Source organism: Desulfurobacterium crinifex, from assembly GCF_054656775.1.
In genome coordinates this window covers 1-53381 of record NZ_BAAHXO010000002.1, presented here as the reverse complement: position 1 = coordinate 53381, position 53381 = coordinate 1, and the positions used below count along the sequence as shown (strand labels likewise).

Below are 53381 nucleotides of genomic sequence, written 5' to 3'. Positions count from 1 at the left end.
TTTTCTTCCTGTCGGAGGTAATACCGAAAGTAGTTGCCCAGGATACCAACCAGTAACTCTGGCAGCTCGAACATTTATAATTAGTCCATGTCCATCCCCAATCATTATGAGTTTCCTCTTCACATTCAGAACATCCAAAATAACCGTAATAATAGTAACTGTTTTGCGGAACAATTCCATATTGACAGTTGTTGCATGTATAAGTAGTTTCACCAGTTAACCAGTTGTAAGACGAAGAACAACTGTTACACCACCAGAGCGTTTTGGGGTCAAAAGTAGAACAACTACCAGGAGTGGGTGCTTCTGTTGTTTGAGAAGAACAAAGAACTGTTCCTGTATCCGCAGTGTAAGCAGTTCTACATGCAGCGTCTGAAGCCTGCGACTTTAACTTAACAGACTTGATTTCATCAATACCATCTACCGAGCACTCATTATAATTGTAACCCCAGGAAGAACAAGAAACAGAGGCGGTAACGCTATCAGATTGAGAATCCGGAGCTGCTTCGCACTTCCCTGTTGATGAATTATAGCTTGTTCCTGAAGGACAATTATAGTTTACAGTAGCAGACGATTCACACCTGTTAGTTACTGAGTTATAAGTAAAACCACTTGGACAGGTAGGATTTGCCTCACATCTTCCAGTTGAGCTGTTGTACGTGTAGCCTGAAGGACATTGAGTCTGAGCAAAGGCTATACATCTGTTCAGAGAATTCGAATAAGTCATACCACTTGGACATTCAGGATCTTTCTCACATTTTCCAGTTGAACTGTTATAGGTATAACCTGTTGGACAGGTATGTTTTGGAGTGGCTTCGCATCTATTAGTTGTTTTGTTGTAATATCCACCAGAACAATAAACGCTTTTAATACATTTGTTGTAGGTAGAACTATACTTGTAAAGAAATGGACAGTAAGTATTTTCTACCGCTATCAGACATACATCGTTTGTTTTATCTAAGGTGGAACCTTCCGGGCAAATAGGTTCTGCTTCACATTTATTGGTATTTGTGTTTAACGTATATCCAGCAGGACAAAATGTAGTTGCCTGAACTTCACATTTATCGGTTTCTGTATCAAGAGTTCCTCCTTCAGGACACTCTGGAGCTTTTACGCATTTATCAAGAACTGCATTGTAAGAATAGCCTTCAGGACAGCTTTCCAAGCTTTTTTCACATCTATTTCTTTGAGAGTTGTAAGTTGTTCCTTCTGGACAAATTGGAACTCTTTCACACAAACCTGTATCGGAATTTAGACTCCAACCATCTGGACATTCATAACTTGGCACAGATTCACATCTATCCGTATTCTTGTTGTAAACGCTTCCAGCAGGGCAATAAGGAGACTTTATACAAGCTGAATAAGTAGAACTGTAACTGTAACCTGTGGGACAGACAATTCCAATTATTGAAACCAAACATAAGTTGTAAGTTGGATTATACGTTCCTCCTTCCGAACAAACAGGAGCTTTTTCACATTTCCCCGTTGATTCATTCAAAGTCCAGCCATCTGGACAAACAGGAGTAGCCGCTAATTCGCATTTATCAGTATTTGGGTTAAGAGTCCCACCGTCTGGACATTCAACACTTCTGACGCATTTATCAAGAACTGCATTATAGGTATAACCTTCAGGACATTCTCCTAAGCTCTTTTCACATCTATTTCTTTCAGAGTTATAGGTTGTTCCTGATGGACAGGATGGAGACATTTCGCATTTATCAATGGAGTAGTTATAGGTATAACCAGCAGGGCAGAGATAAATCGGGTCTTTCTCACATCTGTCAGTTGAAGGATTGTAAGTCGTTCCTGATGGACAGGTTACGTCCTTGTAACAGACATCTCTATTCTGGTCATAGTTGTATCCATCGGGACATTCGTTTATAACCTGCTTTTCACATCTATCTGTTGCAGGATTGAACACTCCTCCCTCTGGACAGGTAGGAGTTATCACGCACTTATCGAGAGAAGAATCCCACGTATAACCAGCAGGACAGTTTATTTCCAGAGGGTCAGCCTGACACATATCTCTTTCAGTATTAAGGGTTCCTTCTGGACATAAAGGTTCTTCATAAGTAGCCTCACAGGAAACTTTGTCTATTGGACACACATAACCGTTTCCATTATCGGCTTCTATACATTGCTGAATTTCTGACGGATCATCAAAAAAACCAGTTTCATTTATATCTTTTGCACAGTAATAGGTATCGTTATCAGGAGTAAAATCGAGATAGGGAGTAGCATTATCAGTCCCATTTTCAGTTGCGTTTTCTGAGAAAATTGGACAGGAAACAAAAGCTCTGAAAGAAGTTGTATCTAAAAAACTTCCATTACACTCAACATATTTTTGTCCTGATATATCCACTATTGAACATATACTATTTCTATAGTTATCAATCACTCCTTTATCGCAAAAGAAATAATCAGCAGAATAGTTGAGTTCACCTTTGAGGGTTAAAGCATCATCACAAGATAAAAGCTCACATCCTTCGGGAAGGGAACCATTCAAACTATCAATTTCAGAAACGGGATAGAATTCATCTGTCAATCCATATTCTCTGTCATCCTGGAAGAAACTTCCTGTTAGTGCATAAGCAGTAGCAGTAAAAGAGAAAACGGTCAAAACAGTTAACAGTTTTTTCATTTCCCTCCCTCTTACGGTGGAGAACTTGAACAGATAATGTCTTTGGAAGCCTCATGAATAGCCTGTAAAGTAGTGGCTGCTAAACCAAAACCATCCACGCAACCGCAATCTTGCTCTATCTCTTCCCCAGAGGAAATTGGACAGTAGTAGTTGCCGTTTTCATCTTTCTCACAAAGTCTTACTTCTCTCTGATAAGTGGTGGAGTTCCGTGTTGTCTCATCCGAGAATACTGTTCCATCGGTTACTGGAATCTTTACCATGCAGGCAATGGGACATTCCTCATGATCTACTCTCAGATTATCAAGAGGTACATGCCCTTCTCCAAGAGTATCCTGATAGTCTCCTGTCTCAGGATCTGCAGATTCCAGAACTGTTTGGGTTCTTTCAAGATTGAAGTCGTATTGGGAATCTTCTTCGCATTCATAGGTTTCCTTTATCCAGAACCAGCTATCTTCTCCTTCTTTCAGAGTATATGACTCTCTGTCTGGACCAATTGCCGATATTGAGTTTCCATCGGCACAAACTCTCCATTGCTGACCAAGCTCGGACGATGTGGTGTCAAAACAAAAAGGTAAAACACTTGTAGAAATCCGAGAAAAGTTCTTCACCACATAAACACAGTTTTGACCGTTCTGATCACATATCTGTTTGTCCTTCAATCTGCATCCATCATGTGAGCTACAGGTATCCGAAGAGATTATCTGGAGATCGGGAATTTCTTTCACCACAACGTAAAAAGTGGCAGTTGGAACACCATTACATCCACCATTATTCCAATAGACGGCTGAAACCTGCTGAAGAATATCAGACACACCCTCATAAGTTCCTGATGAAGGCGTATCACCATCAGAGTGGGAGTTAACATATTGAACGGTCTCATTTCCTATTTTTATTTCTATTCCTGGATCGTCTGGAATATGCCACGATGTTCCGAAACTTCCATAAAACTGATAAGAGAAACCAACACCGCAACTATGGCCTACGTTTGCAGGTAAATAACACCTGAATAATCCACTGCCTATTTCCTCTCTTCCGGTACAGGTTTCCGGTAATTCGTAGCCCTGATCTGTTACTATCTTTGTAGTAATAGGAGAAGGAGGAATATTCTTTTTCTCACACGTATAAACCGAAACATGCCTAACGGCAGGCGAGTTAACAAGAGAATAATAAGGACTGTTAGGGTCACTTTCCTCACTCATTCTACGTTCATCAGCAGGGATCATTCCAGTTGAATAATACTGCTCAACGCTTTCAACCTCACCGCCTACTACTGAACAGTTCCTTGAATCCTGACCATAATAAGAAACTGTAAGGTTCTGAACGTCTAAATCGCTTCTGCTGATAACAACTCTGGTATTGCTTTCGTTTAGTGCTCCAACAGCTCCCCCTCCGAGAGAAGAGAGAATGTTGTCCATTGCACTCCATACAACATTCCCACATGAGTTGTTAATGCAATAGCACCCTCCCAGTCCTGCTTTTACGTCAGGTAACTGTTCAAATGCCAGCTTTCCGTTATTGGTAGTGGTCCACTTCCAGAATGTACAGGAATCCCAGGTTCCAGGTCTGCAAACAATTACTCCATTAGCACATACACCACTTATCAACCCTGCTGAGGAGCTGTCTGCAGTTGTAAAACCATAGCTGTTGCTGTCTATGGAATAATCAAATTCACCATCAAAATTGGTATCCTGTCTTACCAGAATCCTTATATCTCCAGTAGAGGAAGGTAAAACCGAAATTGTCAGGAATTCTTTTGTAGAAGGACACTGAAGCTGTGCATTGAAAGATTGGGAGTTGTCAACTGTTTTCATTTCTCCCTGACCAAACATAGGAGACTGAAGATTCTGCTGAAGGTTGCTTTTACTTCCATATTTGCCCTTTATCAGGTTTCCGAGATTACTTCCCACCTGTTTAGACTGACTTAATTCATCCGCTACTGCTGTTATTGAAAGCATAAAAACGAGCAAAATAGTCTTTCTCACAATGCAACTCCTAAAAGGCACAACAGTCTCTCTTTCTATAAAGCATCCAGACAAAGTTGTCTCCAGATAATGGGTAGTTCTTTGCCCAATCCCAGATCAAACCAGATCTTCCGATTGGCTCTCTAATGATGTCAGGAATCGGATAAAGGAGAAGAAGAGAATACTGGCTCTTTCTCCAGATAGGCATTGGATATTTACCGCACAATCCCAGCCTGCCTATGCTACCCCAAAGGATTCCCTGCCTGTGAAGTTTGTAAATCATCTTGGCAGCAATGGCAGCGTTGGCTTCTATGTAATCGGTGCTTTCAGAAAAACCTGCAAGAGGATATGAACTTCCCCAGCTTCCCATGCACCAGAAAAGAGGATCAAGAGGAAATCCAATAGTTGAAGCAACAGAATCCACCATACAGGCAAACTGAGTTATTGGATTGGCAAACACCACTGCTTCAGGTTCTATAACCGCCGTAAGAATTTCATCCTGCCAGAGTGGATCAAGCTCTGATAAATAGGCTATGTCAAAGCCAGTATGTTCAAGGCAGACAAAGTCAAGAAACAACTCAAGAACTGTCCACACGGGAAAAATCATGTAGTGAACCTGAGCACCGGAGATGTGCTGATTTCCTTCTGTCTGAGTAGCCCCTCCTCCAAGATTTTGAAAGTTGATTCCTATTGGCAAATACATACCTGTGAAAGGAGAACAGTAAGGAATTTTCGCAGTCTCCAGAATTCTGACCGGTTCCCATAGAGAAACAGGAATCCCTATTCTTGGAATCGGAGGATTTCCCATCCAGCAGACACATACCGGAGAACTTATTGGATCAACATCTTCAAGTCCTTTAAAATCCAGAACCTTAATACCAGCTATCCGAATGGGAAAAACGTTATAGATAGTCTTCATAGCTGTAGCTATGATTCTGGCAGTAGTAGCAGGACTTGCTTTACATCCTGGAACAGAAGCTTGAGCAGTTAAAAACAGCAAAATAGAAACAACCAATGAGAAGAGGACTTTCCTCATTGTCTGTTTTTCCTCGCAAGTATGTTTTCACAGTTAACTGCTATCACTTTCACTTTCATATAGTCCCCTTTTCTTCTCACAACAGATATTGTTTCTTTCAGGTTCAGACGCTCTTTTATTCGCGGAGTGAGGAAGTAAACCTGTTCTTTGAATTTCTTTGTCAGCTTCTGCCAGTTACCGTCAGTGATTATCAGCTTGTGATAGGCTGGAAAACTTTTGATGTGCTTTTCCACCCAATTGATTTCTTCTTTACTGTTGCCGTTGAAAACTATCAGAACAGGAGGATCAACGGGAATATACTTGAGTGGATTAAACTTGAAACCTTTTGGATAGAGAATTCCCACTATCCTGCCGCTTTTATCAACTTTTGGAACATCAAAGGGAAGTTCATAGGTCATATCAACAAGGTAGCTGTAACTTTTCTTTGCAGGTGGAAGCTGCACTATTTCTTTCGGCTTGTAATGTTTATAAAGCTCCTCAAATCTTTTTTTGATAGCTGAATAGTTCACGTATTTCGCTCTTTCCTGAATCTCCGTCAGCAAATCAGGTTCAACTATTGGATAAGTGCTTGCGTAAACATTGGTAAAAAGAAGAAGTGCAGCAGGAAGAAGATACCTATTCAGATACATCGGTAATCTCCCTGTATATTTCAACAGCTTTCTCATCAGTCCTTATATCAGGAAAGTAATCGTCATAACGTTCTTCTCTCTCCTCGCAAATACATTCATCTTGATCCTTCTTTTTCTTTCTCTTTTTGCTGGATTTCCTGATTATCATAGTGTCCCCTCAAAATAGTGGAATTGCTGTTCCAACAATGTCTTTCTGTTCTACGAATCCCCAGTATCTGCTGTCGTAACTAAGAGGATGTACTCCCATCACGAAGTAGTTACCCTGCGGGATTCTTCCATTCCAGAGGAAATTTTCGACTGGTTTACCTTTTGAATCCGTATCTCTGGCAGTTCCTATGTAAACCCCATTGCAGTAATACCTTTTCTGACTGTCAACTTCCAGCATATCCCCTGGAAGGCATTTGACCTGTTTAACCATTCTGTAATCCCGTGGATAATACTCAGAACCTTTAAAGTAAAAAACAACAAATTCTCCTCTTTCCGGAGTTTTATCAAGCTCGTTAAGCCAGAAGAGTTTCTGAGGCAGAGAAGCACTGGTGTTGTAGATAAACTTCCCGATATTCTCACCAATAAAGTGAACAATTGCACCCAAGAGGAAAATGAAAAGAATAGTGTTAAGAGCCGTTTCCTTTGAGACTGAGCCTGTAAATAACTTCTTGCGTAATGTCTCTAACCTCTTCATTTTCTACCACGCTCCCTTTTATAAGGATTATTCCGTCGTAACTGTCAGTAATCGTCTGAAGCTTTTCTGCATTGAGCTTTAAAAACCTTTCCAGAAGCTGAGGATCGTTAATCTTTCCCACGCCTTTGAGCTGTTCCTGAAGAACTTTCTTCATGTCAAGAACGTAGAAGTGTTCTTCATGAGGTCTGTTCCAGAAAAAGGCATATCCTGCAACCACCGAAAGTGAAACAATTAATGAGATAAAGAAGTTGACAACGTAATTCAAAGAACACCTCCAGTAAGCAGTGCTATGTAGCCATCCTTAACCTTTTTGCACAGGTAAGGCTTTGCAGAGAGAAGGTCTGTTTTTATAAATCTCAATCCGTCTATCTCTACAGAATCATTTCCTTTCAGTAACTTTTCAGCCTCAGCAAACAACCGTGACACAGGAAAAACTCGCAGAACATATTTATCCTTCCTGCCAACAAAACATTCAATTCCTTTTCTTTTAAGGAGAGAACATAAAGAGATAGCTCTTTCCCTGTTATTGCTTTTGAGAACAACTGAAAACATGCCGTTATGAAGGAGTAACACATCTGGAGAAAGGTTTAGCTCCAGTAAGTTTTGAGTTCTCATAAGAGCATGGGAAAAACTTCTAAAAGTTCCAGCAAATACCAGCTTTCCTTTGTAATCTTCTTTTCTAAAGAAGGAAGGCAAATTTTTCGTAGAGTTCTGCCTGTTTTTTTCTTCCCTAATCTGCTGTTCCAGTAAAGTAACTTTTTTTCTGAGTGCCTTTATTTCCTTTCTGAGGAGTCTCATCTCTTTTTGAATAGTAGAAACGTCATCCATTAGATAGCCAACAGCTTCCTTTACCTCTGGAAGAGTAACGCCATCTCCAAATGCCGATAGAGGCAATAAAAGAGCTAAACTACTTAATACCAATCCTTTTCTCATTGAGGTACTTCCTTATCCTTTCGTCTATAAGAGGTTTCTTGATTTTTTCTGTTTTAGCAGGAGTAAGGAGATAGTTCCCTATTATCCATTTACCTGTTTCAACAGTTAAAAAAGTGTATTTAGCAGCATTGAGAACTCCATTAGAATCAACGTAAGGAAAGATCAACACTCTTATTACCGTATCAGGTGCTTTTATTGGTGTCGGAGCTGTTTTGAGAATAGCAAGTTCCTTTTCCATTTTCTCTTTATGGTATGTAGCTTCTTCTTGTTTTAGTTTTTGTCGGGCTATCCTTTTAGCTCTCTCTTCAATTAAAAGAGCAAGTTTCTTTTCAAGGTCTTCTGTTCCAGCTCCAAGTTCTTTCCTTGCCTGAATCTCTGATAAAAGTTTTCTGATTTCCTCGTCAATGTCCCCGGAAAGTTTTGCTTCTTTCTTCTTTTCTGGACAGTCATTCCCAAGACATTTAATCTTCACTTCTTTTCCTGAAGTTCCACAACCAAAAGCAAGAAGAATTAACGGAAAAAACAGCAGTTTTTTCATCCTTTACCTCTTTGCAGTATGTTCAATGCATTTCTGGATTGCTTCTTCTATGGAAGAGCTTTCAGCCATAAACTTTTGTCTGAGTGCAACATCATGAGCATCGGTTGTATAGAGCCAGTAAAAGAAGGGAGAAAGAATAAGCCTCCCGATTCCTCTTCCTCTTGGAGTAACCATGTAGATTTCTGACCAGTAACCTTTGAGGGTTTTAAGAGTGTTTTTCAGGACATCTTTTTCAAACTCAGATATATCAAGCTCTTTATCTCTATGTATCTTCTCCCACTCTTCAGGTTTTTGTTCCAAGATAAACATGAAGTCAGCAGTGGATTTCAAGACTTTCGTTACATCATTTTTCTGGAAGTCTGAAATGTTTTGAGTTATGGTGATAATTGAACCATTGAACTTTCTATATTCTCTCGCTCCCTGTTCAATGAACTTGAGCATTTCTTCATCCTGGAAGAACCGCCAGGCTTCATCCCAGATAACAAGCTTCTTTATACTTCTGTCACCAAGATAAATCTCTTTGTTTATGTGGAAGAAAAGTGTCATTAAAAGAAGGGACATAAGTTCTCTGTTGTCTTTTACAGCTCCAAGTTCCAGAACCACAAGTCTATCTTTAAAGTTAACTTCATTCTTTCCTATGAAAAACTTTGCATACTGACCGTCACACCATGGGGCAAGATTAAACTCAGCAAGCTTCAAAAACTCTTCTTTTCCTTCTTGCCTTCCGATGGAAAATATCTCATCTCTGACGTGTCTTATGTCTGTCTTGTCTCCATGTTTGGATAAAGCCTCTTTTATGGCTATCTGAATCATTCCCCTTTCTGTATCAGAACACCTTTCATTCGGCTTTATCATCTTGTCAACTATGTCCACAAGAAACTTCATCTGTTTATCAAGATCCTCTATTTCCGAGAAAGGATTAACCACTATTGGATTATCAGGAGTAACGTCAACAAATTCACCGTTAAAGAGACGGGCTATTCCTTCGTAGGACCTTCCAACATCTATAATTCTTATTACCGTCTTTGGTAAAGAACGGTAAGAAGCTACAATGTGATTCACCAGAACGGATTTCCCTTTTCCCATTGGAGCAGTAACAATACCGTTCATACCGCCGTTAGTATCCCAGAGGTCAATAAACATCAGTTGACCTCTTCTTGAAAGAAGAGGAATTGTGGGAGTTCCTGTTCCCTTCCAGTCCCACTGAATAGGAAGAAGATGGGAAACATTATCTGCTAAGAAAGTTTTAAACCTTTGAAATTTTTGTTCTGTGAATTCCCTTACAAGGTTAAAGGGCGTAGCTGAAAGAAGGAAAGGAAGGTTGAGGAGCTCTTCCTGAAGTTCATAGCTTTTCTGCGACATAAAGTTCTTAACCACCTGTACGGAGCTCCTGAGTTTTTCGTAATCTTGAGACATCAGGTTCCATACCACACATCCTTTCCAGAGTATTTCTCCTTCTTCAAGATTTCTCGTAAGGTGGACAAAATCCTCCTGCCTTTGCTGAAGTCTGGTGGAAAGAGCCGAAAAGTTTTGTTGTTTCATCACAACTTCAGCTTTTTTCAAAAGTTGTCCTTTTTCTTTCCTGGTGGCTTTTCTCAACAAAAGAGAAAGAGTGAAGGGAACGTTTATCTGGTTTCTATCACGAGACATAACAGAACCGGTGAACTCCAGGGTTTGAGCAATAGATACCGTGGAAGGATACTTCTTAATTGTTAAAGCTTTAGTGTAGAAGCCATCTACCTTACAAAAAGAATCATACTGTTCAATTAAGGTATCATGACAGATAGCCTGTTCTCTTATTTCGGTTTCTTCGTCATAGATGATTTTTGAATCTACAGCATGAGAAGGATTCAGAATGTAATAGTAAAACTTCAAGACACTATAAGGAGTCATGTTTTTGGGATATAGTCCAGCCTGAGAAAGAGTCGCATGTATGCTGTCCCTGAGATCAGCTATATCTTTGCTCTTTGCTTCATATTCATCTGTTTTGCAGGGAACCTTGAATGTCGCAAAGAGCAATCCGTCCCTTACTGGAACATTCCAACTGTTGTAAAAACCTTCATATCGGTGTTGTCTCAGAAACTCAGCATACTTTTCTGCAACAAAAGATGTTTTCTTTTCCCTGCTTTTAGTGTATCTGTCGAGGTAGGAATCAAAGTAAGGAGAAGCAAAAAATGTCCATTGAACAATGGTATCTTCGGGAATTGATGGATCGTTAAATATGTTCTTCATTATGGTCACAGTATCTATTCCAGTTCCAATCTTCGGATAAAGTTCAAAACCAAAACCTGCCGTATCATCATCGCAAAGAAAAAGTTCAAGTTCTTCATCAAAAGCAGTTGGCATAACATACTTTGAAAGTCTCTCCCGAAAAAGGAGATTTTCTATCTCTTCCCGTTCCACCCCTGAAACGTCCTCGTAAATACCCAGAAACTCTGCAATTTTTTTCAAAACTGCCATAGTTCCTCCTTCTCTGTCAGAATGGTAGAGAAGGTAGAAAGAATTTTGAAGGGACTCATGAGGTGTTAAATATTCTTAACATCTGGTGAGTCCCTTGATTGAAATAAAAAGGATGGCTAAACTCCTTTAAAAAGCAGAAGGAGTGAAAAATGATTGTGAGAACGTTACTTTTAGGGATTCTTGCAGGTTCAACCGCATTTGCAGGAGTATGTGAGGAGATAACTGACCGAGTTCTTCAGAAACATGCCCCTATTCCACCATACCAGGTAATGTCAAAGAGAGAAATTAACGGACTGTGTGAAATGATTTTGAACATCAATGGTCAGTTCGTTCCTATCTATGCGACAAAGGATTTTGTCCTTGCAGGAGAAATGTTTTCAAACAGAAGGCAGATTACTCAGGAGCAGATAGCAAAAATAAGAAAAGAACAGGTTAAAAGACTAAAAGGAAAACTTGATGAACTAACAGCCACTATCTATAAACCTGCAAATGCTACAGGAAAGATTCTTTACTTCATTACCGATCCAAACTGTCCTTACTGCAACAGATTTAAGAAAACCGTCAAGGAATTTGCAGATAAAAACGGCATAACCGTAAAACTTGTTTTCTTTCCTCTTCCATTCCACAAAGGAGCTGACAGAAAAGCAGAATCTTTTATCTGTGAAGGAAAAACTTTTGAAGACTATTTAAAAGACAGTTATGGAAGCAAAACATGTGAAGATGGACAGGAGAAAATCCAGGAAATGTTAACTCTTGCAAAAGAAGCAGGTATCAGAGGAACTCCAACTTTCATAACAGAAAACGGAAAAGTAATAATCGGCTTCAGAGAAAGAGAAATTGAGAGAGCTCTCGGAATAGAACATAAGGTTGACGTTTCGAAAATAGACCTGTCAAAAGCCATTCAGGTTGGAAGTGGTAAAGGAAGGAAAATTATTGTTGTTACTGATCCTACCTGTCCTTTCTGCAAAAGGGCATGCAATGCACTAAGACACTATGCTGAAGAAGGAAAAGCCACCTTTTATGTTTACTTCCTTCCTGTTCACGGAGATGCAAGTAAAAGAGCAATTGAGTTTATTTTCAGTCAACCGAAAGAGACAAGAGCAGAAGTTCTTGCAAAAATCTTTAAAGGAAAGTTAAGGATTCCTGCAAACTTTAAACCCACATCCGAAGCAGAAAAGCTCTTCAAAGAAAATCTCATAGAAGCAAACAAGACGGGAGCAACTGCAACACCTACTTTCATTTTATCTGACGGAAAAGTCATTGAAGGAGCAAGAATTCCTGAAATTGAAAAGGCAATTAGTGGAGGGTAAAATGCAGTTCTTTTCTTCTCCAGTAAAGGAAACCTTTTATCAGAGTAAACTTCTTATTAAAGAGCTTACTTTGATTTTCGGCCACGGCATGATCCTCTACTTTCTAACTCTGCTGTCTCCTTTTTCCTTAATAATTCCAATAATAGTAACAGCAGGAATTGTTTTCCTATCGGTAAAGAAAAATAACTTTGGAACTCTTGAAGAGCTGAGAAACTTAGCAAGGTTTTCTTTTCTTGGAAGTCCAGTAACGATAACTTTTACAGTTCTATTACCACTTAAAAATCCTCTACCAATATTAATAGCTCTTGCTTTTTTCCTTGAATTCCTCGTCATTTACTCCATTCTAACTTACATCGAGTTGAGGAGGATCTTGTAATGGATTTCTTCTTCGGATTCTCAGGACTTCCAGCAGATCAAGGACCATACAAAATGGTTAAAGTGAAAGAATGGATAATTGGCGAACCTCCAGCGATAACAAAACTTATCCCTAAAGTTCAAGCTCCTCTGTCCATAAAAGTAGGAAACATGAAGATTACACTTCCCCAGAAGATTGAAAAGAATAAGAGGTGAAAATTGAAGTCCATCGTTGCCCTCCCTTTCATGCTTCCCCTCTTACTGTCCTCTGCTTTTGCAGGGGATTCTCCTTCTCTAAACAGTGTTCTTGAAAAAAGATTCAAAGAAGCTGAGGAGCTGAAACTTCCAGAAGTGAAAAACAGAAATGAAGAAGAAATGAAAAAGGAAGCTGAGAACCTTTACAGGATTTACCAGGGAAAAGTGAAACCGAAAGTGGAAGAGTGGAAGGAGAAAATTCATTATGACGGCAAAAGTGTAAGGATTGCTGAAGGAAACGGTAAAAGCAAAACCGAAAAAAAACAGAGTTCTGAAATCTTCAAGGAAGATGAAAGACTTTACATCTTTATGAGTTCTTCCATCCCTTTAAGTGTCTGGAGAGATTATGCAGCAGTTCTGGACAGGTTACAAACGGATCGTATTGTTATGGTCCTTAGAGGTTGCATAGGTGGATGCCGTTACATCAAACCCACTCTGGAATTCCTGCAGAAAGTTATCAAACCCGATGAGCATAGCGAATACTCTGCACTTATAGAAATAGACCCTCTTCTTTTCAGGAAGTACAAAATAAAAGAAGTTCCCTGTTTTGTTTACGCTAAAGGTTTACAGGTAGATAGATCAGACCTTTCTGAAGGCTGGGAAAAGAATATCAAGGAAGAACCTAAGTTTTGGATTTCCTGTGGAGATTGGGCTTTTGGTTATCACATTGAAAGGCTGGAGGAAAAATCTCATTCGAAAAGTTTAGAAATACTTCTAAAGAAGCTGAAAGAAACATGGTTCACGAGCGATAAGCATCCTGATTCCTTTTTCTTCAAAAACCCGGAATAGAATGGAGGATAAAAATGGAAAAATGGAAAATCCTTGCACTTTTTGATGTAGGAGAAGCCGAAGCCGCAAGGGGATTTAGCGAAGGCGAGATGCGATTAATTTTTGGAAACACCATAGAAACAGACGAAAGCTTTTTCCTTCAGTATAAAACTCCTTTCGGATTGGTAGATGAACCATTAGTGATTAAGACCGACAAAGTTCCACTTCTCTTTGGTTTGTTAAGAAACCCAGATAAAGAATATGTTCTCATAGAGCTTGATAATAACTACACTGCGAAAAAAGTCATTTGGAAAGGAAGTTCTGAAGAGTGCGAACACCTCCACCAGTTATATTCTCTTCCCCGATACCTGCTTGAAGAAGAAGAGATGTATATAGAGCTGGGAGCTTCAGATGTTAAAGTAGAAGATTATCCCAAGATAGAGGAAAAGATAGTGAAAGCTCTCTGGGAAGCTATGGAAAATATGGAAGATAAGGAAAGGTAAGTTTCTCTTTTTTTCAAAAATTCAAATAAAGGCACAGCAGCCAAGCGGTAGCGAGGCTGCGTGTCTTTGTTAAGGAGGAAAGATGAGAACCTGCAGCTCTTTTCACAGCGAAGATAAGAAAACCGCTCTATTAGTCCATGCCATCCCATTGGCTTCAACAAAGTGTAACGTAAAGAGGGAAAGAATCACACTTCCAGAGAGAAAAGTAAAAGCAACGTACTCACGGCCTTCAAAATCATCCCTAACAGAAAGGTTTCTCTTTTCTAACATAATCACAGTTATTGTAATCCTTTGTGTGGCTACTTTTTTCGCTAAAGTAGGAGGAATCTCAACTGAAAATATCTTAACCCTTATGACAGAAAATCTATTTTCCCATCCAATTGTAATACCTGAAATAGTTATAGCAAGTATTCTGCTAAGTCTTTTTTCTTCCGAAAGCTTAATACTACTTCCTCCACTTATCTTTGACATTACTTACCTTCTAATATTTGGACACCACATACTATTAGCACCAACAAATTACGACTTATAGAACCTTTTCAATAGGAGAAAAGCATGAGAAAAGGATTTATAGGCGAAACTCTCCTTTTCATCCTTGCACTCATTGGAGCTTGGGCACTCTATCACTGGTATAAAACAGAAACCCTGAAAGAAAATCTTTCGTTGATGGCAAATGACTATAAAAGAGCTGTAATGACTGTTGTAACAGATCCACAGGACAGAGAAAAGATTAATCAGGCTATGGAACAGATTGAAGAAGTTTTGAAGAAATACAGAAAATAAGGAGATAAAAAATTCCTATGGAAAACAGAAGTCATCTAAGCAAGTCCCTGAAGGTGCTTTTTCCCGATAAGAGTTCTTATAGAGTGAAACAGAACGATATTCCGTTGATTCTCTACTCTTATGAATGCTACAGGAGAAAAATAACGGAAGTGGAGCTCTCAACAGAATATTTCCTCTCAGACAAATATCTGAAGAGTGGAAAAAAACGAATTATTAAAAAAGGAGGAAGACTTACTTTCATTTATAAGAAACCACCATCCTTGGTATATATGGCTGGCTACCTGAAAAAAAAATTTAACGTGCGAAGTTACACAGACATGCTGTTAATAGCTTTAGCTTGCGGAATGGAAAACCCTTCCCGTCTCCTTGTAGCCTCCCAGCGATTTCAGCACAATAGAAGGTTAAGCAAGCTTTCAGCAGAAAAGATAAGGAAAGAATGGATCAAAATTTATCAAGAAGCTGAAGTTATGCTGGGAGCTTTTACAGAGGAAAAAATTAGAGCAGTTAAGAAGAAAAAAGGTAGCGAATGGCAAAAGGTATTTTCGGAAATAGAAACTAACCTGAGAAAAGTTGATGATTTAGAAATCGCTGCTGGTCTCACTCTATATTTCAGGAAAAAAGAAAGAAACACCAGAATAGAGAGAATCCATACCATAGATGCTGAAAAGATTTTTCAGTTTGATACCCTTTTCTGGCTTCTAAAATCTGGGAACATTCTAAGTCCCATAGATTTGAAACGAATATCCATTGAAGAGAATTTTTCTCCTGAAGCAGTTACCACAGTAAACTACCTTGTGAAAAAAGCAAATGAGGAAGGCATTGAACCATCAGCTCTTCTTTTCTACTATGCATTATCCGGAATGCCACCAGAAGTAAAAAGGTTCTTCGAAAGAATAAAAAAGTTCCAGGACAAAAGAGAGTTGATATGGCAGCTAATATACATCAGGAATAATAGAAGAAAATTCAATAAGCAGATAAACCTACCTGAGCAGGTAAAGGAATATCTAAATCAGAGAGTTTTGGTAACAAAGTCTCACATCCTCAAAGGGAAGAAACTAAAGATATTTAGAAAATAGTTAAGTAAACTAATCTTTACCTTAGTAATCCAAAGTTTACATAAGTAAAGTTTCCAATAGTAAAGTATCGTTTATATATAGCAACCTTTGGTAACTAACCTTTATTTCAGGCTGGGATACATTTTGGGGAGCTTAATAACTACATAGTAGTTATTTACCAGCTAAAAAATTTGTATCCACTAAAAACTTTGTATCCACAATAGCTGGAGAACTTCAAAGGATATTCCTGTCTCCACTATCAATAACTTCACTATACGATAGTATAGTTTAGTATAGTAAAGTTATGTCAACTCAACAATAAACTAAATCTAAAGCCAGTGAAAATTTTTGTTCTGTTTCAAGGCTTTAAACTATTTAAGGTCTATTTAACCAAACATTACGATAGTAAACTATACAATAGTTTAGTTGACTAAACTATACTTTAGGTATAGAATAGTAAAAACATCCAAAAGAAGGAGGAAAAGATGAATCTGCTCATAGCTGATTTCGGTTACGGAGATGTGAAGTACATAGTTACAGATGAAGAATTTAAATCCTTTAAAAAAGGGAAATTTCCCAATGCGATTGCAAGAGTTTCCACATTTCTGAATGTCTCTGAATATACAGAAGACAACATTATCAAGTTCAATGGTAAAAAGTTTTTAGTTGGTAAGGAAGCAATAATGCATAACCCGTTCACAACCAGAACATTCTCTTACATCAAAAAATACTCTCCTCTCCTACTGGCAAAAATAGTCATTACAGAAAACATTAAGGAGCTGAGTGGAGTTGTAACAGGCCTTGCTCTTACAGACTTTAACAGAAAGAAAGAGTATATAGAATCTCTATCAACTTTTTCTTTTGATAAAAGAGTAGTTTCCGTCCCGCAGGAAAATATTCTTGTAATGCCACAGGGCTATGGGATATATCTGGACTTTTCACATGAAAAAGGAGAAAAGATTCCACAGGTTTTAATAGTTGACATCGGATATAACACACTCGACATAGGATACGTAAACGAAAAAGGTAAGTTCAGCCTTGCAATGTCAAGAGCTTACCAAAACGAAGGTGTTGTCAAGATAACAAAAGCATTGGAAGAATTCATCAGAACAGAACTTACAAGTGTTCAACTTCCAGAGCAGGACATAAAAGAAGCTCTTAACAGAAAAAAGATTAAGTTATCTGGAGTGGAACATGACTTAACCGAAATAGTCAATGAACTCTCGGAAGAATATGCCGAGTATGTAATGAACAAACTTCAAGCAGATTACGAACAAATACTTGAAAAAGCAGAATATGTTGTGTTTGCAGGAGGTGGAGCAAGATACATAAAAGACTACTTAAAAGATATGGGAAATGTATTTATCCCTGAAGAACCTGAATTTTCCAATGTTCGTGGCTATTACTATGGAGCAAAGGGGGAGTAAGATGGCAAAGAAAGAAAGAATGTATTTTTCTATAGACAAAGACATTGCGGATATGCTTAAAACTCTGGACAGAAGCAGATCCAAGGCAGTTAACATTATACTTAGATATGCCAAAGAAAAGGGCATACTTCAGAAGGTTATTCAGCACTTACAGGGAGAGGAAAGTCTATTGAAAGAACTATTAGAGGAAAAACAGGCAGGTAAAGGAGCTCAAGCTCACAAAGAAGAAAAAAAAGGTTTCAAGAAGAGCTTTAACAATTTAGTCGATGGAATTGATGGAAATTAAGGAGGAATACCAATGGTTATTAAGGTCAGCAAGCTGGAAAGGATACTGAAAGAAAGGAAGAGTTACCCTGCCGTTAACATACTGGAACTTGAAGTTCCCCCTGTTCATCCAGGAGAAATTTTAAGGGAAGAATTCTTAAAACCGCTTGATTTAACTCAAGCTCAATTGGCAGAAGAACTTGGAATTAACCTTAAAGTAATTGATGAACTTGTAAATGAGAAGAGATCCATTTCTCCAGAGATAGCTATAAAACTTGCAGAAAGGTTCGAAACTTCCCCAGAATTCTGGTTGAGATTTCAAGAAGATTATGACTTGTGGAAGAGGTCAAAGAGGTAATAAAAGCGTAATAGAACTGAAGTAGCAAGATGGAGAAAGAAATAATCATCACTTTAATATTCATTCTTACAGTTGGACCACTTTTTTCGTATATGCTATACAAAATTATCAAAGATGCCAGAGAGATAAAGTGAAAGTTCACTCTAAACAAATGGATTAGCAATCTCAACCTTTTTGCCTTTCCACTCTATAACTGGATATGTTACATCCTCGGTCAGAATCAGTGGAATTCCATTTTCTAAAGCAGAAGCTATAATACAGGCATCCCAGAATTGAAGTCTAAAACTGTCTTTAAGCTCTACTGCCAATTTTACTGTGGAAGGAGATTCATTAAACACTACACAACTTTCAGAAAGAACTTCTATAAATCTAAAGACTTCTTCTTTTTCAACTTTCAATTTTACCTGCAAAACGTGAGCTAATTCCTTAAGTACCTGCATTGAAATTACTATCTTTCCCGAAAGCTCCTTTAAAAGTTCTTCAAGCATATCTCTTTTCCATACTTCCTGATCACTAAATAGATAAATCCAAAGATTAGTGTCCCATAAAACAAAATTATTCAACACAACCTCCAATAGACATTTAAATAAACAAATATAAATCTATTGTGTATAAATAGCTTGTCAACATCATAACCAACAAACAACTTGACTTTCTAAAAATAGGACTTATCTTCAGAGATAAGAGTTTAATGGAGGGCACTATGGAATTCCATACAGTAAAAATGAAGAGATATGAGAAAAAGCGGAAAAACGAAGAGTATTACTCAGCAGTGCTTGGAAGTGTGGTTCATCCGAAAGAAAATCCTGACGATTATACAGTGAAAATTCTGGCTACAGGAAAAGTCAAAGTAATTATCGGAAATGAGGGAGTTTACATTCTGGATGATATTCTAACAGAGAAAGTCGTAGAAGCACGCTGGAGAAATTATCTTGAAAGCTACCGCAACTCACCCAGAAGGGGAAAAAAGTCCCAAAGAGACAAAGTCATCCATCCGATAGAAGTAAGAGAAGACTTTTTGAGGGAATTCTTGCTTAAAGAAGGAGTATGCAGATGTAAAAATGGTTTCTTTGACTTCTCTGAAGAAAGAACATCTGAGGTTGAAAATATCTTTAAAGCAATAGAGAGAATCCGTAAGAAAGTTCGTTCCAACAACTACAAGTTTAATCGGGAAGAGCTTTATGAAAAAGCATAATTCAGTTGAGGAAACGGATTGCAAACATGCCGTGCGAAGAAAATGAAAGATTCTTTAGCAAGCAGAGAAAGTTTCAACTTCTCAAAGCTCTTAATGAAGCTTTTGGGGCATGGGAAAACTCAGACATAGAACCGGAATCTTTTTTAGAAGAGCTGAGAAATGGAAATAGGCTGAAAGAAATGGAAGAAGCATACAGGAATTCCAGAAAAGATGGTGAGGAAGTTCCCAAAGAACGAGAATCAAGTGTTAGCGATGGACTTTGAGGAGTTGCTTTATGCAGGATATTAGAACTAAAGAAAAGCTAACTATCTACATTGTAGAAAGTGAACATACAGTCAAAGAGTTGAGAAAAAAGGCAGTGGACTCTTTCTATTCCATTTTAGAAAAACTAAAGAAACAAAATGAAGTCAACATCGAAGAGCTGATAAGTAAATCTCCTATTCCCAAGGAAAATGAAGTATTCATTTCTATCCAAAAGTTACCTAAAGTCGTAAAGCTCTTTTCTATCCTGGAGAAAATAGAAAAATTGAAACCAAGATCCATCAGAGACTTAGCCGAAAAGATAGGCAGGGACTTCAGGACAGTTTATACAGATGTTATGAGTTTACATGACTTAGGTCTTATAGAGCTTGAAAATGAAGGTAGAAGCAGGAAGCCTGTTGTCCTCTATGACAAAATAGAAATAAAGTTTTACGGTGAAAGTATAACCTTTTCTTTGAGAAAGGAAGCTGGAGAGACACAACAAGTAGTTTAGACCATATAGACCGAAAAAGGAGATAGTATGATGGATGGGATCGGAAATGTTCTATACCTCTTAATGATAGCAGTTGGTATAGCCACAGGAATTCTTCTATTCTTTCTTCCATGGTTCGTGTATGCAATCCACAAGAATATATCTGCGATTCGAGAACTTCTTGAAGCAATAGCAGAAGAACTTAAAAAGGAGTAACTTCCTCCCTGATAATAAAAAGTTAACGTTTTGAAGGACTGATAATGAATACAATTGCTGGCTTACTAATCTTTTTAGGCATTCTTATACTGCTTGGAATCCTTTACTGGGGTGCTGTTTACACTCCCAAAAAAGCATAGACTCTTTGGAGCCTTTTTTTTCCTGCTTTTCTTCCACTATCTTTAAAACTGCAAGATTGCCAGCTCGTCTATTTTACAGATTCCTTCCGATCACTACACTCAGGCTCTTCATTTGTAGTGCTCTACTATTTCTAATTTCCTTGCTGCTTTCCAGAGGTCATAATTAGCTTGTAGATTTAACCAGAACAGTGGGGTAGTCTCGAAACGTTTTGCAAGCCTTAATGCCATTTCTGGAGTAATCCTTCTTTTTCCATTAATTAGTTCGTTCACAGCACGGAAGCTAACTCCTATTTCTTTTGCTAACCTATTCTGGGTAATTCCTTCATCTTCAAGTATGTCTCTAAGAATTTCTCCAGGATGAGTAGGTGGTGCTTCTCTTTCCCAAACTGGAATAGGTTTATATTGCATAACAACCTCCGAAATTGTGTTAATCATGATAATCAACTATTTGAACGTCGTAGGCATCTCCATTTTTAAATTTGAAGATAATTGCATATTGTTTGTCTATCTTTATTCTCCAGTAGTCTTGAAGTTTTCCTTCCAACTTTTTGAGCTTGTTGCTCTTAGGAACTTTTAAATCTTCGAGAGAAACAGCTGAGTCAAGTTGATCTAATTTCCTGCGAGCCCTTGCAATAATTCTTTGAGGAAGTTTCTTAGAGTGTCCCTTTTCATGTAACTCTTTTGTCTCCTTATTGCCGTAAGACTTTATCATCTTGATATAATCCCAATTACATTATCACATATACTGTTATAGTATAGCATGTATGCAAAAATTCCCGCCTGACGGCGGGTTCTCTAAGAAGAGGAGAATTAGGGGCTAATATGGCCGACTACTCAATAGTCTTCAATTCTTTGCCAGGTTTAAATGTTTCCTCCTTAATTAGAGTTTACAGGCATTAACTATTTCATCCCTTACTAATTTTATTCCCTTCAGAATCTTAACTTCAACTGCACATTGCTTTTCATCTCTTACAGCATTAGCAATTATTCTATATCCTCCATTTCCTTCCATTTCTGCTCTACCGTGAAGCTGTGCCAGTTTGGCAACTTTTGGGATAAGAGCTTTTACGTCGGAAGGGACACTTTCTACACCGGTGGGTTCTTTCTCGACTATCTGTCCATTGCAGATTTTGTAGTTGATGATGGTATCTCCAGGAAGTCCCTGCGTATAGGTAAGGACACTTACATATTCACAATTCCTTTCCTTTCCATTGAAGGTGCCTCTGTAAACAATTGAACCTACTTTCTTGATAAGGTCTCCTCTTTTAGAAGTTTTAATGGCGATTATGTCCTCGATTGATGCTGTAAGGCTTTGCATTACGTTTTTACCTGCAGATGTAGATTTGCTTTGAGGTTTAGTATGAGAAAACTCTCCTTGGCTTGCAGAAGCTGGGATCAGGCTCTTGTCAATCCCTTCTTTGATAATGATTTTAAATTTACCGCCGGTTTTGCTTACTCCTTGAAATTTAAGCTGTTCCATGAAAGGAACTTCAGAGTTGGCACAATAGTACAGACCTTCTACTGGCGAATAGTAGCTTCCACTGCTATATATGTAGTTGTATCCTCTATCTTTGAGGAAGTAATCTTTAATCCACATATCAAGTGGTAAATCCTTTCCAGATGTTATTTTTCTTAATTCACCACCATGAGCTTTACAGAATTCGACGGATTTCCAAATTATTCCCATACCTTTGGTCCAGCTTTCAGGTTCATATACATACGTTGGATTGGGATTTTTTAATGTGGTTTCAGCAAAATATTTGTTACCTCTCCAGTTGCCGAATTTTAAATCTCCAAAGAAACCACACTCGCTCTTGATAAACCCTTTTAAGTCAAGATTTTTATACTTTTCAAGGGACTTTTTATTGAAAAATCCATTATCTATGAATGCATCTGGTTTAGAAGCTTTAATGTAAGCAGAAACAAAGTATTTGCTGTCTCCTGTACTTCTGTAAAACTGATGGTTGCCTTTTACAGAGGATACTTCAAACGAATCATGACCACCTTCACATTTGTAAGTAATTCCTGGACCAAAATATTTGAGCATTTCATTGCGTGCAGTTAAGGCATTGTAATGTCCTTTTTCGTCCAAGAAATCGGAGAAGGAAACCTTATCAAGTCCATTTCCTGAAACCAGCTTTCCCCCTTGATAAGTGCAGTATTCGTTTAATGCACTTGCAAATCTTATGGCGTAAGGAACTCCCCAGCCTCCATCAGTGTAAACCACTATGGTTTCTGTGTCGCTGACAGGTAAAAACTTCCAATAACGATACTTTAGGTGTTTCCTTAGACTGGTTAGATCGTCTTTTATCTCTTCCTTTTTTGTGGAAGTTTGAAAACCAGAAGTTGAAGCACATCCAGAAAGAATCAGTAGTCCTACAGTTGCAATTCCCAGGAACCTTCTCACCTTTTTCTTCCTCCTTTCTTACTAAAAAAATTTTCTATGTAGTTGCATACTGTATCTCTTATTCTGTCTATGATTTCAGCACCTTCAAGCGTAGCTCCTTCAAAGTAAAGCATTTTATACTTTCCCTCTTCATTCAGGTCATTTACAGGAATAGCTATTAGAAGAGGTTCATCATCTCTCCTGAACATCTCCTCATGAAGGAAGTCGTAAAAGAAATCCAAAGTGCATTCTTTGATAGGAACTCCTCTTATAACTACATCCCTTCCTTCTTCATCGAAACATTGTAAAGGGAAGAGGTAACCATCTATTGCCAGATTTTCTCTCTTTACCTCATCAAGAATTACCAGAAAGCGGTCAATGAAGTAGTAGAAAGCATCTCTGTCATAGCCGAGATTCATAGCTCCTACCTGGTTAACAGAACTGCACATTAGTGCAATTCCGGCTGGGGTATTTGTATTCCGCCTCTTCAGGATACCCCGAACCCCCAGCAGGCGGTTTTTTCAGGGTATCCATAGCCCCTGCACCAGGTACAGGAACTAATCCCTCCACCACCCTCTCCCATGCCCCTGAAATCAATACAGCCCTCAGGGGTGAGAAGTCCCTCACAAAGAACTTCCCAAGAAGAGGGAAGGTGAGGACTGCTCTGAGAACTCTCCAGCTTTTTCGCCTCTCCTTAGAGAGACCCCTCACAGACTTGTTCCCTCCAGAGGTCTGCTGTCGGGTAGCTGAATCACTCCCAGAGCTTTCAAGTGTTATTATCTCCTTCTTTACAGCTTTTATGTCTGAATTTATCCTTTTCAGCTCTCCTTTTAAAGCTTTCCTCTTCCAGTTGTTGGTTTCTTTTTCCAGTTTCTCTTTCAGTTCCTTTTTCTTTTCTTCCAACCTGTAAAGAGAATAGTTAAGGAACTCCTCTTTTTCAAGAAGCTTTAGATAGTTTTCAGGTATTTCTTCCTTAAATCCTATTCCCCTCCTTCCTATTACAAACGCCCCTGCAACATCTTTGTCAAGGAGATATTGAGGAGCATACTTGAGCTGTCCTATCACTGAGGTAAATGCTGGATTTACCTTAACTACCTCTATCCCTTCTCTCCTTGCTAAAACTTCTATCTTTTGAAGTATCCCCTTGTAAATAAACTGCTGCAATCTCTTCCTCAGTTTCTTCCTTCCATCTCCTCTATTGCCTCTTGGCAATTTCTTTATGTCCTCTATCGCTATCGCTCTCTTCTTTTCTTTTGCTAAGTTGACTATCTCGTGAGCAACTTTCCAGGAGAGTATTTCTCTTTCTCCTCTGCTTTTCCCGATAAGTTCTTCAAGGGATATTCTTCCAAAACTTTTAAGATTCCCATCTTCTTTCACTTCTGCATACGCTATGTGAAACGGACTTGCATTAATGTCTATTCCTATTACTCCACACTCTTTTGTTATTGAAACTTCTGGGACTTCCTCGTTAAAGCTAATAAATGCATATATTTTCCCACTTTTCTTTTTAAGTTCAACCGAATAGGGAATGTGATTTCCTGTGGTCTCTCCTACAAGCAGGTTCTCAATAAAGTTAATCCATTTGTCCCTTTCTGCTCTCCCTTTCTGAACGTTCCTGTGAACTTCAGCATAAACGTATCTTCCTTTACCTGTGTTTATTCTTAAATACAGTTTCCCGTCTATGAGGACAAATCTCAGGTTTAAGTTTCCTTTTTTGCTTTTATCTCCTCTTGAATATGCTGTTCCCTGTCTTTTCTCTTTCCATTCCTTTTTTAGTTTCTCTTTCCTTCTTCCTGTCAGGTGTTTCTTTTTGAGTTTCTCAAACAGTTTCCTGGTTCCGAATATAACTTTCTTAGGGTTCTGTTTCCTTTCCTTACAGCTTTTTAAAACCTCATTGGCTTTCATAATGGCATCGTCACAGTATCTTGAATTGAGAGGGAATACTTTCTGCAGGTGTTTTTTGAGTTCTTTTCTGTTTGCTCCTTCTAAGAGTCGGTTGTATGCGTACCTTGTGCAGGATGAGAAGTTCTGCATAAGTTCTAATACTTCTTTTTCCTCTTCTGGTGTTTTAAATTCCAGTCTGCATTGAAGAGTTATCATCCGATTTTCTCCATTTTAATTTTCAGCCTCTCGAAAAAAAATCAAACTTCTCTATCATCTATGGGAAATTCCCCACCGTTATACTTTTGAGACACTAAGTTTAAAGCCTCAAGCAGTTCCTCTATCCTTGCAAGGCTAACCTTTATCCCTCTCGTCAATTGCATCCCCTCTTCCAGAAGGTTCGCATCATAGACAGGAACATTCAGCCAGCTACGGGCTATTCTTGAATAATTCTCTATGCTTAAAAATTCCTCTACAAGAGCATCTATAAGTTCCGAGAGCTTCCCTCTCCAGATAGTTTTGATTTCTTCGACAGGTTTTCCTTCCTTGATAGAAGGTAAGTCATTCACATACCTGGCTTGAAGTGTAACTCCATCACAACGATAGATAGCCATCAATTACCCCCTTTAAGTGAGATTATAGGTAGTATAACGTATTTGCATCTTTACGTCAAGTATTAAAGAATCGGAAACTTATTGACAATATAGCTCAATGCAGTAAACTTTTTTTTAGAACTTTCTTCAGGAGGGCAAATGAAACAGAAGGGAAAAAAGGTTAGAGTAACACTCTATATTTCTAAAGTGCTCCACGAGAAAATGGATGAAATCATTGCAAAACGCATGCTTGCAAAGAAAGAAAAACTAACTAAGTCAGAAATAGTTGAAAAAGCACTCGAAAAATACTTGAAAGAGCTTGAAAGTTGATAATTCATCAATTTCTGAGGATGGCTATGAAAACTTTCATGCTTAAAGAACTATTCGGTAACCTGCTATCCACCCGAAGTGCGGGAGAAAACTTCAGACATAAAGTCAGGAAGTTGATTTTTGAAGGAGAAGATGTATTTATCGATTTCTCTGGAATCGACGTGCTTTCTCACGGTTTTGCAGATGAAATTGCCAAGCTAATAGCTGAAGTCAAACTTAGCGATAGACCCAGAGGAAAACTAACAGTCAGAGTCACTGACCCTATTCAAAAACGTTTATTGGGAACAAGGATAAAATTTAGGGAAAAGCAAATAAAAGAAGAGAAAATGCAAACGTTTGTGTGAATATGAACTTTAAAAGGCATTTTTAGTTACGATATTAACATTAAGGAGGTAAGAGCTATGAGAACAGGTTTCGCAACTGCTGAACAGATTGAAAGAATCACTCAACTCCAGAAACTTACTGGAGCAAATCTTTACAAGTTAGCTGAAGGTCTTGGTTTCAAATTGAAGGCTCTTGATTTCCTGACCTACAAACAGGCTGAACTGCTTATTGAACTTCTCGAAAAGGTATGGGACGAAAAGAGAAGAAAAGAAGAACCTCAAGTTGTTGTAGTTAAGAAGGCTCCTCTGTGGTTAAAGGTGGTAGGTTATGTGTGGGTTTATTTCCTGAGACCGGTTTTAAGAGTTTTGAAAGGTATCGTGTGGAATTTGGATGTATTAATTCCTATCGCATGGGTTGTATGGTTGGTTGGTCCACTAGCATTAGCAGCAATAGGAAATGGAATAGAACTAATATTTGGTAAAAATAGTGCTGTAATAACTACACTAACAGAATTTAATAGATGGTTGAATGAAACAGTGTTACACCAGCCAATGCACCAACATATTAGCGAAGATGTATATGAAAAAGGTTTCTTGATACTGAGTGCTCTTCTTCCACCTTCTTTATTCATTGCCTGGATGCGTGGCAAAAAGGATTGGGAAAGAGAAAGAGCACAAAGATACAAAGAAGATCCAATTGCTGCAGCTTACGAAGACGGCTATAATGACGGAAAAGCCGACGGGTTCTTCGGCGGTTACTGGATGGGACGCTGGCATTAGAAATGTGTAAGCGATTAGAAAAAGAGATTGAATTTTATAAAGAGCTTTTCAATAAAGCTGTATCAATTTCCATCCTTGTAGCAGCTGGAACTATAACGCTATGGCATAAAAACGGATTTTCTCTGTGGGTAGGTATTGGAATAGTTGCTCTTTATTTCTCGTTGATAATAACAGGGATTACACTCAAAAAATGGAGAGATAAAATTAACGTTCTGGAGGACTGACAATGAATACGATTGCTGGCTTACTAATCTTTTTAGGTATTCTTATACTGCTTGGAATCCTTTACTGGGGTGCTGTTTACACTCCTAAAAAAGCATAGACTCTTTCAATGAGAAGCCTTTTCTTCCTGCTTTCCTTCTATCACTTTCAAAACTGCAATAAGTTCGGCTATCGCCAACTTGTCTATCTCATAGGTCCCTTTCCAATCACTATGATGGTATTCAGAAATTTTTGAATGCAAAATGTAGAGTCTATTGTTATCTTTGAGGTGACATCCTCTCCTCACTAAAGTGAGGAGCTTCCTGCTTCACAGAGGGTTTCCCCTCTCCACAGGCTTAACTTCCCCGCAGTCCACGGGTAGGGTTTAATTTATACAGCGGGGTTTTCCTTCCCCGCTCCTAATCCAAGTTTCAAAATGACCAATGCCGAATTAATATCCCTGTCAATTTCAAGCCCACATTTCTCACATTTAAAGACTCTTTGCGATAGAGAAATCTTCTGCCTATGTCCGCATCTTGAACAGGTTTGGGTCGTAGGTTCAAATCTCGGAACAAACTTAACCATCTCAGGAATAAGAGTCGCAAGGTTGCGTAACCTTGCAGTTATTCCTCCTATTCCTGAGTAATGAACTTGCTTACCGAACAGTCCTTCCTGCCAACCTTTGATTGAATCATCCTGAATGGCTATGAATTTGAATCTTTTAAGAAAAGCAACTGCCTTTTTCAGGAAATCTTTTCTCTTGTTAGTTAAGTATTCATACTCTCTTTTGATTTTCATTAAGACTTTCCAATAGTTTTTACTTCCCTTTTTCTTTCTCGCAAGGGACTGCTGGAGTCTTTTAAGCCTCTTTGTTTCTGGAACTTGCCATCTGATTTTTTCTCCATTGGATAGAGTAAGCTGGTTCTTTATTCCTAAATCTACTCCAATAGGTTCATCAATCTGCTTTTCCTTTATTTCGTTGATTACCTGTTCTTTGGGTAGATAGCAGGTAACGTGGATGTAGAATCCCGATGGCTTTCTTACAAAGTAGGCGTTGGCAAATTCGGCGTTTTCGGGTATCTGATGAAGTCCAAGGATACGGAATTTCTTTTTGAAACCTTGAATCTTTACTTTATTACTCCCACGAAAAATTTCGTAAGTGTTCCTATATTGCTTTAGCGGTATAGAGTTAACTTCTGACTTAAAGTTCAGTTTCCCAACTTTTGAACCATTTCCTTTTGCAGACTTAAGAGCTTTTAAATCATCCCTTGTTCTTTCAAGAATCCCCTGTTTCATCTGAGAAGAAATTACTGTTAGTTCTCTTCTCTCAAATCCTTCTGGAGTCTTAATTTCAACTTCCTTTAGCTTGTAAGTTTCATATTTCAACCTATTCGGAAGGTCAGCTATCACATAGTTATAGAACCATTTGGCTTCAAGAAAAAGCCTGTTAAACCGTTCTATATCCTTATCAGTTAAGTTTTGAAGTTTAAGTTGATAAACCTTGCAAACCTGTTTCTTTCTCTTTTCACGAGTTTCCTTAATTGCCTGTTTGATTTTTTCAGCTCTTGTTTTCATAAATGTTCCCTCTCGTGAAAAATCAAACTTCTCTATCGTCTATGGGAAATTCCCCACCGTTATACTTTTGAGACACTAAACTTAAAGCCTCAAGCAGTTCCTCTATCCTTGCAAGGCTAATTTTTATCCCTTTCGTTAAGTGCATTCCCTCTTCCAGAAGGTTCGCATCATAAACAGGAGCATTCAGCCAGCTACGGGCTATTCTTGAATAGTTCTCTATGCTTAAAAATTCCTCTACAAGAGCATCTACAAGTTCCGAGAGCTTTCCTCTCCAGATAGTTTTGATTTCTTCTACTGGTTTTCCTTCCTTGATAGAAGGTAGGTCATTCACATACCTGGCTTGAAGTGTAACTCCATCACAACGATAGATAGCCATCTTTCCAACCTCTTCAAACTAATTTTTGTAATTATATCAAAATTATTTTTTGGAATAAAGAATTAATTTTTAAACCGAATCTTGGTCATTAAGTTAATTGGTATAATATTGAAGTTCTATCTTTCTGGAGGATTTAATGGGAAGACCGCCAAGTGAGGAAAAGAAAGTAAGAGTAGGATTTTACTTTCCCGAAAAGCTCGTTGAGGAAATAGAAGATGTTATAGCTCTATATAGGCTGAAAAAAAGAAAGAAACTGCTAAGGTCAGAAATAGTTGAAGAGGCAGTAAGGAAGTATCTACAAGAGTTGAGAAAGGAATTAGAAAATTCTTAATGCGAGAGGAATTTTGAGTCCTACATTACACAGGGAACTTGGGTTCAGATTCTTCTTTTATTCTAACGAGGGCAATGAACCTCCTCACGTTCATGTTGTCAAAAGCGGTTGCGAAGCAAAAGTTTGGCTTAAACCAAAAGTTTCTATTGCTGAGAACTACGGCTTTTCCAGAAAGGAACTTAATACTATACTTAAAATAGTTAATGCTAATCTCGAAAAGTTTTTAAAGGAGTATCATCTATGGCACAGAAGATAGGAGATATAGGAGTTAAAAACATCCGTTTTACCGATAGCAAAATTTACTTTGAACTCAGGGACGGTAGAGAAATAGGAGTTCCTCTTGACTGGTTTCCAAGACTCAAAAAAGCCTCTCCTAAAGAAAGAAAAAACTATTACCTAACTGCAAATGGAACTGGTATTCATTGGGAAAATCTGGATGAGGACATTTCAATTAAATACCTATTGAAAGAGGAATTTTTACTTCTCGACAGAACTCCAATTTCAACGAAAAGGAAACAGGAATGGAAAGCTTAGCCATCATTCTATTCCCTCTATGGATCATCTCTATCGCAATGGGAGTATTGGCTTTCCTTGTTCCTCTCTTTGTGCTTGGAATCTACCGAAACACGAAGGAAACTAGAGAAATCAACCAAAAAATCCTCACGGAGCTTAAAAAACTAACAGGATCCTCCGATATAAGTGATGAGGATGTAGAAGTTAGGGAATTTAATGAAAGACAGGAAATTTCCAAAGAAACTTGTGAAAGTGATTCAGAACCTGAGATAGGGAAACACGAGGTATTCATTAATCCCGATGCAGATGAATTCGCTATGATAGAGAATGAGGACGACAAAAGGACATCTGAAAAACGATAGTTTTCGTTAGCTTCCATTAGCTATCGTTATCAGATGTCCTTCGCCTCTCCACTCTTTAAGACTATGAGCGGGGAGGGAATTACTATCCGTTATCCTCTCAAATAGAGGACTCACGGAATACTTTGTATGAGAGAAAAGTGTCAGTTTAACCGCTCTACTTAACTTGTCTAACCAGTTAGAAAGTTTTAGAAACTCTTCTCTAATCACCTTTCCCAGTTTCTTAATTGCAATGTTTAAAGCTCCGTTAAGGTCAGCATTGAAAACTTTATTGAGTTTCTGGTCTTTGAAAAGACCTCTTTTAACTCTCTTTCCCGTGAAGTGTAGCTTTTTAATGTCCTCTTCTGTAAGCTCCTCTTTACTCTTTCCGGAAATCTCCTCTATGTTCCCCGTTACTGCTGAGATTTTTGAAGTGTAGATCTCAGGTTCTCTGAGAAATTCTATTCCCGCTAACTGACATTTGTATTCAAGTTTTTCTATCAGCTTTCCAAGAGGAATAAAGCGAAATGTCTGGTTGAACTTCTTTCCTTTATCGCTTTCTCTCTGATATTCCTCTGTTAAGCTGTCCGAAATAACGATTTTCCCTATCCCTTCCTTTAAGCAGAGTGCAACTATGAAGTTTGATACTGCTCCAAAAAGCTGATTAATTCTCTTGCTTCTATACCTCCACAGTTTCCTCTGTTCTATTTCTTTTCCTTCGCTTTGAAGTTTTGCTGATAGTTTGTTAACCCACTGGTTAAACGATTTTAAATAATTCCCATTGATGATAAACGATGGTAGTCCTTCTTTGTTTGACACTGCTGAAACAAGATTTTTAACTCCTAAGTCTATGGAAAGGAAAAGGTCTTTGTTCAACTCTATTTCGTTTTCTGGAACTTCATAGTTTACAAAGTAAGTTATTTCTCCTGATGCTGACCAGTTTACCTTGATGTGTCTTATGTCTATTCCAGCAGGAATCTTGAATTTAACAGCTCCAAAGTCTTTTCCAATTCGGATAACTATGTGGTTGGATTTCCTCTTTCCCTGTAGTTCTCTCTTGTCAACTACCATATTGGGATTGGTTTCAAGGGTGAATGAATAGAGAGAATCAAGTTTTTTCGGTTTTGGTAGTGATGCTCTCTCTCCATTTTTCCACTTTTCCAGGACACTTTTGAACTCTTTAGCAACTGTTCCAACTAATGCTTTTGCTGTATCTGAACCTATCTTCTCTGTCCAGAAGGTTACGAGTTCCTTTTTCCACTCCTTTATCTTTTCATTCTCAAAAGGTAGTTTTTCTCTTCCTTTTACGAATTTTTCGAGGAAAGTTTTAGAGAGGAAGGGTTTAATGTCTTTTGTGGTGTGGTAATATTCTGCTGCACATAGATAGATTAGATTCTTGAAGTGCTGGAAGGTTTTTGAAGCTCTTTTCAGCTTATTTACGACACTCTTTTTGGTGGAGTGAATTGAAAGGGTTAGTAGCACGGTTTAATTTCTCCGAGGGAGAGTTATTATCAAATTAGAATTCGGGAAGTGATAAATCAAGGGTTGAGGGTTGATGTTTTGTAGTGGAATGTAGTGAAATATAATGAAAAGCTGAACTGTTTTTTGAGGAGGTAAAACTTTTCAATAGGAGGTGACATCCTCTCCTCACTAAAGTAAGGGGCTTCCTGCTTCACAGAGAGTTTCCCCTCTCCACAGGCTTAACTTCCCCGCAGTCCACGGGTAGGGTTTAATTTATACAGCGGGGTTTTCCTTCCCCGCTCCTAATCCAAGTTTCAAAATGACCAATGCCGAATTAATATCCCTGTCAATTTCAAGCCCACATTTCTCACATTTAAAGACTCTCTGCGATAGAGAAATCTTCTGCCTATGTCCACATTTTGAACAGGTTTGGGTCGTAGGTTCAAATCTCGGAACAAACTTAACCATCTCAGGAATAAGAGTCGCAAGGTTGCGTAACCTTGCAGTTATTCCTCCTATTCCTGAGTAATGAACTTGCTTACCGAACAGTCCTTCCTGCCAACCTTTGATTGAATCATTCTGAATGGCTATGAATTTGAATCGTTTAAGGAGAGCGACTGCCTTGTTCAGGAAGTCTTTCCTCTTGTTAGTTAAGTATTCATACTCTCTTTTGATTTTCATTAAGGCTTTCCAATAGTTTTTACTACCTTTCTTTTTCCTTGCAAGGGACTGCTGGAGTCTTTTAAGCCTCTTTGTTTCTGGGACTTGCCATCTGATTTTTTCTCCATTGGATAGAGTAAGCTGGTCTTTAACTCCTAAATCTACTCCAATAGGTTCATCAATCTGCTTTTCCTTTATTTCGTTGATTACCTGTTCTTTGGGTAGATAGCAGGTAACGTGGATGTAGAATCCCGATGGCTTTCTTACAAAGTAGGCGTTGGCAAATTCGGCGTTTTCGGGTATCTGATGAAGTCCAAGGATACGAAATTTCTTCTTGAAACCTTGAATCTTTACTTTATTACTCCCACGGAAAATTTCGTAAGTGTTCCTATATTGCTTTAGCGGTATAGAGTTAACTTCTGACTTAAAGTTCAGTTTCCCAACTTTTGAACCATTTCCTTTTGCAGACTTAAGAGCTTTTAAATCATCCCTTGTTCTTTCAAGAATCCCCTGTTTCATCTGAGAAGAAATTACTGTTAGTTCTCTTCTCTCAAATCCTTCTGGAGTCTTAATTTCAACTTCCTTTAGCTTGTAAGTTTCATATTTCAACCTATTCGGAAGGTCAGCTATCACATAGTTATAGAACCATTTGGCTTCAAGAAAAAGCCTGTTAAACCGTTCTATATCCTTATCAGTTAAGTTTTGAAGTTTAAGTTGATAAACCTTGCAAACCTGTTTCTTTCTCTTTTCACGAGTTTCCTTAATTGCCTGTTTGATTTTTTCAGCTCTTGTTTTCATAAATGTTCCCTCTCGTGAAAAATCAAACTTCTCTATCGTCTATGGGAAATTCCCCACCGTTATACTTTTGAGACACTAAACTTAAAGCCTCAAGCAGTTCCTCTATCCTTGCAAGGCTAATTTTTATCCCTTTCGTTAAGTGCATTCCCTCTTCCAGAAGGTTCGCATCATAGACAGGAGCATTCAGCCAGCTACGGGCTATCCTTGAATAATTCTCTATGCTTAAAAATTCCTCTACAAGAGCATCTACAAGTTCCGAGAGCTTCCCTCTCCAGATAGTTTTGATTTCTTCGACAGGTTTTCCTTCCTTGATAGAAGGTAAGTCATTCACATACCTGGCTTGAAGTGTAACTCCATCACAACGATAGATAGCCATCAATTACCCCCTTTAAGTGAGATTATAGGTAGTATAACGTATTTGCATCTTTACGTCAAGTATTAAAGAATCGGAAACTTATTGACAATATAGCTCAATGCAGTAAACTTTTTTTAGAACTTTCTTTAGGAGGGCAAATGAAACAGAAGGGAAAAAAGGTTAGAGTAACACTCTATATTTCTAAAGTGCTCCACGAGAAAATGGATGAAATCATTGCAAAACGCATGCTTGCAAAGAAAGAAAAACTAACTAAGTCAGAAATAGTTGAAAAAGCACTCGAAAAATACTTGAAAGAGCTTGAAAGTTGATAATTCATAAATAGAGTTACGACTGCAGGGAGGATCTTAGTAAATGTACAATTTACAGGCTGCCTTCAACGCTCTTAAGCTTATTGAGAATATTAAACAATCTGGAGTTTCATCTCCAAAGATAAATTTTAAGGGAGACTGGGCAGATATATTTAGTGTTTCTATGTTACTATCGTTCATCAGCAACAACTCTATTTATCCGAGTTTTTGTTTTGAAAACGAAGATGTAAGAAACTTCTTATTAAGAATGGGAATTAAAGAATATGGCACAGTAAACTATGAGGACAATCGTCAATATCACAATTCTTACGGCAAATTTATCGAGTTCAGAAAATTTTCTTCGTTAGAAGAAGTTGACAACTATCTTCAAGAAATATTCGGCATTCTAAAAAGAACTGATTTGAACGAAGAAGACATAAATGCAATAGTCTATATCTCTCAAGAACTCATGGATAATGTCATTAGACACGCCAAGTCTCCCAATGGCGGCTTACTCTGTGGCATGGTTTATCCCAGAAGAAAAGAAGTGGAATTTTCCATTGTAGATTGTGGGATCGGATTCAAAGGTTCTCTAAGTATAAGAAAGGAGTTTCAAAACATTTCCGATCTGGAAGCTATGGAAATTGCAACTTTAAAAGAAAATATAGATGGAACATGCGACGTATTGAGAGGTGGCGGGAATGGAATCCCATATAGCTGGAAACTCGTTAACAAAGCAGGAGGAGAGTTGATAATTTTTTCTGGAAGTGCTATGTTTAAAAATGGTAGCATCCAGAAACTACCATACAAATGGAATGGAGTGGCAATTAGATTTTCCTTTCCGTTATGCACTTTAAGCAAGGATATGATAATAGACATATTCGGTTATGACGATATTGGATTCCCTGAAGAAGATGAATTCTTATTCTGAGGACGGTTATGAAAACTTTCATGCTTAAAGAATTATTTGGTAACTTGCTATCTACACGAAGTGCAGGAGAAAGCTTCAGAAACAAAATCAGGAAGCTGATTTTTGAAGGAGAAGATGTAGTTATCGACTTCTCTGGAATCGACGTGCTTTCTCACAGTTTTGCAGATGAAATTGCCAAGCTAATAGCTGAAGTCAAACTTAGCGATAGACCCAGAGGAAAACTAACAGTCAGAGTCACTGATCCCATTCAAAAACGCTTATTAGGGACAAGGATAAAATTTAGGGAAAGGCAAATAAAAGAAGAGAAAATGCAAACGTTTGTGTGAATATGAACTTTAAAAGGCATTTTTAGTTACGATATTAACATTAAGGAGGTAAGAGCTATGGAAGGAAGAGAAGCCATGAACACTCACAACAACCAAACTCCAAGAATCCTTGTTGCTGAAGAAATTGAAGGGAAGAAAGTTCTCCACGATGTTAACAGCGAACTGGATGCTCTCTATGTTAATGCACTCAAGAGACTAAGCAAGAAAAAAAGCAAAGAGCAGAAAACTGAACCCGAAACAGAATTCCAGCATGAGGTAGTCATCAATCCAAAGGCTGATGAACTGGCTATGGTTGAAGGTGGAGAAGAGCTAAAGGAAGAAGAGGAAACTTTTCATCCAGGAGAAATCAAGGACCTTTTTCTCTGGTTTTTGTGGGCTATATATGGATTTGTAACAATGGTAGATATTATTACCTTGGGTGCAGTATTGACGCACTATCCATTACTTGACAAAATTCCAGCAGTAATAATAGGTGGATGTTTGGGAGTATGGTGGCCACTAACACTAATATACCTTTTTGCTGTTCCAAGACCGTGGTTAAAAGGAACTCCTTACTACACTGTGAACAATGAATTTGCAAACGGATTTCTTTTTGGCTATTTTCTCAGCAGATGGTGGAAATAGCTGTAAAAGGCAAGGAACTTAGTTTTCCTTGCCTTTATTAGCCAACAGGTCATCTTCCCCTTCATTACTATCCTTTCCTTTTAATTCGCTTGCTACTGAAATGGCAACGAAAATTTTTTCTATGGCATTCTTATCAAGCTCTACTGTTCCTTTCCAGACCGTGAAATCGTAAGCTTCAACAGGATTATATGCAAGGTGTATCTTTGGATTATCCTGAAGATAGGCTATCAAAGATTCTGTTAAATACATTCTGACCTTTTCATCTATCTGGAGATAGACTCCCAATTCATCCGAATTAATGGCAACTGAACCCTCTTTCAAAGAGAAATCTTCTGGGAAAAGAGCAATTACTCCATCCCTAACTCTCAAAACTTTCCAGCAAACATTCATTGAGAACCTCCATTTAAGGGATTATTATTGGCGATGGTCCTTCAGGTGGTCTATGAAAAGCTGAAGCCTCATAAGGAACAACTCTTCCAACATTTTTAGAAAACGGCAGGCGAGATATTACTTTTCCAGCTTCTACCAGACCGCCTCTCATGAAATTCCTACCAAAAACGGCTGTTCCTATGACCTCAACTGTATTTGTCGCATCAATACTAAATCTTGTAGCAGCATAAGTAAGTTCATCACTTGCACCTAAATTTCTCATAATACCAGTTATAACTGAAGTTTTCCAGTTCCTATAATTGAATCCCGTATCACGGACATAGTTGTTAATGACACTCCTCGTAATATTATATGGGTCATAGGAAGCTTGCCCAAATTGATCCATTTCATACTTACCAGCTTCCTGAACAATAGCTTTTTCCTTCCCGACATAACCAGGATAATCCTTTGTATATTCCTTATGGAAAACATTTGAGCTCCTTCCAGAAATGAAAACATCATCACCTATCGTGACAGCTTGAGATTTTGTTATCGTTACTGATTTGTCATCCTGAGTAAAGGTAATAGAACCATCATCTGCTTTTGACACTGTTATGAACTTTCCAGGAGTGAAATCCTTAAATTCAGGAATCTTTTTAGACAAGGTTTCAAGAGCTTTTTCATCAAGAAGAATCGTTTGCTGACCACTTTGGAGATAGTTAACATAGTCATTTAGGGAAAGTTGCTTATCAATTCCTTTCCTGTATGCTTCATAATCACTTTCAAGCCTACGAAGTTCCTCTGGCGAATAATAAGCTTTATTAGTCGAAATCTCTCCTACTGCTCCAACATTCCTAAATCTACCAGCTATTCCGGCTTCATCAAGTTTCTTATAAGCATCCACGAACTTATTAACATAATCAGTAGCTCTCATTTGGACAGGGTGAAGATAACCATCGACGAATGTGGGTTTCCCCGTTTTAGGATCAGTAACAACACCTGTGAATCTATCGAAATCAAGACTCTCTTTTGTAATTCCAGATTTGCTCCTGAAAATAATCCCATCATCCCCAACCATTGACGTAATGACTTGATTACCTTGCTTATCTGTCCCAAATGAAACCCGCACATTCTGACCTGTAAGCCACTCTGCATACTTATCCTTGTCAAATCTTCCACCTTCATCAAAAACATCAATCCCTCTTTTCCTCAGAGAATTCACAACAGCAACAGCTGACCTATCTCCAGATTTAAGAGCGTTATCAAAAGCCTCTGCAACTCTTTGAGCTTGCTGACGTGATAGAGAAGTGCTTTCAAGAGTTTTCTTGTCAACTTCCTGATCCAGATTCACATCTTTAATGCTAATTCCTGATTCGCTCATAAACAGAATGCCCTTATCTCCTCTCAATGAGGTTATCACTTCTCTACCAAGAGCATCTCTACCAAAAGTAGCCTGAACGTTTTGACCTTCAAGCCATTGTGCATACTTATCCTTATCAAAGTTTCCATTTTCATCAAAGACATCAATTCCCCTCTTTCTCAAAGCACTAACAACGGCAAGAGCTGATTTATCTCCAGCTTTGAGAGCATTATCGAAGGCTTGTGCAATTCTTTGAGCTTGAGCTTTTGACAGGGAAGTGCTTGCAACTTTATTTTCTTCTACTACCGAGCTGCCTTCCCAGATTTTCGTTCCTGTTTTGCCTTCCGCGTAAACAACGTTACCTTTATCGTCTATAGACAATTCATAAGAACCTGCATGTAGTTCCTTACCCAGAATTCTTGACAAATGCTTGGCTTCATCCTCATTCAAAACCATAGAGAGCTTTCCTTGATGAGCCTTGAGATAGCTAAACAGTTTTTCATAAGCATCCTTTCCCTTGAATCCAAGTTTTTGAGCTGCCATAGAAAACACTGCAAACTTTGCACCTTCGTTAAGAACTTTTCCAGCTTCAGCTTGTATAAAGGTTCTCTCTCCTTCTGCTTCTATTCCTCTTGCTCTTCCTATCTGACTTAGAGCTTTTATGTGTCCTTCAAGCCTTCCCATATCTGCAGGATTTAAACCGTGCTCCTTAGCTTTATCCAGAATTCCCTGAATCATCTCCTGATGGTAAGCTATCTGGCTTCTGTAGAATGCTCCAAGATCACCACCATAATCTCTATCAGCTATAAGCCTTGCATAATCGGAATCTTCATAGGCTTTCGTATATTGAGCCTCAGAAATACTTGCCTGAAAATCTGCTAAGTTCCCTTTAAAACCTTCCGCTTTAGCATGTTCATAAGCTCTTTGTAAAGCTACCTTATTACCAAAGTCCTGCATGAGTCCTGTTGAAGTCATAAACTCTTGAAATTCACCAGCGGTATGAAAACCAAGCCTTTCCCTAATTTTTTCAAAAGCCATCTGATTAGCTATATCTCTTTGAGCTTTCACAGTCCCAACAGTTTCCCTTGTCCCTGCATCTCCTACAGCTCCAGAAGCCATTGATTCAGCCATCCTATTGCTTGCAGAGTGAAAAACTTCATCTGCTCCATGAGCATATTGATAGTAAGCCTTAACAGCATCTTCATGAGCAACTCCCCAACTTCTTGCAAGTTCATCCCATTGAGCAGCCGTAGGTCTTAAAGTATTGGAAGAAGACATTGACTCCTTCATTGTTCTCGCTTCTGATTCAAGCCCCTGCCTCGCAAGAGACTGCAATCCACCCTCAGTAGCAACTTCTGACGATGTAGAAGCAGCTGCTCCCTGAAGAACTGCTCCAGCTCTTCCTGCAAGAGAAACAACTGCCATCTCAGAACCCTTAATCATTGCATAAACCACTAAAGGAACAGACCACATAAGATTCCCCGCCAGAGAAACAGCACCAGCAGTGTATCTTGACATTGCAGTAAGATACATAATGCTGTAGTTCCCACCTATCGCCGGCTTCAGCAGGTCATCAGCCCACTCACAGGCAATCAGGTTGACTATTGCCTCGGCAGGAACCCACAAAGTCAACCATAAGAGAAGTGTTAAGTAAACCTGAATTACTTTCATCCTACCAGGAAATAGGGAAATGATAAAAACAACCGGAAATAGACCGAGAATTAAACCCTGTAGAACTTGCTGTATCAGAGGAATAAACTCTTTAGCAAGTTCTGCACTTACCGCCCAATTAGAAACTGCTCTCTTTTCAGCTACTGAAGCTGCATATCCTGCTGGATCTCCATATTCAAGGGAAAACAAATCTGCTCCTTTCCAGAAAGCATTTGAAAGTACTGCCTGTTCAAGCATTTTCTGACCAGTCAGGGATGTATTTAAAAAGTACTGACCTGCAACTCCCAATTTCTGAAGAATTTCTGTCGTAAGAAGGTTGTTAATGGAAGTTAACCCCATAACTCTTTTGGCAAAGTAAGGAGCTACCTGATTTGTAACATGGCTTGGAAGTTCTGTTGCAATGTATTGATAAACATCCTTACAGGTTTTCCATTCTCCAGCTGGATTATCAGAAGTGTATATTTGCGATTGAAAAGCAGTATTGTTGGTTGACAATGCAGAAAGCAAATCATCAGAAGTAAGCACGTCATTGAAGTCCTTTACACCTGCAACGATTTCTATAAAAGTACACCTTCCTATGAAGTTAGATACAGTTGCCATTAGATAAGGGTCCATAATTACCGACTCTGGAACTGTATCAAGAGCAGTTAATCCAAAGACTGAAGTAAAGAAAAAGTTGAGAAATTTCTTTTCATAATGTAACTGCCAAATTTTGTAGGGTTTTTAGCTTTTCTAAGCGTAAAAGAAAAAAGTGAGAAATAGGAACTCCTAACTGTTAAAAAATCAAGAAAAAGATGAGAAATTTTCAAAAAGTAAAGAAATAGTTGAGAAATTTTTGCGGGAATTTTTCTCATCTATTTCTTGATTTTAAAGAAAAAGTTGAGAAATTTGTTAGGCTAACTTAACAGTTGCAAGAGTTACAGAGGAAGATTAAAATCAGAATTACTATGGGTGGAAGACTTTTTGGTATTGAGTTTTCATCGTTAACAGAGGACATTAACCAGCAGATAGAAATGGTTCTCTTGACACGTAAAGGGGAAAAGACTCTTGACCCAGAATATGGATGTGGTATTTGGGATTATCTTGACGAGGGAATAACCACAGTTCCTGTTTTGGTTGGATCAATCTATAAAGATGTTAGTAGAAATGTTCCTGCAATTTCTATTACTACTGTTAAGGTTACAGAAATCAATGAAGATGGAAGTTCTATAAATGTAAGACTTGGATATACGATCAAATCGTCAGGAGAGAGAGGTTTTTATGAAGGAAGAATTGATAGACCTTCGAGAAATCTGGAATAGAGAAGATATGTATGAGGGGTTATCACGTCGAGATAGGACTGTTCTGAGAAACCTCCGCTATTCAGAATGGCTTGCCAGGAGTAATCTTTTTGACGATATAGCAGTTGGAGCTTTGCTTGAAAAACATGGTTATGTTGAACCTTTAGAGGATGGAGATTTTTGATACTGTTCTAAGACACCCTTCTTATCCAGAAATTCCAGGATAAGTTCCGATATTTTGTGGTTTGGTTTGATACCTTCTTGCTCTTCACAATAGTCCTTAAAAAGTTTCCACAGTTCTGGATTAATCGTAATATGAACGTCTTTACTTTTTCCCTTCAAAAACTTAGACACTAATTGTATTTTTCCCATGAGGTAATTCTATGAAAATTATTTTTAATGTTAAACGTTCGTAATAACGGCGGGATTTGATATAATTTATGTGTCCCCCTTCAGGGGGACGGCGGGTTAAAAGTTCTTTATGAGGAGCTCCGTTCCTCTGGGACGGCTCCTCATCCTTGAATAGCCAGTCACTCCGTAACTGGACTTGGAAACTTCCTTTGTGTACCAGTTGAAGCCTTTATATAGTTCTTCTATGAGGTCACAAGGATAGTAGGAGAGAACAAACTTCCCTTTGATGTTTTTCAGAATTTCAGCAAGGTCTCTGTGGTCTTTCTCTGTGAACCCCATTCGGTAGTAATGCTCCTTCTGGACGTATGGCGGGTCAAGGTAGAAGAGTGTATTGGGAGTGTCGTATTTTTCTATGACTTTTCGGAAGTCAAGGCATTCTATCTGGACAACAGACAATCTTTCTCTTATTTGGTTGAGTCTTCTCAGAAATGAAAGCCAGCGGGTGCTACTTGATTTTCTGGTGTTTGCAGAAATGTAGTAACCCCAGCTGTTTCTTGTTCCTGAAAAGGATTGAACTACGCTGATGGCAAAGACGATGGCTTTGTCTATGTTGTCACGGAAGTAGCCTGTTTTGAGTTGTTCTGTTGCCATTTGAAATTGGCGTCTTGAGTAAAGAGTTCTTTTGGCTCTTCTTTTGAATTCTTGAAAGTGGTCTCGCAGGACAATGAAAAGGTTAACGAGTAGTTCGTCGTTATCATTGTAGACTTCTACAAGGGAAGGTTCTTTTTTGAAGAGAATCCAGCCAGCTCCCCCAAAAGCTTCAACGTAAGTCATTTTCGTGTAATTCGATGGAAAGTGAGAGATTATCCACTTGGCAAGCCTGCTTTTACCACCGATGTATGGAAACACAATGGAACCTCCTTTTGAGTTTTGAATGAAAAGAAAAAAAAGAACTCATAAAAGAACGGCTTGAATGGGAGGGGAACGACAGAAAAGCAACGAAGACCTCCTTAAGGTTTAGACTCTTTCTTTTTGAAGAGGTCTAAAAGTCCTGTTCTCGTTATGAGTTTTTCTCCAAACCAGAAACCTAAGACAAGGAGAAGAATGTTGTGAAGCATGGATAGTTGGTCAGGAGTGAACTTTTCAGGATGGAGGAAGGCATAAACGTACGAACTTACAGTTAGGTAGGTAATCATCGGTCTTACGGAGGACCTTAGATACTGAACTGGGCGAGGGATGTCTATTAACCGTCCTTCATACTCCAGCATGAACTTCCTGAATTCGGAGTTTTCTTTTGATGCTTCTTCCAAAAGTGCCATGCGATAGAGTTGTTCAAACTTCTCTTTCTGCTGTTTAGTTTCCAACTTCTTGTCTGCATCTGGAAAGAGTTTGTCAGCTATGGTTGAACCAAGAGATAACAATGCATCAAAGAGCATCATTTACCTCTTCTAACGATTTTTTGGAATGTTTCTGTATCCTGGAAGTGAGGAAGTTCACGGAATTGCTTCCAGGAACCTGCCCACTCCAAGCCCACTTTTTGAGCTATTTCTCCGAGCTTCCTGTAAGCCTCAATGTTGCTCCAGTCTGGCTTTCCACCCTGGAGTGGAACACAGTCGAAAGCAAGTCCATATTGATGAAAGCTCTGCCAGGGTTTTGCATTTGTAACTTTTCTCCTGGCTTCTTCTTCTGTTAATTCCCAGAGTCCGAGCTTTTTCCTTCTTTCGTTCAATTCTTTTAAGGTGACTCCAAACTGTTCTAATCTGCCCTGCATGTAGAGGATTTCCTGTTCTTCTGGAGAGCGATAGGTGCAATAAATGAGAACCTCTATACCGTTTTCTTTTGCTTTTTCCAGAAACTTCTCAGTTTTCTCACGTGTTACAGGGTGCAGGTCTTCTAATTTCCTGCTTGCCACGGTGAGCCTCCGGTAACTTTGTCGTGTATTCAAACTCCAGGAGTGGACTTTTCAAAAAGAGTCTCGGACTGACTTCTGAAGGATGAGTGTTTTTCAGAAGCTCTACTCCAGCCTGCTTAAACGCTGTGAATACAAGCTCACTACAAAACCATCTGTTCTTACTCTCTAAATTCGGGTTGAAGAAAACAAAGCCCAGAATCCCCAGCCAGTCGTAAGGTTTTCCTATCTGTCTCTGGAGGAAGTGTCTGATTTCGTCTCGCTGCTCTTTTGTAACTTCTACGGAATAGACTGAAAATTCTGTCCCTGGTGTGTGGACTTCTGAAAACTTTCCATATCTTACTCCATTCCACCAGGCTTCTATGACAACTGGATCGTTCCTGTCTTTAAGGTCAACAATGAAGGCTATATGAGTAAAGGGGAAGCCCCACTGCCTTATCCTTATAGGCTGGCTTGTAAGGGACTTCCCTATGGAAGCAAGGATATACACTTTTAGGAGGTCTCTCGCTCCCATTGTTAAACCTCAAGTGGAATTTCTGAATAGGCATCCTCACAGAGTTTCTTCACATCAAGCTGGAGGAGTTCTTCAAGAGTCATTGAGTCTATTTGACTCTCAAGCTCTCCTTCCTTATCCCAGATTTCCTCTTTCCAGTTAAGGATTTTTGCAATCTCCACTGCACGGGCAAGAAGAGGAAGGATTTTCTGGACAGACTCGTCTGATAGTCCTTTTGCCTTTAAGTCTTCAATTGCCTGTTCTTGTGTGTAAGCTCCAGCTACAAATAGAGCAATTTTCTGTTTTACTTCGTCCGTTGTGATAGTAACTTTCTCTTTAGCAGCTATGTAGAGTATCCTTCCTTCTATTACCTGAGCTTCTGAGGTTATGTCTGCAAGGTCTTCGTCTAATTCAGAGAGTTTTTGGTGGATGTAGGAGTCAGTTCTACTTGAAATACCCTGTTTTACCACCTCTTTCGCATCACCTTCATCAATCTGCCCGAATCTGGGTAATGTTCCCCATTGCTCTATCCATTTTTGTAATGATTTCCTATCCCAGCAAATTTCCTGCAGATCATTCTTCGCAAGGGTTTCCATCCTTTCCTCCTTAAGTAGCTTTTTCAAGAATTGCTGAAAGCGCTGTGTTAGCTAAGCATGATGGATGAGTAAGGATAATCTCTACTGGTGTTAAGGGATCATCTGTTGCAAATGAAAAGCGGAGCAAATCTATACGATCCCAAGCTATTATTGAACCAACATCCTTACCTATTGATTGAAGTAAGTGCCAGCCTTTTGCGAGGTGTAGATTACTATTTCCAGTTTCAGAACCATCAACCAAAAGAGTAGTACCCAAGTATTCTGGAACTACCACGAAACCTAAATCCAAGAAAACATCTCTGCTAAACCAGATCCAAATTTGTCCTTGAGAGCTACAATTTTTAGAGCGGGTTCTCGGATTTTTATTTATTACATCCACCTGAATGTGAAAGTTCCTTTCGGTGTCCTGACTTTCTATGTGAACTTTAACTGCTTTATAAACAGCGGTTTTATAATCAGCCATTGGATGTAGATCAACAGTTAACAAATGATTTCCATTTGCATCGTAAAGGTCTGATTGAGTAGGCGTCCCGTCATCATTCGGGTTTGTATCATGCTTTAGAATACAGCCTGTTGCTATGGTTATTGTTCCGGAGCTTCCATAAGACGTGGCAACAATAGTGTTTTCATTCCAGCTGGCTCCTATTAATTGAGTTCCTACAAACTCTCCTCTCGCACCGGCTATAAACCCATCAATCTTACTTTTTCCATAGTTAACTAAATCTTTAACCTGCTGATCCCACTTATCTGACTGTGTTGCCATCCTCTCTACAAGTTTGGAAGTGTTTTCTTTAAGTTCCAGTATCGCTTTTGTTAGATCCATACTTACCTCCTCAAACAGGTTTGTTATTCAAAAAGCATTTTCTTTGTGGCGTAATGGATGTTTTGCGGTTCTGATGTCAGCTCAAGAGGATTGTCAAAAAGTAACGTTCCGTTCCATACGAAAATGTCTGTTATTACTGGCATGTTGTATGGTGCCAGTTTGATGTAAAAGTCGGCTTTATGGTCTCCTGTAACTACGTAACCAAAATCGCTAATGCCGTGATTCCCCCCACTGTATGCATCTCCAACGTCACTGATTACAAATCTTGTAAGCTGGAAGTGTCCAGCCCTTTCAGTAAAATGCACAAATTCCGTTGTTCTTCCAAGATTTCCATAATCTCCATTGTTCATTACTTTGAACTGTAGAGAAAAACCTGCAGAATCACTAATGCCGTCCAGAGATGCCACTTTTAACCATTTTTCTTCCCATCCTGTTGAAAACCTATAAACTTTTAGGTCAAGTTCAGACTTCTTTAAAAAGTTTTCATCAACGTAACTTTTTGTGGCGTAACTTGACAGAAGTAGTGTTACATAATTCCTTGAAGCAAATTCGTTAAGAACAGTCTTTTTGACAAAGTTGCTGTCAACGTATGTTATGTCCGCTTTTAAATCTTTCAGGCTGTTGATTTGAATCTTAAGGTTATCTATTTCTACCTGAAAAGCTGTGATAACATCAGAACTTACCTTGTCCTTGACCTGCTGGAGGAGTTTTTCTATTCGGTCTATTTCCTCTTCTACCTCTTGAAGTTTACTTGTATTAACGAGGTTTAGCTTTTCTGTAAGGGTGGTAATAGCCTGCCCTATTCTTGCAAGGACTGTCTGGTCTGTAAGTTGTTCAAGGAGAAGGTTGTTCTCTATGTCAGCTGTCTTTTCATCAATACTGCTGACATAAGGTAGTAGAGCTTCAAGTCTTTCTTTTGTGTCGTTTGCAATTTCAATGGCTTCGTCTGCCTTATCTTTAATGGCTATGATTGCTATTTCATGGTTTGTAAGAATTCGGGATATTTGAGCAAACTCTTCCGTGTAAAGAAGCTTAAGGTCAGGATTGCTTTCAACTATCTCTATCTTGTCCAGAGGAACGTCTGTTACTCTTACAGATATTCCAGTCAAAAGCTTTAGATTTTTGTTTTTCCATGCAATAGGAACTTCTGGATGGGACCAGACAAAAGCGAGAGTGCCGTCTTCAAGATACCAGCCTATCTCCCTTATCCAGAACTCGGGTGCATCTTCTGGAAGAAGAGCCGATAGATCCATATAGCCATCGGAAGGGAAAACCTTTCCAGAAGCAATTGGAACTCTGATTATTTCGTTTTTTAGACTTGTTTGGCTTTTCTTTGGAGTATATCCTATATCTCCAAAACCTATATGTGTGAGCTTTAACCTTACTTCTGGAAGTCCGCTAACCTGAAAGAACTTTTGAAGACCTGCTACTGTGGTTATCGGTATTAGTTTAATTTCTTCTGCCATTAGTTGATTCCTCCAGTGAGGTTAATCCTGATAAAGGCAACTGAGTTGAAACTGCCTATAACTGCACAAGTAGAGGAGAAATCCCATTCCGTTTCTGTTGATTCAAAGGAAGCTTTCAAGAAACCATCTGCGGTAACGTTTCCAGCAAAGATTGAGATTCCGTCTCCAGCGGTGATTACTTTTTCGCTGTTTTCCTCAAAAGTGGCAGTGGTGAAAGTAACTGGCTTTATGCCAGTTCCGAGGATTTTGTATTCTCCATCCTGGGACATAAGGATTTTCTTTTCACTGTCTTCTTCAAATGTGGCTTTTGTAAATGTGGAGAGGTCACCAGAGCTAACTATCTTCTGTTCGTTTTCAAAAAAGACATTAAACTTTAGCTCTTCCAACCAGCTTCTTTCGTTTTTGTAGGCATTTATGAGCCTCAAAAGTTTTTCTTCAATTTCGGGAGTAAGTGTAATTCCGTTCTTAATCAACTCTTCAAAGAACAGGTCTATTTTAAAGTGATAAGGCTTACCGTTGTATGTAAACCATTCGTGTATTTCCCCTCCGAGTTTCAAAATCTCCAGAACTTTTTTGATAGCCCACGGTGTTCCAAGTTTCATTTTGAGAATGATTGCATTTTTTACGAGTTCTTCCTTCTGACTTCTATCCTGTGTAAGTTTCCAGGCAGTTTTAGAAACGTCAAACTGCCAGGCAAGGTCTTCGAGTTCAGAGTCCGAGAGTGTGGAAAGGTTATAAACAAAGAGAAACGGCAATAGCTCCTGGATCTCTTGCCTGTCCTTTTCAATTAGCTCTGCAAGAGCTATTGCTCTTTTGTCGCCTTTTAAAACGTCCGGTAGCAGTTTCTTACTCATAGTGGTTTTATAGTAGAGCAAAGAGAAAGGGCAGGTGGTAACCTTACCACTTTGGAAAGGAAAGAACTGTAGATTAAGCCTTATGATGGAACCGCTACTTGAATTTGTTGAAGCTGTAAAGAAGTTTGGAGAACAAGCTAAGGAACTTCCCGAAGAAATTAAACCGTTCCTTATTCGGGAAATTCAGAAGAATATTGATAATGTTAAAGAACCACGTAATGCTCCTATAACCCTTAAAGTTAAAGGGAGAAAACCTCCATTAAGAGATAAAGGGCATTTAAGGAATTCTATTGCTGGAAAAGTAGAAGGTTTGAAAGTAATAGCAGGAACGAATCTGCGGTATGCTCCAATTCAGCATTTTGGAGGAACGATTACTCCGAAAAAGAGCAAAACCCTTGTTATCCCAGCAGACAAGAAAGTTAGAAGAGAAGTAGAAACTCTGGGAGTAAGAGGTTACCTTGAAAAGCTCAAGGGAGAAGGCTGGGAGATTGTTTTCAGAAAAAGAGTAATACTTGGCATTCCTCCAGCTAAGCGAAAGAAGTCCAAACCAAAACTTTTGTTTGTAAGGAAAGAAGAGGTAACCATCCCGGCAAGACCGTTTATGTATCTCACGGAAGAGCAGCTCAGAGGACTACAGGAACTTGCTGAGAGAATCTTGTTTGAGGAGCTGTCGTGAAGCATTTAATAGAGCTTGAAAAAAAGTTTCAGAAGTTTTTAAGAATATCGGTGGTTATAGACCCTTCACCTGCTATGAGTGCTGTAGAGGTGAGACTCCAGCCAAAAGAGTTTTCCCTTGGCAGACAACTTGATAGGAAAGAAGAAAAAGGAAAAGTTACAGTTTTCTATATTGCGGAGCTTCCCGTTGACATAGTTTTAAACGTTAAAGGAACTGGCAATAGAGATAACGTTTTGCTCTTTAAGGCAATTAAATATTCTTCTCTAATTCAACATTTCTTTAAGTCTCCCGTTAACTTAAAGCTTCCTCCAGTTTCGGAGAAAGAGGGCGATTTTGAAGTCTTTGGAGAATGTGCAATCGTGCCAATAGACGTAAACGGACACCTTGAACCAGTTCTTTTCTCCGAGGACCCTCTTGACCTCAAAACTGCTCCAGGTTTTCAAGATAGATTCCAGATAAAGCTCGTTTTTCAAATAAAGCAAACAGTAGAAGTACCAACGGTCAAAGAGGTCGTAAGAGATGGCTAATCCTGTGAAATTTGGAGCTTTCGGAGATATTCCTTTTGAAATACAGGGGATTAATCCAAGGAACTTTCGGGAGAGATTTTCAAGAGGGAAACCAAGACACAGAATAGTTAATGGCTACCCGTTCATTGAAGATACAGGAGAAAATGAAAGGGTTATTGAACTTACCATTGCCATTGCTTATCCGTTTTCACAGGATCCAGAAGCCACTTACAAAAAGCTAAAGAGACTAATGGACAATGTTCAACCTCAGCTACTTGTAATAGGTCAGGAGATACTTGGAGAGTTCACGATTGAAGAGATGGAAAAAGTTCCAGAATTTGCTCCTGACGGCTCTATTAAGAAGCTAACGGTTAACTTAAAACTCATAGAGGTTAGAAATGACAACTTCTTACGCTGAATACATAACCAAAGAAGGAGACCGCTGGGACTTGATAAGCTATGAGTTCTACGGTGTTCCAGATAAGTATTACCTTATTCAGGAAGCCAATGAGAAGGAAATACCCCCAAGTCTCCTTTACTCCCCAACCTTACCGGCGGGTTTAAAGCTGAAAATTCCCGTTCTTGAAGAACAACCTACTAAGGAGTTACCACCACCGCCATGGAAAACCTGATAAGACAGCCCAAGATAAAGGTTTTCATAAATGGTAAGAATGTTACACGGGAACTCTCGGACTTCATTCTTGAGGTGATCTATACGGATTCCATTGAGGAGAAGGCAAAAGACGAACTCCAGCTCACTCTCTCCAATCCTGACAGGCGCTTCTTAAAAGAGTGGGCAATAGAGGAAAACAGCCAAATAAAAGCCTCTATCATTGCCAACGGTCAAGAATTTCACCTTGGAATCTTCTACGTTGGAGACTCTTTCACTTTACGGGAGAAAGGCTCTGTCCTAACGATTTCGGCGACTTCCCAGAACTACGAAGACCTTAAAGCCTTCAAGGTTGTTAGAAACGAAAGCTACGAGAACATTACACTTAAAGACCTTGTTTCCCAGATAATTGTAAGGTGCAGTAAAAAGTCCTTTGTTGACGCTCCAGAAGTCCCGCTAACCCGGATTGACATAGTTAACGAGACTTACGAACAGTTCTTAAAACGCATTGCAAGAGAATACAACTGCAAATTCTTCATTAGAGCTGGAACTGTGGTCTTTGCCAGGAATCTACCCACAAGAGAGTGGGATATTACTCCTTACTTGGTGAATGACGATATTCGCTTTAAACCAAAGAAAGAAGCTGTAAAAGTTGTTGAGATGGAATACTACAAGCCCGGTTCAAAAGAAACCCTCGTTTACCGGGAAGAAAACCCGGAAGTAAAAGAAGGGAAAACAATTAAACTCTACGGTATAGCCCACAACTTAAAAGAAGCTCAGGAAAAGGTTAAGGCAGTGATTAAAAAGAGTAAGTCTGAGCTTAAGGCAGAAGCCACCTTTACAATTTACGGTCAGCCTGTTAATGCTGGAGACTACATAGTTCTGCCAGAGGAACTTTACGGTTTTATCGCTGGAAAGTATCAGGCAATTAAAGTTGTTCACTCAATCTCGAAAGAAAATGGCTGGAGGACGAAAATCACTGTCAGGAAAGGAGGATAGCAAAGTGGAAGAGGTTAGGCTAAAGCACCCGTTTGAAGCAGAAGGTAAAAGGATTGAAACGGTCAAAATCACTCGTAAGAAAATAACAGTCCTTGACAGGATTAAAGCGGCACAGGAAGCTCAGGCTACGTTTGGAACAAAAGACGGAGACGCTTTTATTATCTGCATTCTCAACCGTCTCTGTAACTTCGGGGTAAAAATACCATCCCTCGAACTTGCCGAAAAGCTATCGGCAGAGGATTTTGATGAAATTGTAATGAAACTGCTGGGTATCTCCGAAGATTTTTTATCGCAACTTCAAAAGGAAGCGGGGAGTTCGTAGAACAGGCAATTCCATTCCTGGTTGAGTTTGGTTACTGCTACAGCGAAGTTAAAGAGATGCCCCTTTCAGAACTTAACTACGTTCTGGAAATTACCTTGCAGTTCCTTGAAAAAAGAGAAGAAGCTCTTAAAAGAGGTTGATGGTGGAAAGAAGAGAGTTTGCACTTCAGTTGATTGTTGGCGTTAAAGACCTTTTCAGTCAGAAAGTTAACAGGATAGAAGCGTTATCTGAAAAACTCCAGAAGAGACTCCAGACCCTTGACGGCAGGCTTAAAAACGTTGAAGTCTTCGGTAAGCTCTCCAAGGAAATTTCAGAGCTTTCACAAGCCGAACAAAAGCAGATAGAAAAGATTAAAGCCCTCGAATCTACCTATGAAAAGTTTAATCAGGAACTCAAGACGGTAGAAGCTCAATACGAAAGTAAGGGTAGGAGTTCCAAAGAGTTAGATGAAAAGCTTAGAACTTTAAGAGCCGAAATTGAAAAGGTTTCTTCTTCCCTAACAGAAGAAAAACGAAAGCTTGAGGCTATAAAAAGCGAAAAAGAAAAAGCTATAAACGAGTCAAAAAAACTATCTGAAGCCCTCAAAAGAGAAGGCATAGAAATTAGAAATCTCTACGAGCTTTACGATAGGCTACCCGAAAAGACTAAGAAACAGGTTAATTCTTACGGTGAGCTAATCCATACCCTCTTTAAGCTTTCAAAAGCTGAGTTTGAACACAAAAAAGCTGTAGCACTCCTTGAGAGGGAACAAAAGAACCTTCAGGACGAGCTTAAGAAAGTTGAAAGGGAGTTAAAGAAAAGTGGTAAGGGGAACGTTTACCTTTCTGCCAAAGCAAAGGAGCTAAGGGAAAAGCTTGAAAAGGTGTCTTCTTCTCTGAGGGAAGAGAAGGAAAAACTTGACAGAGTGAGCAGAGAGAAAGAAGAAGCTACTAAAAGGACAGAAACTCTGAGAAAAGCTCTCCAGAGTCAAGGGTTTACCCTGAAAGACGTCACGAAAGATCTTGAAAAATACCAGGAAGAGCTTGAAGAGACTGCAAAAAAGCAGGAAGAACTTGAAAAGAAGCTTTCTTCTTCGAGTCTTATGACAGTCGGGGCGAGACTCAAAAGAATGGCTGCTCTCGGAGGAATAGGAGCTTCTGCTTCTTTTGCCATTAAAGACATTGTCAACAAAATGGTTGATTTTGACAGACAGGCTCACTTGATAGTTGCAAGGACAGAACTAACCACTAAAGACCTTGATAGAGTAAAAAAAGACCTCATTGACATCTACCGAATCATTGAAAAAGCTCCAGAAGAAATAGCAGAAGTCTATACCCAGATTCGCCAGTTAACAGGACTTCAAGGGGAAGAACTTAAAAAGGCTGTAATCCAGGCTCTTAAAGTCCAGAAAGTAATTCCAGAGTGGGACACAAAAGAGATAACAAGAGCTATAGCACAGATGAGAAAAGCCTTTGGCATTACAGCAGAAGAGGCGACAGACCTTATGACGACTGTCTTCACAAAAGCTGGAGACAAAGCTAACGATCTACTTGATACTCTATGGGAATACGCTCCGCTAATGAAAGAAGCAGGACTATCGGCTAAGGAGTTTGTTGCCTACCTGATAGCTGGAGCTAACGAGGGAGCATTCAACTTTGATAAGCTGGCTGATACGGTAAAAGAATCTTTCAAAGCAAGGCTTACAGACATTTCGATCTGGCAGGCTCTTGTTGGAGAAGGAGAAAAAGCTGGAATAGTTGACCAGCTTCTCCCTGTTGATAAGTTTGGACACGAAGCAGGGAAGATAAAGCAGTATTTGGCGGAGATAAGAGAAGGCTTTGAAACCGGGAACGACAGGAAGAAAAAAGAGGGCTACTCAAAACTCCTCCAGCATTTAGCAGTTCTCTATAAGAGAGACGTTCAAGCTGCCAGAAACATAATGGAGCAGATATTCGGGATTCAAGGAACAGAAGATATCACTCACAAGGTTCTTGCAAAGATGGGAGAGGCAATAGCCGACCCGGATAGAATTTTAGGAAAGTGGAAGGGTGCTACAGACCAGATGTTTCAAGAGTCCAAAACCCTCTTTGACAAACTTGAAGATGCCTGGAGGAAAGTGGAAACAGTTTTCCTGAAAAGTTTCGATGACCTTGCAAAAGATTTGAAGCCTGTTGGAGATATGATTCTTGAAATCTCTAACGCCATAGGAAATTTTGCAGAAAAACATCCTCTCATAACAAAAATCACTCTTGCCATTTTAGGTATTGTAGCTGTTCTTGGAATGGTGGGAGCTGTTCTCCAGTTTGTAGCAATAGCATCCTCTTTTGCCATAGGTGGACTTTCTATGCTCATTTCTCCATTTACTCTGATAATCGCAGTTGCAGGAGCTACAATAGCCGCTGTTCTTTACTTCAAAAATAGGTGGCACGATATTTGGAGTTCCGTCAAGTCTAAGTTTTCTTCCATTGTAGATTTTATTGAGGTCTGGCTTTAAATCTCTTGCGGGACTTCTGAGAAAAGGATTAAAACTTTTTGTGGATTACCATCCTGTTGTTTTGCTTTTAAAAGCTGTGAAATCTGCAGTAGAGTTTATAACCGGGATTGACCTTACAAAAGCTGGCATAAAGATAATAGAAACATTCACTTCTGGAATACTTTCTGTGATCAAAAAGCCTCTTGAAGCGGTTAACTGGCTAAAAGACAAGATTTCCGGTGTATTTGGATTCTTCTTCGGAGACGAAGAAAGAGAAGAGGAAAAGAAAAAGAAGCTAAGAGAAAAAGGAGTAGTTCCACCTGAAAGAGTCAGGGAAGCATTCGAGAAAGCCACTCACAAGGAGGTTGTTTACGAAAAACTGCATATCAGAGAACTTCACCAGAAAAAAGAGACGAGAGAAACCCTTAGAGAACGAGAGGAAATACGCCAGAAGGAAATTCATCAAAACCAGCAGGAGAAAAGAACTATTCACGAAAAAGTTCTTGAAAAGCAGTTCTCCCAGAAAGAAAAGATGGAAAAGCTTACGGAAAAGATTGAAAAAGTAAAAGAGCAAGGCAACAAAACTGTTAGCTTTTCTCCAAAGGTAAATGTTAACTTGAATGTTTCCCTTCAAGGAGTTTCAGAACAGAACTTCAAAGAAAAGCTCCTTGAAGCCATAGACAAGGCAACTCCAGAACTTAAGTGGGCATTTGAAAAGCTCATGAAAGACCTCTGGGAAGACAACACGGGCTACGCTCATTAACGCTGGTAACCTTACCACCTTTACTCTTAAACCCTGCTATCTTCAAGTGTAAATTCCCACAAGGAGAGAAAACTTGGATAGCATGTTTTTCTCACTCCTTAAAGATGCAGCAGGTTCACCTGTTCTTTACTCGGTTATTTTCATGATTTACGTTCTCTATGAAAAGTGGAAGGGGCAGAGTAAAATCCTTAAGGAGCTTGAAGCTGTCCTTGATAGAAAATTCAAAGCATGGGAAGAAAGACAGTCCCAACTGGAAGAAGAACTTGAAAAGAAATTTAACTCATTGAACGAAAAACACTACCAGCTTGATAAAGTTCTTCATGAACGATACCACGAACTTGATAGAAAGATACTCCAGCAGGATAAGAAGCTCATAGAGCATGAAAGAAATTTAGTTCAAAAGGTTGACCTCATAGCTTTCATGAATGACACAAGCCGTCGCTTTGAAGAAATGAACAACAACTTCCTCAAGGCACAAAGGGAAATCCAGAGAGAATTCAAAGAACTTCTAAAGGAAATTTTGAAGGTTCAAGGGGGAAAAGATGTTTGAAAG

71 protein-coding genes (1 of these 71 running past the window's edge) are annotated in these 53381 nt (G+C 38.9%); 37 read left to right on the top strand and 34 right to left on the bottom strand.

Translation table 11 applies throughout. From position 1 onward, the window contains the following. The 10 genes in view from traN to ACYQ3A_RS01085 are tightly spaced (at most 11 nt apart) and all read right to left on the bottom strand, a layout consistent with a single transcriptional unit that may run on beyond the window. A protein-coding gene (gene traN / locus ACYQ3A_RS01130; RefSeq protein WP_459894778.1) for a conjugal transfer protein TraN crosses the window boundary here: on the bottom strand, positions 1 to 2638 show its 5' portion. The gene continues 2363 nt to the left of window position 1, outside the view; 2638 of the gene's 5001 nt are visible here — the first part of the coding sequence; it begins with the start codon at positions 2636 to 2638; its stop codon lies off the left edge, out of view. Positions 2639 to 2649: 11 nt separating this feature from the next. Beyond that, a complete protein-coding gene (locus ACYQ3A_RS01125; RefSeq protein WP_459894775.1) occupies positions 2650 to 4620 on the bottom strand; it encodes a hypothetical protein in 1971 nt (656 codons plus the stop codon). A 10-nt stretch (positions 4621 to 4630) separates the two neighbouring features. Then, the gene (locus ACYQ3A_RS01120; protein ID WP_459894773.1) at positions 4631 to 5635 is read right to left on the bottom strand and encodes a TraU family protein; all 1005 of its coding nucleotides are present in this window, start codon (positions 5633 to 5635) and stop codon (positions 4631 to 4633) included. Then, positions 5632 to 6264 (bottom strand): hypothetical protein, encoded by a 633-nt coding sequence (locus tag ACYQ3A_RS01115; protein ID WP_459894771.1) that lies wholly within the window; start codon positions 6262 to 6264, stop codon positions 5632 to 5634. Before ACYQ3A_RS01115 ends, ACYQ3A_RS01120 begins: the two co-directional genes overlap by 4 nt. Then, positions 6251 to 6412 (bottom strand): hypothetical protein, encoded by a 162-nt coding sequence (locus tag ACYQ3A_RS01110; protein WP_459894768.1) that lies wholly within the window; start codon positions 6410 to 6412, stop codon positions 6251 to 6253. The genes ACYQ3A_RS01115 and ACYQ3A_RS01110 overlap by 14 nt, the downstream gene beginning before the upstream one ends. 9 nt (positions 6413 to 6421) lie before the next feature. Further along, positions 6422 to 6946: a signal peptidase I gene (gene lepB / locus ACYQ3A_RS01105; protein ID WP_459894765.1), complete on the bottom strand. Its 525-nt coding sequence runs from the start codon at positions 6944 to 6946 to the stop codon at positions 6422 to 6424. Further along, positions 6879 to 7211, bottom strand: a complete 333-nt coding sequence (locus tag ACYQ3A_RS01100; protein WP_459894762.1) for a hypothetical protein — start codon at positions 7209 to 7211, stop codon at positions 6879 to 6881. Before ACYQ3A_RS01100 ends, lepB begins: the two co-directional genes overlap by 68 nt. Next, entirely contained in the window at positions 7208 to 7879 is a 672-nt protein-coding gene (locus ACYQ3A_RS01095) for a hypothetical protein (RefSeq protein WP_459894760.1), read from the bottom strand. The genes ACYQ3A_RS01100 and ACYQ3A_RS01095 overlap by 4 nt, the downstream gene beginning before the upstream one ends. Then, the gene (locus tag ACYQ3A_RS01090) at positions 7854 to 8417 is read right to left on the bottom strand and encodes a TraV family lipoprotein (RefSeq protein ID WP_459894757.1); all 564 of its coding nucleotides are present in this window, start codon (positions 8415 to 8417) and stop codon (positions 7854 to 7856) included. Before ACYQ3A_RS01090 ends, ACYQ3A_RS01095 begins: the two co-directional genes overlap by 26 nt. A gap of 3 nt (positions 8418 to 8420) precedes the next feature. Beyond that, the gene (locus ACYQ3A_RS01085; RefSeq protein WP_459894754.1) at positions 8421 to 10877 is read right to left on the bottom strand and encodes a TraC family protein; all 2457 of its coding nucleotides are present in this window, start codon (positions 10875 to 10877) and stop codon (positions 8421 to 8423) included. A gap of 149 nt (positions 10878 to 11026) precedes the next feature. On the opposite strand from ACYQ3A_RS01085, the gene ACYQ3A_RS01080 reads away from it, so the two are divergent. From ACYQ3A_RS01080 to ACYQ3A_RS01060, 5 genes are read left to right on the top strand one after another with little or no spacing between them, the layout of a single operon-like run. Beyond that, positions 11027 to 12187, top strand: coding sequence for a thioredoxin fold domain-containing protein (locus ACYQ3A_RS01080; RefSeq protein ID WP_459894751.1), 1161 nt, complete (start codon positions 11027 to 11029; stop codon positions 12185 to 12187). Position 12188: 1 nt separating this feature from the next. Next, on the top strand, positions 12189 to 12563 hold the full coding sequence (locus ACYQ3A_RS01075) for a hypothetical protein (protein WP_459894748.1): 375 nt from the start codon (positions 12189 to 12191) through the stop codon (positions 12561 to 12563). Next, complete coding sequence (locus ACYQ3A_RS01070) at positions 12563 to 12757, top strand: hypothetical protein (RefSeq protein WP_459894746.1); 195 nt, start codon at positions 12563 to 12565, stop codon at positions 12755 to 12757. The genes ACYQ3A_RS01075 and ACYQ3A_RS01070 overlap by 1 nt, the downstream gene beginning before the upstream one ends. A gap of 3 nt (positions 12758 to 12760) precedes the next feature. Beyond that, a complete protein-coding gene (locus ACYQ3A_RS01065) occupies positions 12761 to 13585 on the top strand; it encodes a TrbC family F-type conjugative pilus assembly protein (RefSeq protein ID WP_459894744.1) in 825 nt (274 codons plus the stop codon). Positions 13586 to 13599: 14 nt separating this feature from the next. Beyond that, positions 13600 to 14067, top strand: coding sequence for a hypothetical protein (locus ACYQ3A_RS01060; RefSeq protein ID WP_459894741.1), 468 nt, complete (start codon positions 13600 to 13602; stop codon positions 14065 to 14067). A 102-nt stretch (positions 14068 to 14169) separates the two neighbouring features. On the opposite strand, the gene ACYQ3A_RS01055 is transcribed toward ACYQ3A_RS01060, so the two are convergent. Continuing rightward, on the bottom strand, positions 14170 to 14538 hold the full coding sequence (locus ACYQ3A_RS01055; protein WP_459894739.1) for a hypothetical protein: 369 nt from the start codon (positions 14536 to 14538) through the stop codon (positions 14170 to 14172). A gap of 84 nt (positions 14539 to 14622) precedes the next feature. Between ACYQ3A_RS01055 and ACYQ3A_RS01050 the strand changes: the two genes are divergently transcribed. The 5 genes from ACYQ3A_RS01050 to ACYQ3A_RS01030 all read left to right on the top strand — a co-directional run bounded on the left by ACYQ3A_RS01050 (position 14623) and on the right by ACYQ3A_RS01030 (position 17954). Then, positions 14623 to 14850 (top strand): hypothetical protein, encoded by a 228-nt coding sequence (locus tag ACYQ3A_RS01050; RefSeq protein ID WP_459894737.1) that lies wholly within the window; start codon positions 14623 to 14625, stop codon positions 14848 to 14850. Positions 14851 to 14867: 17 nt separating this feature from the next. Then, positions 14868 to 15926 (top strand): hypothetical protein, encoded by a 1059-nt coding sequence (locus ACYQ3A_RS01045; protein WP_459894734.1) that lies wholly within the window; start codon positions 14868 to 14870, stop codon positions 15924 to 15926. Positions 15927 to 16390: 464 nt separating this feature from the next. Continuing rightward, entirely contained in the window at positions 16391 to 17332 is a 942-nt protein-coding gene (locus ACYQ3A_RS01040; RefSeq protein WP_459894732.1) for a ParM/StbA family protein, read from the top strand. A gap of 1 nt (position 17333) precedes the next feature. After that, positions 17334 to 17618 carry a hypothetical protein gene (locus tag ACYQ3A_RS01035; protein ID WP_459894729.1) on the top strand — a complete coding sequence of 95 codons (285 nt, stop codon included), beginning with the start codon at positions 17334 to 17336 and terminating at the stop codon, positions 17616 to 17618. 12 nt (positions 17619 to 17630) lie between these two features. After that, positions 17631 to 17954, top strand: coding sequence for a HigA family addiction module antitoxin (locus tag ACYQ3A_RS01030; RefSeq protein WP_459894727.1), 324 nt, complete (start codon positions 17631 to 17633; stop codon positions 17952 to 17954). A gap of 143 nt (positions 17955 to 18097) precedes the next feature. Here ACYQ3A_RS01030 and ACYQ3A_RS01025 read toward each other — a convergent pair whose 3' ends face one another. Further along, positions 18098 to 18517 (bottom strand): PIN domain-containing protein, encoded by a 420-nt coding sequence (locus ACYQ3A_RS01025; protein WP_459894725.1) that lies wholly within the window; start codon positions 18515 to 18517, stop codon positions 18098 to 18100. A gap of 140 nt (positions 18518 to 18657) precedes the next feature. On the opposite strand from ACYQ3A_RS01025, the gene ACYQ3A_RS01020 reads away from it, so the two are divergent. The 4 genes from ACYQ3A_RS01020 to ACYQ3A_RS01005 are packed head-to-tail and all read left to right on the top strand — an operon-like array spanning position 18658 to position 20098. Further along, positions 18658 to 19149 (top strand): hypothetical protein, encoded by a 492-nt coding sequence (locus tag ACYQ3A_RS01020; RefSeq protein ID WP_459894722.1) that lies wholly within the window; start codon positions 18658 to 18660, stop codon positions 19147 to 19149. A 26-nt stretch (positions 19150 to 19175) separates the two neighbouring features. Continuing rightward, positions 19176 to 19412 (top strand): hypothetical protein, encoded by a 237-nt coding sequence (locus ACYQ3A_RS01015; RefSeq protein WP_459894719.1) that lies wholly within the window; start codon positions 19176 to 19178, stop codon positions 19410 to 19412. Positions 19413 to 19423: 11 nt separating this feature from the next. Further along, complete coding sequence (locus ACYQ3A_RS01010; protein WP_459894716.1) at positions 19424 to 19903, top strand: HVO_A0114 family putative DNA-binding protein; 480 nt, start codon at positions 19424 to 19426, stop codon at positions 19901 to 19903. Positions 19904 to 19930: 27 nt separating this feature from the next. After that, positions 19931 to 20098, top strand: a complete 168-nt coding sequence (locus tag ACYQ3A_RS01005; protein ID WP_459894713.1) for a hypothetical protein — start codon at positions 19931 to 19933, stop codon at positions 20096 to 20098. A 248-nt stretch (positions 20099 to 20346) separates the two neighbouring features. On the opposite strand, the gene ACYQ3A_RS01000 is transcribed toward ACYQ3A_RS01005, so the two are convergent. The 6 genes from ACYQ3A_RS01000 to ACYQ3A_RS00975 form a co-directional block, all read right to left on the bottom strand. Beyond that, positions 20347 to 20646 (bottom strand): HigA family addiction module antitoxin, encoded by a 300-nt coding sequence (locus tag ACYQ3A_RS01000; protein WP_459894711.1) that lies wholly within the window; start codon positions 20644 to 20646, stop codon positions 20347 to 20349. 19 nt (positions 20647 to 20665) lie between these two features. Next, a complete protein-coding gene (locus ACYQ3A_RS00995; protein WP_459894709.1) occupies positions 20666 to 20950 on the bottom strand; it encodes a type II toxin-antitoxin system RelE/ParE family toxin in 285 nt (94 codons plus the stop codon). A gap of 168 nt (positions 20951 to 21118) precedes the next feature. After that, positions 21119 to 22645: a hypothetical protein gene (locus ACYQ3A_RS00990; protein ID WP_459894706.1), complete on the bottom strand. Its 1527-nt coding sequence runs from the start codon at positions 22643 to 22645 to the stop codon at positions 21119 to 21121. Beyond that, a complete protein-coding gene (locus ACYQ3A_RS00985; protein WP_459894703.1) occupies positions 22642 to 23043 on the bottom strand; it encodes a hypothetical protein in 402 nt (133 codons plus the stop codon). The genes ACYQ3A_RS00990 and ACYQ3A_RS00985 overlap by 4 nt, the downstream gene beginning before the upstream one ends. A 13-nt stretch (positions 23044 to 23056) precedes the next feature. Next, positions 23057 to 24724 carry an IS200/IS605 family accessory protein TnpB-related protein gene (locus tag ACYQ3A_RS00980; protein WP_459894701.1) on the bottom strand — a complete coding sequence of 556 codons (1668 nt, stop codon included), beginning with the start codon at positions 24722 to 24724 and terminating at the stop codon, positions 23057 to 23059. Between the two features lie 41 nt (positions 24725 to 24765). Continuing rightward, positions 24766 to 25119, bottom strand: a complete 354-nt coding sequence (locus ACYQ3A_RS00975; RefSeq protein WP_459894699.1) for a hypothetical protein — start codon at positions 25117 to 25119, stop codon at positions 24766 to 24768. Between the two features lie 138 nt (positions 25120 to 25257). On the opposite strand from ACYQ3A_RS00975, the gene ACYQ3A_RS00970 reads away from it, so the two are divergent. Genes ACYQ3A_RS00970 through ACYQ3A_RS00955 form a run of 4 tightly spaced genes read left to right on the top strand, consistent with a single transcriptional unit; the run spans position 25258 to position 26755 of the window. Beyond that, on the top strand, positions 25258 to 25428 hold the full coding sequence (locus ACYQ3A_RS00970) for a hypothetical protein (RefSeq protein WP_459894670.1): 171 nt from the start codon (positions 25258 to 25260) through the stop codon (positions 25426 to 25428). A gap of 26 nt (positions 25429 to 25454) precedes the next feature. Further along, positions 25455 to 25772, top strand: coding sequence for an STAS-like domain-containing protein (locus ACYQ3A_RS00965; RefSeq protein WP_459894697.1), 318 nt, complete (start codon positions 25455 to 25457; stop codon positions 25770 to 25772). A 57-nt stretch (positions 25773 to 25829) separates the two neighbouring features. Beyond that, a complete protein-coding gene (locus tag ACYQ3A_RS00960; RefSeq protein WP_459894695.1) occupies positions 25830 to 26531 on the top strand; it encodes a hypothetical protein in 702 nt (233 codons plus the stop codon). 2 nt (positions 26532 to 26533) lie between these two features. Beyond that, positions 26534 to 26755, top strand: coding sequence for a hypothetical protein (locus ACYQ3A_RS00955; protein WP_459894693.1), 222 nt, complete (start codon positions 26534 to 26536; stop codon positions 26753 to 26755). Positions 26756 to 26859: 104 nt separating this feature from the next. Here ACYQ3A_RS00955 and ACYQ3A_RS00950 read toward each other — a convergent pair whose 3' ends face one another. The 3 genes from ACYQ3A_RS00950 to ACYQ3A_RS00940 all read right to left on the bottom strand — a co-directional run bounded on the left by ACYQ3A_RS00950 (position 26860) and on the right by ACYQ3A_RS00940 (position 28683). After that, entirely contained in the window at positions 26860 to 27039 is a 180-nt protein-coding gene (locus ACYQ3A_RS00950) for a hypothetical protein (protein ID WP_459894691.1), read from the bottom strand. A gap of 83 nt (positions 27040 to 27122) precedes the next feature. Then, positions 27123 to 28307 (bottom strand): RNA-guided endonuclease InsQ/TnpB family protein, encoded by a 1185-nt coding sequence (locus ACYQ3A_RS00945; RefSeq protein ID WP_459894689.1) that lies wholly within the window; start codon positions 28305 to 28307, stop codon positions 27123 to 27125. Between the two features lie 22 nt (positions 28308 to 28329). Further along, positions 28330 to 28683: a hypothetical protein gene (locus ACYQ3A_RS00940; RefSeq protein WP_459894672.1), complete on the bottom strand. Its 354-nt coding sequence runs from the start codon at positions 28681 to 28683 to the stop codon at positions 28330 to 28332. Between the two features lie 136 nt (positions 28684 to 28819). On the opposite strand from ACYQ3A_RS00940, the gene ACYQ3A_RS00935 reads away from it, so the two are divergent. From ACYQ3A_RS00935 to ACYQ3A_RS00920, 4 genes are read left to right on the top strand one after another with little or no spacing between them, the layout of a single operon-like run. Further along, a complete protein-coding gene (locus tag ACYQ3A_RS00935) occupies positions 28820 to 29014 on the top strand; it encodes a hypothetical protein (RefSeq protein ID WP_459894686.1) in 195 nt (64 codons plus the stop codon). A gap of 13 nt (positions 29015 to 29027) precedes the next feature. Continuing rightward, the gene (locus ACYQ3A_RS00930) at positions 29028 to 29270 is read left to right on the top strand and encodes a DUF4160 domain-containing protein (RefSeq protein WP_459894684.1); all 243 of its coding nucleotides are present in this window, start codon (positions 29028 to 29030) and stop codon (positions 29268 to 29270) included. Next, positions 29255 to 29548: a DUF2442 domain-containing protein gene (locus tag ACYQ3A_RS00925; protein ID WP_459894681.1), complete on the top strand. Its 294-nt coding sequence runs from the start codon at positions 29255 to 29257 to the stop codon at positions 29546 to 29548. The genes ACYQ3A_RS00930 and ACYQ3A_RS00925 overlap by 16 nt, the downstream gene beginning before the upstream one ends. Before the next feature lie 47 nt (positions 29549 to 29595). After that, entirely contained in the window at positions 29596 to 29889 is a 294-nt protein-coding gene (locus ACYQ3A_RS00920) for a hypothetical protein (RefSeq protein ID WP_459894678.1), read from the top strand. Positions 29890 to 29895: 6 nt separating this feature from the next. Here ACYQ3A_RS00920 and ACYQ3A_RS00915 read toward each other — a convergent pair whose 3' ends face one another. The 3 genes from ACYQ3A_RS00915 to ACYQ3A_RS00905 all read right to left on the bottom strand — a co-directional run bounded on the left by ACYQ3A_RS00915 (position 29896) and on the right by ACYQ3A_RS00905 (position 33160). Next, the gene (locus tag ACYQ3A_RS00915) at positions 29896 to 31347 is read right to left on the bottom strand and encodes an RNA-guided endonuclease InsQ/TnpB family protein (RefSeq protein WP_459894676.1); all 1452 of its coding nucleotides are present in this window, start codon (positions 31345 to 31347) and stop codon (positions 29896 to 29898) included. Between the two features lie 252 nt (positions 31348 to 31599). Further along, on the bottom strand, positions 31600 to 32784 hold the full coding sequence (locus ACYQ3A_RS00910; RefSeq protein WP_459894674.1) for an RNA-guided endonuclease InsQ/TnpB family protein: 1185 nt from the start codon (positions 32782 to 32784) through the stop codon (positions 31600 to 31602). Positions 32785 to 32806: 22 nt separating this feature from the next. After that, complete coding sequence (locus tag ACYQ3A_RS00905; protein ID WP_459894672.1) at positions 32807 to 33160, bottom strand: hypothetical protein; 354 nt, start codon at positions 33158 to 33160, stop codon at positions 32807 to 32809. 137 nt (positions 33161 to 33297) lie between these two features. Here ACYQ3A_RS00905 and ACYQ3A_RS00900 point away from each other — a divergent pair, with 137 nt between their 5' ends. The 4 genes from ACYQ3A_RS00900 to ACYQ3A_RS00885 are packed head-to-tail and all read left to right on the top strand — an operon-like array spanning position 33298 to position 35328. Continuing rightward, complete coding sequence (locus ACYQ3A_RS00900; RefSeq protein WP_459894670.1) at positions 33298 to 33468, top strand: hypothetical protein; 171 nt, start codon at positions 33298 to 33300, stop codon at positions 33466 to 33468. A 43-nt stretch (positions 33469 to 33511) separates the two neighbouring features. Further along, positions 33512 to 34378, top strand: coding sequence for a hypothetical protein (locus ACYQ3A_RS00895; protein ID WP_459894668.1), 867 nt, complete (start codon positions 33512 to 33514; stop codon positions 34376 to 34378). Positions 34379 to 34386: 8 nt separating this feature from the next. Continuing rightward, the gene (locus ACYQ3A_RS00890; RefSeq protein WP_459894666.1) at positions 34387 to 34704 is read left to right on the top strand and encodes an STAS-like domain-containing protein; all 318 of its coding nucleotides are present in this window, start codon (positions 34387 to 34389) and stop codon (positions 34702 to 34704) included. A 57-nt stretch (positions 34705 to 34761) separates the two neighbouring features. Then, positions 34762 to 35328, top strand: coding sequence for a hypothetical protein (locus tag ACYQ3A_RS00885; RefSeq protein ID WP_459894663.1), 567 nt, complete (start codon positions 34762 to 34764; stop codon positions 35326 to 35328). Positions 35329 to 35346: 18 nt separating this feature from the next. Here the strand turns inward: ACYQ3A_RS00885 and ACYQ3A_RS00880 are convergent, their stop codons facing one another. Beyond that, the gene (locus tag ACYQ3A_RS00880; RefSeq protein WP_459894660.1) at positions 35347 to 35718 is read right to left on the bottom strand and encodes a hypothetical protein; all 372 of its coding nucleotides are present in this window, start codon (positions 35716 to 35718) and stop codon (positions 35347 to 35349) included. Between the two features lie 13 nt (positions 35719 to 35731). After that, on the bottom strand, positions 35732 to 39439 hold the full coding sequence (locus ACYQ3A_RS00875; protein ID WP_459895002.1) for a conjugal transfer protein TraG N-terminal domain-containing protein: 3708 nt from the start codon (positions 39437 to 39439) through the stop codon (positions 35732 to 35734). A 236-nt stretch (positions 39440 to 39675) separates the two neighbouring features. Between ACYQ3A_RS00875 and ACYQ3A_RS00870 the strand changes: the two genes are divergently transcribed. Together ACYQ3A_RS00870 and ACYQ3A_RS00865 are read left to right on the top strand one after the other, a co-directional pair. After that, positions 39676 to 40029, top strand: a complete 354-nt coding sequence (locus ACYQ3A_RS00870; protein ID WP_459894657.1) for a GPW/gp25 family protein — start codon at positions 39676 to 39678, stop codon at positions 40027 to 40029. After that, a complete protein-coding gene (locus ACYQ3A_RS00865; protein ID WP_459894655.1) occupies positions 39989 to 40192 on the top strand; it encodes a hypothetical protein in 204 nt (67 codons plus the stop codon). The genes ACYQ3A_RS00870 and ACYQ3A_RS00865 overlap by 41 nt, the downstream gene beginning before the upstream one ends. 284 nt (positions 40193 to 40476) lie before the next feature. On the opposite strand, the gene ACYQ3A_RS00860 is transcribed toward ACYQ3A_RS00865, so the two are convergent. From ACYQ3A_RS00860 to ACYQ3A_RS00825, 8 genes are all read right to left on the bottom strand, one after another. Further along, positions 40477 to 41268: a DNA adenine methylase gene (locus ACYQ3A_RS00860; RefSeq protein WP_459894652.1), complete on the bottom strand. Its 792-nt coding sequence runs from the start codon at positions 41266 to 41268 to the stop codon at positions 40477 to 40479. Positions 41269 to 41369: 101 nt separating this feature from the next. Beyond that, the gene (locus ACYQ3A_RS00855; RefSeq protein WP_459894649.1) at positions 41370 to 41798 is read right to left on the bottom strand and encodes a 3TM-type holin; all 429 of its coding nucleotides are present in this window, start codon (positions 41796 to 41798) and stop codon (positions 41370 to 41372) included. Beyond that, positions 41795 to 42271: a M15 family metallopeptidase gene (locus ACYQ3A_RS00850; protein ID WP_459894645.1), complete on the bottom strand. Its 477-nt coding sequence runs from the start codon at positions 42269 to 42271 to the stop codon at positions 41795 to 41797. Before ACYQ3A_RS00850 ends, ACYQ3A_RS00855 begins: the two co-directional genes overlap by 4 nt. Next, positions 42228 to 42782 (bottom strand): YiiX/YebB-like N1pC/P60 family cysteine hydrolase, encoded by a 555-nt coding sequence (locus ACYQ3A_RS00845; RefSeq protein ID WP_459894643.1) that lies wholly within the window; start codon positions 42780 to 42782, stop codon positions 42228 to 42230. The genes ACYQ3A_RS00850 and ACYQ3A_RS00845 overlap by 44 nt, the downstream gene beginning before the upstream one ends. A gap of 2 nt (positions 42783 to 42784) precedes the next feature. Continuing rightward, entirely contained in the window at positions 42785 to 43357 is a 573-nt protein-coding gene (locus tag ACYQ3A_RS00840) for a hypothetical protein (protein ID WP_459894640.1), read from the bottom strand. 10 nt (positions 43358 to 43367) lie between these two features. Further along, a complete protein-coding gene (locus ACYQ3A_RS00835; RefSeq protein WP_459894637.1) occupies positions 43368 to 44180 on the bottom strand; it encodes a hypothetical protein in 813 nt (270 codons plus the stop codon). 23 nt (positions 44181 to 44203) lie between these two features. Then, positions 44204 to 45646, bottom strand: coding sequence for a phage tail-collar fiber domain-containing protein (locus tag ACYQ3A_RS00830; RefSeq protein ID WP_459894634.1), 1443 nt, complete (start codon positions 45644 to 45646; stop codon positions 44204 to 44206). Further along, the gene (locus ACYQ3A_RS00825) at positions 45646 to 46500 is read right to left on the bottom strand and encodes a phage tail protein I (protein WP_459894632.1); all 855 of its coding nucleotides are present in this window, start codon (positions 46498 to 46500) and stop codon (positions 45646 to 45648) included. Before ACYQ3A_RS00825 ends, ACYQ3A_RS00830 begins: the two co-directional genes overlap by 1 nt. An 82-nt stretch (positions 46501 to 46582) precedes the next feature. On the opposite strand from ACYQ3A_RS00825, the gene ACYQ3A_RS00820 reads away from it, so the two are divergent. From ACYQ3A_RS00820 to ACYQ3A_RS00780, 9 genes are all read left to right on the top strand, one after another. Next, a complete protein-coding gene (locus ACYQ3A_RS00820; RefSeq protein ID WP_459894629.1) occupies positions 46583 to 47176 on the top strand; it encodes a phage virion morphogenesis protein in 594 nt (197 codons plus the stop codon). After that, positions 47173 to 47703: a hypothetical protein gene (locus ACYQ3A_RS00815; protein WP_459894626.1), complete on the top strand. Its 531-nt coding sequence runs from the start codon at positions 47173 to 47175 to the stop codon at positions 47701 to 47703. The genes ACYQ3A_RS00820 and ACYQ3A_RS00815 overlap by 4 nt, the downstream gene beginning before the upstream one ends. Continuing rightward, positions 47696 to 48100: a phage tail protein gene (locus ACYQ3A_RS00810; RefSeq protein WP_459894623.1), complete on the top strand. Its 405-nt coding sequence runs from the start codon at positions 47696 to 47698 to the stop codon at positions 48098 to 48100. Before ACYQ3A_RS00815 ends, ACYQ3A_RS00810 begins: the two co-directional genes overlap by 8 nt. After that, positions 48081 to 48314, top strand: a complete 234-nt coding sequence (locus ACYQ3A_RS00805) for a tail protein X (RefSeq protein ID WP_163328741.1) — start codon at positions 48081 to 48083, stop codon at positions 48312 to 48314. The genes ACYQ3A_RS00810 and ACYQ3A_RS00805 overlap by 20 nt, the downstream gene beginning before the upstream one ends. Continuing rightward, positions 48302 to 49291 (top strand): phage late control D family protein, encoded by a 990-nt coding sequence (locus tag ACYQ3A_RS00800; protein WP_459894619.1) that lies wholly within the window; start codon positions 48302 to 48304, stop codon positions 49289 to 49291. The genes ACYQ3A_RS00805 and ACYQ3A_RS00800 overlap by 13 nt, the downstream gene beginning before the upstream one ends. Before the next feature lie 4 nt (positions 49292 to 49295). Beyond that, the gene (locus tag ACYQ3A_RS00795; protein ID WP_163328745.1) at positions 49296 to 49613 is read left to right on the top strand and encodes a hypothetical protein; all 318 of its coding nucleotides are present in this window, start codon (positions 49296 to 49298) and stop codon (positions 49611 to 49613) included. Between the two features lie 139 nt (positions 49614 to 49752). Then, positions 49753 to 52086 (top strand): phage tail tape measure protein, encoded by a 2334-nt coding sequence (locus ACYQ3A_RS00790; RefSeq protein ID WP_459894616.1) that lies wholly within the window; start codon positions 49753 to 49755, stop codon positions 52084 to 52086. After that, positions 52070 to 52828, top strand: coding sequence for a hypothetical protein (locus ACYQ3A_RS00785; RefSeq protein WP_459894613.1), 759 nt, complete (start codon positions 52070 to 52072; stop codon positions 52826 to 52828). Before ACYQ3A_RS00790 ends, ACYQ3A_RS00785 begins: the two co-directional genes overlap by 17 nt. 73 nt (positions 52829 to 52901) lie before the next feature. Further along, positions 52902 to 53378 (top strand): hypothetical protein, encoded by a 477-nt coding sequence (locus ACYQ3A_RS00780; RefSeq protein ID WP_163328750.1) that lies wholly within the window; start codon positions 52902 to 52904, stop codon positions 53376 to 53378. Positions 53379 to 53381: the final 3 nt, after the last annotated feature.

Excerpts from the sequence above, each read along its gene's own strand:
- ACYQ3A_RS01120 (WP_459894773.1), bottom strand. The coding sequence starts at position 5,635 with ATGAGGAAAGTCCTCTTCTCATTGGTTGTTTCTATTTTGCTGTTTTTA.
- ACYQ3A_RS01115 (WP_459894771.1), bottom strand. The coding sequence starts at position 6,264 with ATGTATCTGAATAGGTATCTTCTTCCTGCTGCACTTCTTCTTTTTACC.
- ACYQ3A_RS01110 (WP_459894768.1), bottom strand. The coding sequence starts at position 6,412 with ATGATAATCAGGAAATCCAGCAAAAAGAGAAAGAAAAAGAAGGATCAA.
- lepB (WP_459894765.1), bottom strand. The coding sequence starts at position 6,946 with ATGAAGAGGTTAGAGACATTACGCAAGAAGTTATTTACAGGCTCAGTC.
- ACYQ3A_RS01095 (WP_459894760.1), bottom strand. The coding sequence starts at position 7,879 with ATGAGAAAAGGATTGGTATTAAGTAGTTTAGCTCTTTTATTGCCTCTA.
- ACYQ3A_RS01090 (WP_459894757.1), bottom strand. The coding sequence starts at position 8,417 with ATGAAAAAACTGCTGTTTTTTCCGTTAATTCTTCTTGCTTTTGGTTGT.
- ACYQ3A_RS01085 (WP_459894754.1), bottom strand. The coding sequence starts at position 10,877 with ATGGCAGTTTTGAAAAAAATTGCAGAGTTTCTGGGTATTTACGAGGAC.
- ACYQ3A_RS01080 (WP_459894751.1), top strand. The coding sequence starts at position 11,027 with ATGATTGTGAGAACGTTACTTTTAGGGATTCTTGCAGGTTCAACCGCA.
- ACYQ3A_RS01075 (WP_459894748.1), top strand. The coding sequence starts at position 12,189 with ATGCAGTTCTTTTCTTCTCCAGTAAAGGAAACCTTTTATCAGAGTAAA.
- ACYQ3A_RS01070 (WP_459894746.1), top strand. The coding sequence starts at position 12,563 with ATGGATTTCTTCTTCGGATTCTCAGGACTTCCAGCAGATCAAGGACCA.
- ACYQ3A_RS01060 (WP_459894741.1), top strand. The coding sequence starts at position 13,600 with ATGGAAAAATGGAAAATCCTTGCACTTTTTGATGTAGGAGAAGCCGAA.
- ACYQ3A_RS01055 (WP_459894739.1), bottom strand. The coding sequence starts at position 14,538 with ATGTCAAAGATAAGTGGAGGAAGTAGTATTAAGCTTTCGGAAGAAAAA.
- ACYQ3A_RS01050 (WP_459894737.1), top strand. The coding sequence starts at position 14,623 with ATGAGAAAAGGATTTATAGGCGAAACTCTCCTTTTCATCCTTGCACTC.
- ACYQ3A_RS01045 (WP_459894734.1), top strand. The coding sequence starts at position 14,868 with ATGGAAAACAGAAGTCATCTAAGCAAGTCCCTGAAGGTGCTTTTTCCC.
- ACYQ3A_RS01040 (WP_459894732.1), top strand. The coding sequence starts at position 16,391 with ATGAATCTGCTCATAGCTGATTTCGGTTACGGAGATGTGAAGTACATA.
- ACYQ3A_RS01035 (WP_459894729.1), top strand. The coding sequence starts at position 17,334 with ATGGCAAAGAAAGAAAGAATGTATTTTTCTATAGACAAAGACATTGCG.
- ACYQ3A_RS01030 (WP_459894727.1), top strand. The coding sequence starts at position 17,631 with ATGGTTATTAAGGTCAGCAAGCTGGAAAGGATACTGAAAGAAAGGAAG.
- ACYQ3A_RS01020 (WP_459894722.1), top strand. The coding sequence starts at position 18,658 with ATGGAATTCCATACAGTAAAAATGAAGAGATATGAGAAAAAGCGGAAA.
- ACYQ3A_RS01015 (WP_459894719.1), top strand. The coding sequence starts at position 19,176 with ATGCCGTGCGAAGAAAATGAAAGATTCTTTAGCAAGCAGAGAAAGTTT.
- ACYQ3A_RS01010 (WP_459894716.1), top strand. The coding sequence starts at position 19,424 with ATGCAGGATATTAGAACTAAAGAAAAGCTAACTATCTACATTGTAGAA.
- ACYQ3A_RS01005 (WP_459894713.1), top strand. The coding sequence starts at position 19,931 with ATGATGGATGGGATCGGAAATGTTCTATACCTCTTAATGATAGCAGTT.
- ACYQ3A_RS01000 (WP_459894711.1), bottom strand. The coding sequence starts at position 20,646 with ATGCAATATAAACCTATTCCAGTTTGGGAAAGAGAAGCACCACCTACT.
- ACYQ3A_RS00995 (WP_459894709.1), bottom strand. The coding sequence starts at position 20,950 with ATGATAAAGTCTTACGGCAATAAGGAGACAAAAGAGTTACATGAAAAG.
- ACYQ3A_RS00985 (WP_459894703.1), bottom strand. The coding sequence starts at position 23,043 with ATGAATCTCGGCTATGACAGAGATGCTTTCTACTACTTCATTGACCGC.
- ACYQ3A_RS00980 (WP_459894701.1), bottom strand. The coding sequence starts at position 24,724 with ATGATAACTCTTCAATGCAGACTGGAATTTAAAACACCAGAAGAGGAA.
- ACYQ3A_RS00975 (WP_459894699.1), bottom strand. The coding sequence starts at position 25,119 with ATGGCTATCTATCGTTGTGATGGAGTTACACTTCAAGCCAGGTATGTG.
- ACYQ3A_RS00970 (WP_459894670.1), top strand. The coding sequence starts at position 25,258 with ATGAAACAGAAGGGAAAAAAGGTTAGAGTAACACTCTATATTTCTAAA.
- ACYQ3A_RS00965 (WP_459894697.1), top strand. The coding sequence starts at position 25,455 with ATGAAAACTTTCATGCTTAAAGAACTATTCGGTAACCTGCTATCCACC.
- ACYQ3A_RS00960 (WP_459894695.1), top strand. The coding sequence starts at position 25,830 with ATGAGAACAGGTTTCGCAACTGCTGAACAGATTGAAAGAATCACTCAA.
- ACYQ3A_RS00955 (WP_459894693.1), top strand. The coding sequence starts at position 26,534 with ATGTGTAAGCGATTAGAAAAAGAGATTGAATTTTATAAAGAGCTTTTC.
- ACYQ3A_RS00945 (WP_459894689.1), bottom strand. The coding sequence starts at position 28,307 with ATGAAAACAAGAGCTGAAAAAATCAAACAGGCAATTAAGGAAACTCGT.
- ACYQ3A_RS00940 (WP_459894672.1), bottom strand. The coding sequence starts at position 28,683 with ATGGCTATCTATCGTTGTGATGGAGTTACACTTCAAGCCAGGTATGTG.
- ACYQ3A_RS00935 (WP_459894686.1), top strand. The coding sequence starts at position 28,820 with ATGGGAAGACCGCCAAGTGAGGAAAAGAAAGTAAGAGTAGGATTTTAC.
- ACYQ3A_RS00925 (WP_459894681.1), top strand. The coding sequence starts at position 29,255 with ATGGCACAGAAGATAGGAGATATAGGAGTTAAAAACATCCGTTTTACC.
- ACYQ3A_RS00910 (WP_459894674.1), bottom strand. The coding sequence starts at position 32,784 with ATGAAAACAAGAGCTGAAAAAATCAAACAGGCAATTAAGGAAACTCGT.
- ACYQ3A_RS00905 (WP_459894672.1), bottom strand. The coding sequence starts at position 33,160 with ATGGCTATCTATCGTTGTGATGGAGTTACACTTCAAGCCAGGTATGTG.
- ACYQ3A_RS00900 (WP_459894670.1), top strand. The coding sequence starts at position 33,298 with ATGAAACAGAAGGGAAAAAAGGTTAGAGTAACACTCTATATTTCTAAA.
- ACYQ3A_RS00895 (WP_459894668.1), top strand. The coding sequence starts at position 33,512 with ATGTACAATTTACAGGCTGCCTTCAACGCTCTTAAGCTTATTGAGAAT.
- ACYQ3A_RS00890 (WP_459894666.1), top strand. The coding sequence starts at position 34,387 with ATGAAAACTTTCATGCTTAAAGAATTATTTGGTAACTTGCTATCTACA.
- ACYQ3A_RS00885 (WP_459894663.1), top strand. The coding sequence starts at position 34,762 with ATGGAAGGAAGAGAAGCCATGAACACTCACAACAACCAAACTCCAAGA.
- ACYQ3A_RS00880 (WP_459894660.1), bottom strand. The coding sequence starts at position 35,718 with ATGAATGTTTGCTGGAAAGTTTTGAGAGTTAGGGATGGAGTAATTGCT.
- ACYQ3A_RS00870 (WP_459894657.1), top strand. The coding sequence starts at position 39,676 with ATGGGTGGAAGACTTTTTGGTATTGAGTTTTCATCGTTAACAGAGGAC.
- ACYQ3A_RS00865 (WP_459894655.1), top strand. The coding sequence starts at position 39,989 with ATGAAGGAAGAATTGATAGACCTTCGAGAAATCTGGAATAGAGAAGAT.
- ACYQ3A_RS00855 (WP_459894649.1), bottom strand. The coding sequence starts at position 41,798 with ATGATGCTCTTTGATGCATTGTTATCTCTTGGTTCAACCATAGCTGAC.
- ACYQ3A_RS00845 (WP_459894643.1), bottom strand. The coding sequence starts at position 42,782 with ATGGGAGCGAGAGACCTCCTAAAAGTGTATATCCTTGCTTCCATAGGG.
- ACYQ3A_RS00840 (WP_459894640.1), bottom strand. The coding sequence starts at position 43,357 with ATGGAAACCCTTGCGAAGAATGATCTGCAGGAAATTTGCTGGGATAGG.
- ACYQ3A_RS00835 (WP_459894637.1), bottom strand. The coding sequence starts at position 44,180 with ATGGATCTAACAAAAGCGATACTGGAACTTAAAGAAAACACTTCCAAA.
- ACYQ3A_RS00830 (WP_459894634.1), bottom strand. The coding sequence starts at position 45,646 with ATGGCAGAAGAAATTAAACTAATACCGATAACCACAGTAGCAGGTCTT.
- ACYQ3A_RS00825 (WP_459894632.1), bottom strand. The coding sequence starts at position 46,500 with ATGAGTAAGAAACTGCTACCGGACGTTTTAAAAGGCGACAAAAGAGCA.
- ACYQ3A_RS00820 (WP_459894629.1), top strand. The coding sequence starts at position 46,583 with ATGATGGAACCGCTACTTGAATTTGTTGAAGCTGTAAAGAAGTTTGGA.
- ACYQ3A_RS00810 (WP_459894623.1), top strand. The coding sequence starts at position 47,696 with ATGGCTAATCCTGTGAAATTTGGAGCTTTCGGAGATATTCCTTTTGAA.
- ACYQ3A_RS00805 (WP_163328741.1), top strand. The coding sequence starts at position 48,081 with ATGACAACTTCTTACGCTGAATACATAACCAAAGAAGGAGACCGCTGG.
- ACYQ3A_RS00800 (WP_459894619.1), top strand. The coding sequence starts at position 48,302 with ATGGAAAACCTGATAAGACAGCCCAAGATAAAGGTTTTCATAAATGGT.
- ACYQ3A_RS00790 (WP_459894616.1), top strand. The coding sequence starts at position 49,753 with ATGGTGGAAAGAAGAGAGTTTGCACTTCAGTTGATTGTTGGCGTTAAA.